This window comes from Pukyongiella litopenaei (assembly GCF_003008555.2).
In the GTDB taxonomy this organism is placed as follows: domain Bacteria; phylum Pseudomonadota; class Alphaproteobacteria; order Rhodobacterales; family Rhodobacteraceae; genus Pukyongiella; species Pukyongiella litopenaei.
In genome coordinates this window covers 3,593,019-3,650,103 of the sequence record NZ_CP027665.1, presented here as the reverse complement: position 1 = coordinate 3,650,103, position 57,085 = coordinate 3,593,019, and the positions used below count along the sequence as shown (strand labels likewise).

Genomic DNA, 57,085 nt, shown 5'->3' with positions numbered 1-57,085 from the left:
GAGAACCCCGAAATTGTCCCCAAGCGTCATCGCGGTCACCGATGCCGCCCCCGCCCCGGCCGCGACCCCGAGGATCAGCAGCCGGCGATCCATGCGGTCCGACAGCCAGCCCAGCGGATACTGAAAGATCGTCGCCCCCACATAAAACGCCGCGACGAACATCGAAATCTGGACCAGGCTGAGCCCGACCTTCGCGCCATAGACCGCGCTCATCCCGAACAGCGCCGAAAACACGCCGCCCATCAGGAACATGCCGACACAACCCAACGGCGAAATCTGCAGCAGCCGCTGCAGGCTCATCGGCTGCGTGGTCTCGAAGGCCGGCACCGGCGAAATCGACAGCAGGATCGGCGCGAAGGAAATCGAGATCAGCACCGAGGCGAGCACGAAGGTTTCGTATCCGGACGGATCCCCCACCAGCAGCAGCGCCTGCGCGGTGACCACGCCGGCCATCTGGACGATCATGTAGAGCGACAGCGCCTGGCCGCGATTCTCGTTGTCGGCGGCATCGTTCAGCCAGCTTTCGGCGGTCACATAAACGCCCGAGAAACAGAACCCGATGACGACCCGCCCCAGCGACCACGCGATCGGGTTGGTAAAGGCCGGATAGAGGATCATCACCGCCGAGATGAACGACGCAAGGGCCGCGAAGACACGCACATGGCCGACCCGGCGGATCATATCAGGCGCCAGCCGCGACCCGCCCAGAAAGCCGACGAAATAGCAGGACATGACGATGGACATCTCGAAGGTCGAAAAGCCCTCGATCTCGCCGCGCACGCCCAGCAACGTGCCCTGAAGCCCGTTGCCGACCATCAGCAGCATCATCCCCAAGAGCAGCGCCCATGCGCTTCCCAGAACCTGGAACATCCGCCATTCCTCTTGCCGCCCATCCGCTCCCTGCCCGCCTGCTAGCAGATCACGCCCGCATCCTGCCGGGTCAGTCTACGACAAAAAGCCGTCGCTTTCGTATCTTCTAGCGGCCCGGCGCCGGATCGGGCACCAGCAGCGAGGCATCGCCATAGGAAAAGAACCGGTATTCGCGCCGCAGCGCGTGATCATAGATCGCGCGGATGCGATCCTGACCCATCAGCGCGGATACCAGCATCAGCAGGGTCGATTTAGGCAGGTGAAAATTGGTCATCAGAGCGTCGGTCACCCGAAACTCGAAGCCGGGATAGATGAAGATGTCGGTCTCGGCCCGCCATGGCGCGATGGCGCCGCCCCGCGCCGCGGTCTCGATCAGCCGCAGGGCGGTGGTGCCAACCGGGATCACGCGCCCGCCCGCGGCGCGGGTCGCGGCTATCTCGGCGGCGGCGGCTTCGCTCACCTCGCCCCATTCGGCATGCATCCGGTGCGTGGTCACGTCCTCGACCTTGACCGGCAGGAAGGTGCCCGCGCCGACATGCAGGGTGACATGGGTGAAATCGATCCCCCGCGCCCGCAGGCCATCGAGCAGCGCATCATCGAAATGCAGCGATGCGGTGGGGGCCGCGACCGCGCCGGGGTTGCGCGCCCAGACGGTCTGGTAATCCGTGCGGTCCCGGTCATCGGCGGCGCGCCGGGCGGCGATATAGGGGGGCAACGGCATGTCGCCCGCCTGTAACAGCGCCTCGTCGAAACTGTCGCCGGCGAGGTTGAACCGCAGATGCGCCTGCCCGTCCTCGACCCGTTCGAACTGCGCAGCCAGCCCGGCGGCAAACTCGATGGTCTCGCCCGGTTTCAGTTTCTTCAGCGGCTTGAGCAGCGCGGTCCAGCAGCCATCGGCACAGGGCTCGAGCAGGGTGACGCTGATATGAGCGGATGTGCGCCCCTGCGGCCCGCTGCGCCAGCGGCGCCCGTCGAGGCGCGCCGGGATCACGCGGGTGTCGTTCAGCACCAGCCGGTCGCCGGGGCGCAGCCATTGGCCCAGGTCGCGCACCGCCGAATCCGCGATCGCGTCGCCCTCGGCCACCAGCAGCCGCGCCGATGTGCGCGGCGACGCAGGCCGCGTCGCGATCAGCCGGTCCGGCAACTGGTAATCGAAATCGCTCAGTTTCATGGGGGCGCTATAGGATCAGTCGGGCGGCTTGGCCAGCGCTGACTTGGCGCCGGCGTCAGCGACCGCCGGCCGGGTCGTCCGACGGCGTTCGCGGGCGGCGGCGCGGTTGCGGCGCGGGGCTGCCGTCCGAGGGCGGCGGCGCGCCCCGGAACAGATCGCGCAGGATACCGGGCGCCAGCGCAGAGAGCGGATTGACACTGACATTCGGCGACGCCGCGGCCCCGGTCAGCGTGTAGTTGAAACCGATCAGCCCTTCGCCCCTGCGGCTGAGCGGCGCGCCAACCGCGTTCAGCATGTAGATCGGAGAGACCACACCCTGCATGTTCAGCCGTCCGTTGACCACATCATAGATCCCATCCATCGACAGGCCGATCGACGCGCCGGTGGCGCTGCTTTCGAACAGCGTCAGCTGCCTCGGGCCCAGCCGGAACCGCGCATCGACATTGCCGAACAGGATCCCCTGGCCCGACAATTCGTTGAGCAGCCCGACCAGGCTTATCGAATTAAGCAGCGCGGCCATCGCAGGCGCATCCTGCACCCGCGTGTCGCGCACCGCCAGGCGGCCATTGAATTCGCCGGGCGTGCTGGCCGGGGTCAGGGTCAGGTCGAGTTCGCCGCCGCGCCCGTTGCGCAGGATGCCCGCATCGCGGAACACGCCGCCGGCATCGTCCGATTTCAGGTGGATCGCGCTGCGCCCGGCCTGCGGCGCGATCCGGCCGGTCACCGCCGCCCCGCCATTGATGCGCCCCCGGAACGGCCCCGACAGGCCGCCTGTGGTGACGAAGTTCCCGGTGAACCCGGTCAGCGCGATGGTATCGGTGACCTGCAACCGGTCCAGCGCCGCATCGAGCGGCCCCGATGCTCCGGTCCCCGAGCCACGGCCGAAACTGGCGCGGCGCAGGTCCAGCTGCCCGCCATGCACCCGGATGACCGGCGGCCCGTTGCCCTGCCCCACCAGTTCCGCCCGCACATCCAGCCATCCGCCCAGCCTGACCCGGTCGAACTCGGCGCGGTCCAGCCCGCCACCGGTCCGCGTGGTCACCCGCCCCGCCACCGATAGCCCGGCGGCCTCCAGTTCCAGCCGGTCGACGCGGGCCCGGTCGCCCAGCCTGGCGGACAGGTCCAGACGGCCGGCCGTGTCGGCGGCTTTCGACCAGCCCAGCGAGCCCAGCGACAGCCGCACCCCGCGCAGGTCCGAACTGAGCGCGAGCTCGGGCGGCGTATCGGGTTTCAGATCCAGCGCGAATGTCGCTTGCCCCTTGCCGGCCACCGACCCCGGCGGCAGACCGAGCCTGAACGTATCGACGGTGCGCGCGGACAGCTCGACCGTGCCGGTGAGGGTGCTGCCCTGCCCCGCGGCGCTCTTGCCCAGCGGTTGCCGCCAGGCCACCCGGACCGGCAGCTCACCGATCAGCCCGTCGCCCTCGATCCGCACCGCGTCCTGATTGCCTTCGATCCGAAGGGCGCGCGCGCTCACCTCATGCCCCGGCACCAGCACATCCGATCGCAGCCCGGTCAGATCGCCGGAGAAGTGAAACTCCAGGTCCTCGAATGGCACCTTCTTTTTCATCGGGAAGGCGATGGTTCCCTCGGCGCGCAGGCGGCCATCGGCCATGTCGACCGGCAGCGGCGTCTTGTCGATGACCGACAATGGCGGCCGGTTCAGCAGCGACAGGACGGCGGTGATCGGCCCGTCGGCCTTCAGCCGCACCAGCCCGGGGGTCGCGGGTTTGACCGCCACATCGGGAACGATGAACGAGGTGCCCGCGATATCCAGCGCGCCGCCCTGGTCGGCCGTGATCTGTCCTCCCGTCGCCGAGACGACGAACCGGTTTCCGGTCAGGCTCGCCGTGCCGGTGCCGTTGGTGACGGGCGGCTGGGTTTTCAGGACCCGCGCGGTGACATCGCTGAACCCGAAATCGGCGTGGATCACGGGCCGGTTTCCCTGCGCCAGACGAAGCGCGAAATCGATATCGCTCAGATCGCCCGCATGCAGGTTCGTCTCGACCCATCGGCGTGGTTTCGGCGCCACGCGCTGCGGCCAGAGCACCAGCAGCCGATCCGTCGCCAGGTGGCCCATCTCCGCGTCGAGGGCCAGCTGCCAGCCCTCCGGGTTCGCATCCAGCACCCCCCAGGCCCGCAACCGTTCGTGCGGCGTCGTCACCAGCGCCTCGCCCAGCGTGAGCCGGAACGGGTTCAGGTCCAGCCGGAAATCGGCGGTCATGCCGTCCAGATCCAGCGGCTCGTCATAGCGGTCATCCGGGTTCAGCCGCAGCCCCCGGAACGTGAACTGCCCGTCCAGCCCGCTCAGCGCCCCGGCCTCGATGCCCGACAGCATCGCGGTGCCGTCGGCGCGTCCGGTGATCCAGTCGCTTTCGACCGACAATTCATCAAAGACCAGCGTCCCGATCCGCGGATCGAAGGTGAAATAGCCGCGCGCCCCGGAGAACGGCACCGGGCGGGTGGCGTCCGTGGGTTGCAGCGCCCCGGCGCCGATCTGCAACGTGGCCGAAACTGGGCCGGCCGAACCGCTGCCATCGACGCTTCCGCGCAACGCGCCGGATATCGGCGCGCGCAGCACGTCGAGCCATCCCAGGACCGGGCTCTGGGCGGCGATGTCCGGCGCGTCCACATCGCTGAACGACACGCCGAACTCGGCGGCGAGATCGCCGATGCGGCTGGCGTAATTGGCCTCGACCGTGCTGACACGGCCACCCGACAGAACGGCAAAGCTGGCGGCCAGCCGCAACCGGGCGCCGTCCTTGTCAAGCTGCAGCCGCCCGTCATCGAGGGTCCAGTGCCGATTGACGCGCGCATCTTCCAGCCGCAACCGGACCCCCTGCACCGAAACCTGCGTCAGCGCGGCAAAGGGCTGCCCATCCAGCACCCCGTCCCAGTCCTCGATCAGGGCCGGCAGGTTGCGGGCCTGGTCCACCGGTGCGGCGTTTTCACCAAACGCAAGCGACAGGTTGCCGCCGGCATCGCGCCGCAGGACCACGTTGAGACCGCCGAGATCGATCTGCTTGGCCAGGATGCGCCCGCGCAGCAGGGGCCGCAACGAAAGGCTGATCCGGGCCCGTTCCAGCAACGCCACCCGGGTGCCGTCCGCGGCGGACAGTTCCACGTCGCGCAATCGCACCGCCGGTCGCCACCCGTGCCGGACCACCAAGGTCGCCTCGCCGAAATCCAACCCGAGCCCGCCGAGATTGCGTTCGGCCCGCGCCTCGAGCCGCGTCATCAGCCAGTCAGGCGCCGTGATCGCCCGCCCCGGCAGCGACAGCGCGGCGACGGCGAGCGCGGCAAACAGCGCCAGCACGGCCAGACCCGCAACCAGACCGCGGCGCAACGCGCGGCGGCGGCGCACGGGGAGTTCGTTCCGGTCTTCGGGGTCCAGCGGGTGCATGTCTTTCATCTTGCCCGTGGCGGTCTAGTATGAAACCCCTGACCTGCCAACCGGAAGGAGGTTTCATGCTCGAACCCGGCTCTCTCGCCCCCGATTTCGACCTGCCGCGCACCGGTGGCGGCACCCTTCGCCTGTCCGACCTTCGCGGACGCAAGGTGGTGCTCTATTTCTATCCCCGCGACAACACGCCCGGCTGCACCACCGAGTCGGTCGGATTTTCCGCGCGCCTCGGTGACTTCGACGCCGCCGGTGCGACCGTTATCGGCATTTCAAAGGACAATCTCGCCAGCCATGACCGCTTTGTCGCCCGGCATGACCTGACCGTGACGCTGGTCTCCGATGCCGACGCGACCACCTGCGAGGATTACGGCGTCTGGGTCGAAAAGAAGATGTATGGCAAGACTTTCATGGGCATCGAACGCGCCACCTTCCTGATCGACGCCGAGGGCCGGATCGCGCGGGCATGGCGCAAGGTGAAAGTGCCCGGCCATGTCGAGGCCGTGCTCGAGGCGGTGCGCGAATCGTGACGCTGTCACTGGCGCAGATGGCGACCGAGGTGCTGACCACGGCGGATGGGCGCGCGAAAACCGCGCTGTCGCGCCGATACGCGGCGGCGTGGACGGCATCGCGGGATCCCGGCGCGACACCCATCCCCGTCGGCCGGGCCGATCCGCCATTGCATCCGGCCCGGCCCGACCGGCCTGAATTGCTGTCGCCACGCGACGTGCCGCGCCGCCGCCCCGGTTCGGCCGCGGGGCGGGTGGCGCTGTTGCATGCCGTCGCGCATATCGAACTGAACGCGGTGGACCTGCACTGGGATATCATCGCCCGTTTCGCCCATGTCCCGATGCCGATGGGATTCTACGATGACTGGGTAAAGGCCGCCGACGAGGAATCGAAGCATTTCAACCTGATGTGCGACTGCCTTGAAGCCGCCGGAAGCCGGTACGGCGCCATGCCCGCCCATGCGGGCATGTGGCGGGCCGCCGAGGACACGCGTGACGACCTGATGGGACGGCTGGCGGTCGTTCCGATGGTGCTCGAGGCGCGTGGACTGGATGTCACCCCCGGCATGATCGAGATTTTCCGCAAGGCCGGACAGGGCGATGCGGTGGCCGCGCTCGACGTGATCTATGCCGAGGAGGTGCATCATGTGGCCTATGGGTCCAAGTGGTTCCACTTCCTGTGCGGCCGCGAGGATCACGACCCGAAAGAGGTGTTCCACGCCCTGGTGCGGCGCTATTTCCACGGCGCGCTGAAGCCGCCCTTCAACGAGGAAAAGCGCGCCGAGGCCGGCCTGCCGCCCGACTTCTACTGGCCCCTGGCTGACGAAATGTCGCAGCCGGGACGGGGCTGAAAAGCCGATCTTTCGCGAATAGTGTTAAGGAATCCGGTCGGATCGGCGTATTCTTGCCGATCGTCACGGCATCTCTTCGCCGGAAATGGGGAGGTCCGGGTTTCGGCAACTTGCCCCGCTCTCCCAGCCACGCTAACCACCCTGCCAACCAGAGTTGTCACTGCAGGTTTCTTGAGTGAGCGGTTCAGCAGTCTTTCCTGCGCAATAGAAAAAACCGAAGTCCGAGGGCGTATGCGCACACCTATCGTAATCCGGGCACACCAGGCATTGGAACGTGTCTTTCCCGAACGCCGCCTGTTCCTGAAATCAGATTCCGATACGCGGTTCATTCGTCTCCGATCCTCCACCCAGGCCATTGCCGCCGTCGGCGTTACGGCGGTCGTCAGCTGGGCCATCGTGGCCACGGCAGTCCTGTTGATGGACAGCATCGGGTCGGGCAATTTCCGCGAACAGGCCCGGCGCGATCAGCAGACGTTTCAGCAACGGCTGAACGCGCTGGCAGGCGAACGGGATTCGCGCGCGGCCGAAGCGGCGGCGGCGCAGGAACGGTTCAACGCCGCGCTGGCGCAGATCTCGGTGATGCAGTCGGTCCTGCTGGATTCGGAAACCCGGCGCGAAGAACTGGAAACCGGAATCGAGGTGATCCAGTCCACCCTGCGCAAGACGATGCAGGACCGGGAAACCATCAAGAACGAGCTGACGCAGTTGCAGACCGATGACGCCAACGGCGCGAACGGTTCGGTCGCGACGGGCGCGGATCCCGAGTCGGTTGCGCTGATGGCCGATGCGCTGGCCGACACGGCGCAGGAACGCGACCAGGTTCTCGTCGATGCCCGCAACGCGCTGGATGCGCGCGACGAGCTCGAGCTCGAGATCAAGCTGATGCAGGAGCGGAACGACCAGATCTTCCGCCAGCTCGAAGAGGCGATGGCGATCTCGGTCGAACCGCTGGACAAGCTGTTCCGCGATGCAGGCATGGCCCCTGACCGCATCCTCGAACAGATCCGCAAGGCCTATGACGGACAGGGCGGCCCCCTGACCCCGATCACCTTCTCGACGCGCAGCGAGGAACCCAGCGCCGACGAGCTTCGCGTGAACCGGATCCTCGACCAGATGGACGAACTGAACCTCTATCGCATGGCCGCGGACAAGGTGCCGTTCGCAATGCCGGTGCACGCATCGGTGCGCTACACCAGCGGTTTCGGCTATCGCCGCGACCCCAAGACCGGCGGCCGGCGGCTGCACAAGGGATCGGATTTCGCCGGCACCCACGGCACCGATGTCTTTGCCACCGCCGAGGGTGTCGTGACCCATGCGGGCTGGCAATCGGGCTATGGCCGGCTGATCCGCATCCAGCATGAATTCGGCACCGAAACCTACTATGCCCACCTGTCCAACATCCGCGTCAAAAAGGGCCAAAGGGTATCGCGCGGCGATCACATCGGTGATATGGGTAACACCGGACGGTCCACCGGCACGCATCTCCACTATGAAGTCCGCGTGAACGGGGCACCTGTGAACCCGATGACCTATATCAAGGCTGCAAGAGATGTTTTCGAAAAGCAAAATAAACGAGCCCGGATCGAAACCGACCGATGACGCCCAGGCAGCGTCGAAACCGGCGCCGGTGACCCCCGATGCAAAGCCCGGCATGAGCAAACCCAAACCGCCCGCATCGGTCCTGTCGTCGGACCTTCACATCACCGGCAACATCAAGACGACCGGCGATATCCAGGTCGAGGGCAATGTCGACGGCGACATCCGCGCCCATCTGCTGACCGTCGGCGAGACCGCCACCGTCCGGGGCGAAGTGACCGCCGACGACGTGGTTGTGAACGGCCATGTGGTGGGCCGCGTGCGGGGCCTGAAAGTGCGCCTGACCGCGACCGCGCGGGTCGAGGGCGACATCATCCACAAGACGATCGCCATCGAATCGGGCGCGCATTTCGAAGGCTCGGTGCAGCGTCAGGACGACCCGCTGAGCAACAACGCCCAGCAGCCCAAGCCCGCCGGGATCAGCCCGGCCATGGCCCCGGCCGCAGGCACCAAGGCGTCCTGAGCCAGACACGCCAGTCCTACCCATCCAGAGGCGCCGGTGACCCGTTCCCGGCGCCTGTTTTCTGTGCCGGCCGCGCCGGAACATCCCCATGACAGCCGCCGGGCTTGCGCTGGTTCTGACCGCGGCGGTCTGTCATGCCGGGTGGAACCTGCTGGTGAAACGGCTGAACGCCGGGCCGGAACTGGTCTGGCTGTTTTCGGTTCTCGCGCTGGCGATCTGGACCCCGGTGGTGGCGTGGTTCGGCCTGGGCGGGCTGGACCGGATGGGCGGGCTGGACCTGTTTGCCATCGCGGTCAGCGTGCTGCTGCATCTGGGCTATTTCCTGCTGCTCCAGACCGGCTATCGCAAAGGAGACCTGTCGCTGGTCTATCCGACCGCGCGCGCCAGCGGCCCGGTGCTGTCGGTGAGTTTTGCCGCCATTTTCCTGGGCCAGGCGGTGACACCACAGATCGCGCTGGGTGGCGCGATCATCGTTATCGGCGTCCTGATGCTGACCGGCGGGTTTCGCCGCTCGCGTCGGGCCCATGCCGGGGCATCGCTGGGGTTCGGGCTGGCGGCGGGGCTGTTCATCGGCAGCTACACCGCCTGGGATGCCTGGACCGTCGCCACCCTCGCCGTGTCGCCGCTGCTGCTGGATTATGCGTCGCATCTGGGCCGGGCAACGCTGCTGGCGCCGGTCGCCTGGCGGCGCCGGGCAACCGTCCGCGCCCTCTGGACCGGGCATCGCGGGGCGGTCGTGGCCATCGCGATCCTGAACCCGATGGCCTATGTCCTTGTGCTCTACGCGATGACCTTCACGCCGGTGACCTATGTGGCGCCGGTGCGCGAAACCTCGGTTCTGCTCAGCGTTCTGGCCGGCAGCCTGCTGCTGGGCGAAGGCGACCTGCCCCGGCGGCTGGTCTGGGCGGCGGTTTGCCTGACCGGGGTGATCGTTCTGGCGCTGGCCTGAGGCGCGTCAGGCCGGCGCGGCCCGCGATTCCAGCGCCGGGTAGCGCAAGGCCAGGGTCACGCCCCTGACCACGAAGGACACCAGGTAGGCCAGCCACAGGCCGTGGTTTTCCAGCCCCGGCACCAGCAGAACCACGACGGCGACATAGACCAGCGAACTGGCCAGCATCATGTTGCGCATGTCCCGCGTCGCGGTCGCCCCGATGAAGATGCCGTCCAGCATCCAGGCGGCCCAGCCCAGGACCGGGGCAAAGATCATGTAGACCAGGAACACGCGCGCCTCGGCCTGGACCTCGGCCGATTTCGACATCAGGTCGATGACCGCCCCGCCCAGCAGGGCAAAGGCCAGCGACAGCGTCACCGCCACGATCGCCCCCCAGATGCTGGTCAGCACGGCGCTGCGGCGCAGTTCCGACCTGCGCCGGGCGCCCATCGCCTTGCCCACCAGCGCCTCGGCGGCAAAGGCGAACCCGTCCATCGCATAGGCGGTGATCATCAGGAATTGCAGCAGCACCTGGTTGGCGGCCAGGGTCACGTCGCCGAACCCGGACCCGATGAACAGGAACGAGACCATGATCGCCTCGAGCAGCATCGAGCGGATCAGGATATCGCCATTGACCGACAGCATGTGCCGCAGCCGTGACGAATCGAACACCTGCGCCCAGTCGCGCCAGGCCGGTTCGCGGAACGCGCCGCGGCACAGCCAGAGCCCCAGCGCCAGCCCCGACCATTCGGCCAGGAACGTGGCCAGCGCCACCCCGTTCACGCCCCAGTCCAGCCCGAGCACGAACCAGAGGTCGAGCAGCACGTTGAGCCCGTTCATCCAGAGCTGCATCGCCAGCACCGCGCGCGTGCGTTCCTGCGCGATCAGCCAGCCGGTGATGCCGAAAATGGCGATGGCGGCGGGCGCGGACCAGACGCGGATCGACAGATAACCCTTTGCCAGCGTTTCAACCTCTGCGCTGGCGGGCGCGATGAAGAACGCGCCGTAGAAAATCGGCACCTGCAGCAGGATCAGCGCCGCACCGCCGCCAGCGCCGAGCATCAGCGCCCGCGTCAGCAGCGCGGCGGCCTCGCGGTGATCCCCGGCCCCGATCGCCTGGCTGGTCAATCCGACCGTGCCCATGCGCAGGAACCCGAATATCCAGTAGATCGACGACAGGATGATCGCGCCGATCCCGACCGCGCCGATCGGCGCGGCGGCCCCGAGTTGCCCGACCACGCCGGTATCGACCGCCCCGAGGATCGGCACCGTCGCATTCGCGATCACGATCGGAACGGCGATCTTCAGAACCCGGCGATGCGTGATGCTGGCACCGATGGCGGACAGCTCAGCCATCGCCGGAACCGCGTTCCGGCGGCGGCATCAGGAAATGCCCGCTCGCCTGTGCGAACAGCCGTGTCCGCTGATCCTGCCAGGCCTCGACACGGACCGACGCATAGCGCCGCCCCGACCGGGCAACCATCGCCCGCGCATAGGCATCGCGCGGCAGGCCGGACCGCAGGTAATCGACCGTGAAATCGATCGTCTTGGGCAGGCGCGGCATGTCGCCGGCGGCGACGCGGACGGGATCGAGCGCGCCCGACTCGATATCGGGAAACAGCTTGGTCCATCCCAGCGTGATGATCGAGGTCACCTCGAGAAAGGAGGCGGTCGCCCCGCCATGCAGCGCCGGCAGGAACGGGTTGCCGATCAGCTTTTCGTCGAAATGCAGCACGCCAGTCAGTTCATCGCCCCGGCGGTCGAAGCTGATGCCGAGAAACCGGCAATAGGGCACGCCGTCGACCAGCGCGCCGAGCGCGGCATCGCGCCGTTCTTCGACCACCTGTGCGGGTTCGGGGCGGCGGCGGCTCAAAATCCCTTCTCCACCGTGAAGGAGGCTGTGGCGGTGGCGACCGGTATGTCCTCGTTCCCGTCCAGCGCGACAGCCCGCACGAAGGCCACGGACCGGGTGATGTGGTGACAGGTGGCCTTGGCTGCAATCGTCTGACCGGGCGTTGCCGCGCGCATGTAGTCGATGCGAAGGTCGATGGTCGCCGTGCCGCCCGGTGCCGCGGGATGGCTCATCACCGCCGCCCCGCAGCAGGTGTCGATCAACGCCGAGACCGCGCCGCCATGGATGACGCCGGTCTTGGGGTCGCCGATCAGCTTTTCGTCATAGGGCATCGAGATGGTCGCCATGCCGTCCCCGATCTCGTCCAGGCTCAGGCCCAGTTCCCGTGCATGGGGAATCGCTTCGATGAACTGTCTCGCCAGGTTTGCTTTTTCGACCATGCGGAATCGCCCGATTGTGAATGCCGCGCCTATATGGGCTACCGCGCGCTGAAAGGGCAAGCCCGGCGGTTGCAACCCCCTGCCCTTCTCCCTACGCTTGCGCCATTGCCAGTTGAGTACGCCGGGAGATCAGGGGATGACGGAATCGCGACTGTCGTTCAAGGAAATGTGCAACGCATTCGAGGTCACGCCGCGTACGCTGCGTTACTATGAGTATATCGAACTGTTGCAACCCGACCGCGAAGGCCGGTCCCGGTTCTATGGGCCGCGGGAAACCGCGCGCATGAAGCTGATTCTGCGGGGCCGCAGGTTCGGGTTCCAGCTGGAAGACATCCGCCAATGGTTGCTGATCCGCGAGGAACAGGGGGATGCCGCGCAGATGCAGACCTTTGTCGACATGGCCGACCGGCAGATGAAGGAGCTTGAAAACCAGCGGTCGCAGCTGGACGAGGCGCTCGCCGAGCTTCAGGACCTTCGCAATGCCACGGCCAGGTCGCTGTCGGACTGACCCGGGCCGGTTCTGAAGCGGACCCGGCTGTGCATCCGGCGATACCCCGGTTGGCAACATCCATCCATCTGTGTCCAACCTTAGGTAATTTGCCGAATGACGCTGCGTTTCGCTTACGTTAACGTCACCTCGTGTTGTAACTGGTCCCGGCAATCCTCAATTGGCGCTACGACGACACCGAGGAGTTCTGAGAAATGACGGTTGACCTTATGACGATCCGCGAGATGTGCGACGCCTTTGACGTGACGCCGCGCACCCTGCGGTTCTACGAAGCGAAGGAACTTCTGTTTCCGATCCGCGAAGGTCAGAAACGCCTGTTCACGCGTCGCGACCGCGCCCGGCTGAAGCTGATCCTGCGCGGCAAGCGCTTTGGCTTCAGCCTCGAGGAAATCCGGCAGTTGCTGGAGCTCTACGACATGGGCGACCAGCAGCAGACGCAGCTCGCCCGCACCTGCGAGATTGCCAAGCAGCGCCTGGCCGACATGGAACGCCAGCGCGAGGAACTGACCGAGGCGATCGACGATCTGCGCGAACAGCTCCAATGGGGCGAAAAGATGATCCAGGCGAACGCCAACGACAAGAAAGCCGCAGAGTAGCAACCATAACAATCCGGTGCATGCAGACGCGGACACCGCGCTGATGCCCCCACCCGAACACGGAGATGACAGACATGCCGCGTTACACCGCCCCCACCAAGGACACCCAGTACATCCTGCATGATGTTCTGAACATCACCGAGGCCGGCATCCCGGGCTATGACGAGCTCGAGGCCGAGTTCACCGGCGCCGTCCTCGAAGAGGCCGGCAAGATCAGCTCGGACGTGCTCGCGCCGCTGAACGCGGTCGGTGACCGGCAGGGCTGCGTGCTCGAGAACGGTGTCGTGCGCACCCCCGACGGGTTCCGGGACGCGTTCGAGCAGGTCAAGAGCGGCGGCTGGACCGGGCTGGACATGCCCGAGGAATATGGCGGACAGTACATGCCCTATGTGCTGGGTACCGCGGTGGGTGAGATGTTCTCGGGCGCCAACCAGGCGTTCACCATGTACCAGGGCCTGACCCATGGCGCCGCCTCGGCGATCCTCGCCCATGGCAGCGACGAACAGAAAGACACCTACCTGCCCAGGATGGTCTCGTGCGAATGGACCGGCACCATGAACCTGACCGAGCCGCATTGCGGCACCGATCTGGGCCTGATGCGGACCAAGGCAGAACCGCAGGATGACGGCTCCTACCGGATCTCGGGGCAGAAGATCTTCATCTCGGCCGGTGAACATGACATGGCCGGCAACATCATCCATCTGGTGCTGGCCAAGATCGCGGGCGGCCCCGAGGGCATCAAGGGCGTGTCGCTGTTCATCGTGCCCAAGTTCCTGGTCAACGGGGATGGCAGCCTCGGCGCGCGCAACGGCGTCGCCTGCGGCAATCTCGAGGAAAAGATGGGCATCCACGGCAACTCGACCTGCGTGATGAACTATGACGGCGCCGTCGGCTATCTGCTGGGCGAGGAACACAAGGGCATGCGCGCCATGTTCACCATGATGAACGAGGCCCGGCTGGGTGTCGGCATGCAGGGCCTGGCCCTGGCCGAGGCCGCCTATCAGAACGCGCTGGACTACGCCCGCGAACGCCTGCAGGGCCGCGACGTGACCGGCGCCAAGAACCCCGACGGCCCGGCCGACCCGCTGATCGTCCACCCGGATATCCGCCGGTCGCTGATGGACCAGAAGAGCTTTGCCGAAGCCGGACGCGCCTTCATCCTGTGGGGCGCGACCCTGATCGACCGGGCGCATCGCGCCGGCGACAAGGACGCGGATGGCCTGATTTCGCTGCTGACCCCGGTCATCAAGGGGTTCCTGACCGACCAGGGCTATGACATGACCGTGCAGGCCCAGCAGATCTATGGCGGCCATGGCTATATCGAGGAATCGGGCATGTCGCAGTTCACCCGCGACGCCCGCATCGCGATGATCTACGAAGGCGCAAACGGCGTGCAGGCGCTCGATCTCGTCGGCCGCAAACTGGCGCAGGATGGCGGCAAGCATGTGATGGCCTTCTTCGATCTGGTCAAGTCGTTCATCAAGGACAATGCCGGCCAGGACGACGCGTTCGACCGCGATTTCCTCGATCCGCTCAAGGCCGCGTCGAAGGATCTCCAGGCGGCGGGCATGTATTTCATGCAGCAAGGCATGAAGAACCCGCATAACGCGCTGGCCGGGTCGACCGACTTCCTGCACCTGTTCGGCCATGTGTGCCTGGGCCTGATGTGGGCACGGATGGCAAAGGCGTCGGGTGACGCGCTCGCCAACGGCACATCCGACGCGGCGTTCCACGAGACGAAGCTCGCGACCGGGCGCTACTACATGGCACGCCAGCTGCCGGCCACCGCGCTGCATCTGGCGCGCATCCAGACCGGCGCCGATACGGTCATGGCCCTGGATGCCGAAAACTTCTGATCGCGCGGCGCTCCGGCATTGCTGCCGGGGCGCGCAGCACCTGACGCAGCGATGCAACACGGGAATGCCAGCTTGATCCGCACCGCCCTCCCCGCAATGGTACCCGGCGCCACCCATGATCGGATGACGGTCGCCGTGGCTGGCCGCGGGAGCCTCCGGCGGGAGTTTATCCGGCAAGATGAAGGCGGACGGTCCACCCCGCCTTCCGGGCGCGGCACCCGGCAGCAACCGGGAAGGCGGGGCTTCACCTTGCACGCGGCTCGGCTCTCCAGCCTGCCGCGCAGAACAGATCCTGCCGAACAAGGGTTAACAAACCGTAACGTTCCGCCCCCTTCATCTTGCCCGAAAAACTCCACGGGGGTGTGGGGGTGTGAAACCCCCACTCCGCCGCGTGCCACCAGGACCACGATCATCGGGGAGGATGACGGATGACGATCGAACTCTACTGCTTCGGAGAAAGCGGAAACGCCTACAAGGCGGCGCTGGCACTCGAGCTTTCCGGGCTGGACTGGAAACCGGTTTTCGTCGACTTCTTTGCCGGTGAAACCCGCCAACCCGGCTACCGTGCCGACCTGAACGCGCTGGGCGAGGTTCCGGTGCTCGTCGACGGTGACACGGTACTGTCGCAATCCGGCGTGATCCAGGACTATGTCAGCGAGAAATCCGGCCGTTTCGGTGGCCGCGATGCCGCCGAGCGGCGCGAGATCCTGCGCTGGGTACTCTGGGACAACCACAAGTTCAGCTCGATGGCGGGCCTGACCCGGTTCCTGATGAATTTCCTGCCCGCGGACAAACGCCCGGCCGAGGTGATCGCGTTCAACCAGGGACGGCTCAGGATCGCCTACGGCATTCTCGACGCCCATCTCGATGGCCGCGACTGGATCGTCGGCGACAGGCTGACCAATGCCGACCTGAGCTGCTGCGGCTATCTCTACTATCCCGAACTGTTCGGTTTCGACCGTGCCGAATGGCCCCGTATCGACGCCTGGCTGTCCCGCATCAGCGATCAGCCCGGCTGGAAACACCCCTATGACCTGATGCCCGGCAATCCGTCGGACCGAGCCTGAGGAGAGAGCAATGACCGAAGCCTTTATCTATGATGCGCTGCGCACCCCGCGCGGCAAGGGCCGCAAGGACGGTTCGCTGCACGAGGTGACCAGCCTCAACCTGTCGGCGCAGACGCTGAACGCCGTCAAGGAGCGCAACAACCTGGACGGCCACGCGGTCGAGGATGTGATCTGGGGCAACGTGACCCAGGTGATGGAACAGGGCGGCTGCCTGGCGCGCTCGGCGGTGCTGGCCTCCGATCTCGACGAATCCATTCCCGGCCTTGCGATCAACCGGTTCTGCGCCTCGGGCATGGAGGCGGTGAACCTGGCCGCCAACCAGGTCAAGGGCGGCGCGGGCGAGGCCTATATCGCCGGTGGCGTCGAAATGATGGGCCGCGTGGCCATGGGCAGTGACGGGGCGGCGATCGCCGTCGATCCGTCGCTGGCGATGAAGACCTATTTCGTACCACAGGGCATCTCGGCCGACATCATCGCCACCGAATACGGTTTCACCCGCGACCAGGCAGACGCGCTGGCGGTCGAAAGCCAGCGCCGCGCCAAGGCGGCCTGGGACGATGACAGGTTCGGGAAATCGGTGATCACGGTCCGGGACCAGAACGGGCTGCCGATCCTCGATCATGACGAATACATGCGGCCGCAGACCGACATGCAGTCGCTGGGCGCGCTGAACCCGTCCTTCCAGATGATGGGCGAACAGATGCCCGGCTTCGACAAGGTCGCGCTGATGAAATACCCGCACCTGGAAAAGATCGAGCATATCCACCACGCCGGCAACTCCAGCGGGATCGTGGACGGCGCCGCCGCGGTGCTGATCGGCAACAGGGAGTTTGGCGAGAAACACGGGCTCAAGCCCCGCGCGCGCATCCGCGCCACCGCCAAGATCGGCACCGATCCGACCATCATGCTGACCGGCCCGGTCCCGGTGACCGAGAAGATCCTGGCCGACAGCGGCATGACCATCGGCGACATCGACCTGTTCGAGGTCAACGAGGCCTTTGCCTCGGTCGTGCTGCGGTTCCAGCAGGCGTTCGATGTCGACCCGGAACGGGTCAACGTCAATGGCGGCTCGATCGCCATGGGCCACCCGCTGGGCGCCACCGGCGCGATCATCATCGGCACGCTGCTGGACGAACTGGAACGCACCGGCAAGCAGACCGGCCTGGCCACGCTGTGCATCGCGTCCGGGATGGGCGCCGCCACGATCATCGAGCGCGTGTAAGCGGCACGCTGAGGAGACAAGACCATGACCGATTTCACCATGAAGACGGACGCCGACGGCGTCGCCATCATCACCTGGGACGTGCCGGGCAAGTCGATGAACGTGATGTCGCTGCAGGGCGGCGCCGAACTGAACGACCTGATCGATGCCGCGCTGGCCGATGACGCCGTCAAGGGCATCGTCATCACCTCGGGCAAGGACGGGTCCTTTGCCGGCGGGATGGACCTGAACGTGCTGGCGGACATCCGGTCCCAGGCCGGCGACGACGCCGCCAGCGGCCTGTTCGAGTTCACGATGAACGGCCATCACCTGCTGCGCAAGATCGAACGCGCGGGCATGGACGCCAAGACGAACAAGGGCGGCAAGCCGATCGCGGCGGCGGTCAACGGCACCGCGGCGGGCATCGGCTATGAACTGCCGCTGGCCACGCATCGCATCTTCATGACCTCGAACCCCAAGGCCAGGATCGGCCTGCCCGAGATTCTGCTGGGCATCTTCCCCGGCTCGGGCGGCACCACCCGGCTGGTGCGCAAGCTGGGCCTGCTGGGCGCCTCGTCCTACCTGCTCGAAGGCAAGCTGGTGGCCCCCGACAAGGCAAAGGCGGCCGGCCTGATCGACGAGGTCGCCGACGACCCGGTTGCCGCGGCGAAGGACTGGGTGCTGGCCGCGAAGGACGCGGATCTGGTCAAGCCGTGGGATGCCAAGGGCTACAAGATGCCCGGCGGCGCCCCCTACCACCCGGCGGGTTTCATGAATTTCGTCGGCGCCAGCGCCATGGTGCATGGCAAGACCCAGGGCGCCTTCCCCGCCGCCAAGGCCCTGCTGAGCGCGGTCTATGAAGGCGCGATGGTGGATTTCGACACCGCCCTGCGGATCGAGGCGCGCTGGTTCACCAACGTGCTGATGGATCCGTCCTCGTCGGCGATGATCCGGTCGCTGTTCGTGAACAAGGAGGCGCTGGAAAAAGGCGCCGTGCGGCCCGCCGACATCGACGACCAGCGGGTCGGCAAGCTGGGCGTTCTGGGCGCCGGCATGATGGGCGCGGGCATCGCGCTGGTCAGCGCGCAGGCGGGTATCGAGGTCGTGCTGGTCGACCGCGACCAGGCCGCCGCCGACAAGGGCAAGGCCTATACCGAAACCTATCTCGACAAGGGCATGAAACGCGGCAAGGTGACGGCGGACAAGAAAGAGGCGATGCTGTCGCGCATCACCGCCACGGCGGAGCTCGAGCAGCTGAAGGGCTGCGACCTGATCATCGAGGCCGTGTTCGAGGATCCCGCGGTCAAGGCCGAGATGACCCGGAAGGTCGAGGCGATCATCCCCGAGGACTGCATCTTTGCATCGAACACCTCGACCCTGCCGATCACCGGGCTGGCCAAGGCGTCCAGCCGGCCGGAGCAGTTCATCGGCATCCATTTCTTCTCGCCGGTCGAGAAGATGCTGCTGGTCGAGATCATCAAGGGCAAGCAAACCGGCCCCCGCGCGGTCGCCAAGGCGCTCGACTATGTGCGTCAGATCCGCAAGACGCCGATCGTCGTCAACGATGCGCGGTTCTTCTATGCCAACCGCTGCATCATCCCCTATGGCAACGAAGCGGCGCGCATGGTGACCGAGGGCGTGTCGGCGGCGCTGATCGACAATGCCGCGCGGCAGCTCGGTTTCCCGGTCGGTCCGATCCAGCTGGGCGACGAGACATCGATCGACCTGGCGGCCAAGATCACCCGCGCGACCAAGGCGGCGATGGGCAACGAATACCCCGCCTCGGAAGCCGACAACCTGGTGTTCTGGATGGAAGATCTGGGCCGGCTCGGACGCAAGGCCAAGGCGGGCTATTTCGACTATGACGAGAACGGCAAGCGCCTGGGCCTGTGGAAGGGGCTGCTGGACAAATACCCGCTGGCCGAAGAACAGCCTGCGCTGCAGGAGGTGCAGGACCGGTTGATGTTCAGCCAGGCGCTCGAAGCGGTGCGCGCGCTGGAAGAAGGCGTGATCGAGGATATCCGCGAAGCCGATGTGGGCGCCATCCTGGGCTGGGGCTTTGCCCCCTGGTCCGGCGGTCCGCTGAGCTGGCTCGACATCATCGGCGCGGCCTATGCGGCGGAACGCTGCGACCAGCTGGCCGGGAAATTCGGCGACCGTTTCGCCTGCCCGCCGCTGCTGCGCGAGATGGCCGAGAAGGGCCAGAGCTTCTATCGCCGCTTCGCGCCCGAGGCCAAGGCCGCCTGACGATCCGGCGACCCGGCGATCCGGCATGAATGAACGGCCAGCGGGGCACCGCTGGCCGTTTTCGTCTCCGGCAGGCGGGGCTGCCGCCCTACCCCTTGCCCATCGCGGCGATCCGGCGGCTGAGGATCAGCGCCAACGCGACCGCGGATTTCGAGATCGACAGCAGGATGATCACCGGGGCCACGGAAAACAGCGATACCGACACCAGCGAATCCGCGGTGGCGATCGACAGTTTCTGGAACCCGGCCGCGATCGGAAAGGCATAGGCGGAAAAGATCACCAGGAAAGCCACCGCCAGCGCCATGTCCTGGGTCAGCCGCAGCCGCGCCTGCGTCCGCCGCACCCGCGCCGAGAGATCGCCGAACCGCCGCGCCCGGTCGCGGAACACGCTTTTCTTGGCCGTGCGCAGCGCCGGGGGCGTCAGCACGTCATCGCCCGCCCGAAGCGACAGGAACGCCTGTTCCAGCCGCGTCTCGGCCCGGTCATGGGCGATACCGAGAACCCGGAACGCGTCGGGATCGCCGATCATCAGGACCACGATGATCACCGCGACGATCACCCCGATCACCACCAGCGGCGAGATGAAATAGACGAAACACAACAGCAGCAGGAAGGCAAAGATCACCGCGTCCTCCTCGCGCTTGCGGTCGTTGTCCTTCAGGATCGCGGTCAGGTCGCGCAGGCCCAGCGGGTCGTGCTGATCGGCGCGGTATTCGAACCGGAACTGTTCGGTCATGCGGGCCAGCCCCTGTTCGGCCAGGATCTTGCAGCGGTTGCGCAGCCCCGCCGCCAGCAACCCGATCCCCACCGCCAGCGCGAAGATCAGCGCAAACGGTTCCAGCGCGTTCGATTCCACACCCGAACGCACCGCAAAGAACAGGACGATGATCGACGCCACCGACAGGATTTTGGAGGAGATGCGGTAGGATTTCGCCTCGGTGGCCTCTGCCTGCAGCAGCACGTTCAGCCGCGCCGCCAGCCCCTCGGCATCGCTCACGCCGCCCAGCAGGACGCCGCGCAGTTCGATGATGCTGCACCGGTCGGGACCATCCGGACCGTCCGGACCATCCGGAACGGGGAACCGATGGCATGGCTGCCAGGTCCCGGTTTCGGGCTGCCAGCGGGCCAGTTCGCCCTGCCCGCTCGTGGTCATCAGGCGCAACGCATAGGCCGCGCGCGGCGCGGCGGCCGGATCGGCGCCGGGCACCCAAAGGGCGGCGGTGATGCGGCTGGATTTCGGATCGGTCAGGAACAGGTCGAGCGGCAGCGCGGCCAGTTCCGGCGGCGCGGCGGCTTCGGAATAGGGCCAGAGATCGCCCAGGCTGGGCCAGACAGCCGCGCCGCTCATCGTCCCGCCTCCACCAATGTCAGGACGGTCATGTTCAGATGCGCGGCGCGGGCCATCCCCGCCGCGCCGAGCCGCGCGCGCAGGTCCGACGGGCGCAGCCGGCCCCGGAAATCCCAGAACACCGGCAGGTCGTCCGGCGCGCAGGATTGCAGGTTGCGCAGGACCGGATCGGTCAGCCCGGCCTCGATCGTGTCGGCCGGCATCGGCAGGGTCTGTCCGGGCGCGGATTCGCGTGCCAGCAGCAATTGTTCGTAATCGGCGCGGCTGGCCTCCTGGCCGGGGCCGAACACGCGCACCGTCCCCGTGCCGGTCCCCGAGCCAGCGCCCATGCCAGCCCCTTCGCCGCCGGGCAGGTTCTCCAGCGTATGCCGGACCACGTCGGCCATGATCAGCCGCTGTTCGCGAACCGTCAGGTCGGGCTGTTCCAGGCTGCGGGTCAGAGGCCGGATGCCCTCGATCCGGATCAGGCCGTCCTTGCGGGTCACCGACAGATCGACCGGCCCGACCAGACGTTGCCGGCGCAGCGGCACCTCGGCCCCGGTCAGGGCCGACACCGGGTCGCGCTGACCCAGCGCCGGCGCCAGCTGCGCCGCGCGCCGGAAGTCGAGCGGCACCAGCTGCATCGCGGCCAGGATCCAGAACATCAGCGCCACCGGCGGCAGCGCCGACAGCAGGACCGCGAACCCGGCAAAACCGATCACCGCCCATTTGGCAAACTCGCCCAGGATTTCATGCGACCCCAGAAAGCCGAGCCAGGCATGGCCCTGCTTGAGCGGCGTGTAGCGGCCGATACCGGGACGGACCGACCGGCGGCAGACCTGCACCGTGTCGATCTGCGCCGCGGCCAGGGCAGCACCCAGCAACGCCAGGTGCAGCACCGCCACCGCCGGGTGCAGCAGGCACAGCAGCGCGGGCATCACCACGAACCCGCCCAGGGCCGCGGGCAGTTGCGCCCGCGTGGGAACGGTCACACCCAACCCGCGTTTCAGCGCCCCGGCCACGTCACGTTCGCGGCTGCCCCGGAACCCGTTCAGGTCACGCCCGTGCAGAACCGTCCGCATCAGCCCGCGCCACAGCCGCCCTTGCCGGGCGCGCGCCAGCGCGTCCTCGCCCTCGAACCGGACCTGCCGCGCCAGCAGCAACAGACCGCCACAGGCCGCGATCAGCCCGAATGCGCCCAGCAGCGATGCGAAACTGGACTGGTTCAGCACCAGGAACAGCACCGCGACAACACATAGAAGCAACGCGCATTCCAGCAACCGCCCGGCGATCCCGGTCACGAACAAGGCAGGCGGCGCGGCCTCGCGGCGGCGGCGCGGGCGCAGGGTGGCGGCGGCGCCAGGTGCCCGGTCCACCTGCAACGCATGGCCGGAATAGAGCGCGGCGAAATCCGCGCGCGGATAGAAAACCGGCCCCATCGCCGGATCGAACACCAGCACCCCCGGTTTCCCCTGCCCCAGCAGCAGGACGTAATGCTGTTGATCCATGTGCAGGATGGCGTGACCGGTCAGTTCATGCAGATGATCGGCGGGCGCGGCCAGCGCCTGCGCCGGCATCCCCTGCCGGTCGGCAAAGAACCGGCGCAGTTCCTCCAGGCTCGACCCGTCGCGATCGGCGTCGAGATCCTCCACCGCGCTCACCGGGTCGGCGGGACGGCCGAGCAGGTTCAGTAGCGTCAAGGCGCAGGCCACGCCGCAATCGCTCTGACCGGTCTGGCGGATGAAATGGCGCCGGTTGCGCAGCAGCCCGGTCAGGGCCGCGATCCAGAAACGGCTAGATTGCAGCATTGCGGGCCAACAGGAACGAGAACAGCGATTGCCGCGCCAGCGGGAAACTCAGATGGACCACCGCGCCAGGCAGATGCGCGATCTGCTGCGCGGCATGGGGGTCCACGCCCACCACCACCTGCGACAGCACCCCGCGCTTGATGATCTTGGCCGCCAGCGACTGGTTGCCGAGCCGGATACCCAGCTCGGCGGTATCCACGGTGGCATAATCCCGCGCCAGCAGCGTGGCATCAAAAACGATCTCCGAGCCGGTCCGGGTGTCGTTGATCGACCCGCGCACCTTCTGCCCCGGCCGCAGCACCACCGCGTGACGGTTTTCCAGGAAACCGACGATCTCGCTGCCCGGCGCATCACCCGGCAGGTCCGGCCTGTCCGGCAGCGTCACCTCGGCCGCGACGAGGATCGGCGTTCCCTGCCCGTCGCGGGCCCCTGCCGAGATCACCGACAGCCGCGCCGGCGGCGGCGCGGGCAGTTCGATGAAGACGGAATGCAGATCGGTGACCCCGGCTGAACGCTGATCGAGATGAACCACCGCCCCCGGCAATCCGGCATCCGCGAAGGCAGCGATCGCCTTGTCGCCATTCAGCGGCAATGAGATCGCGATCTCGGTGTCGCCGTGGCGCAGCAGCAGGTCGCCATCGGCGGGCGTGCCGTAGATCAGCGCCGCCACGCCCGGCACCGGGTCTCCGGTCGCCAGCAGCCGCAGCGCCTCGCCCTTGCCCACATCAGCCCGGCTGGCTTGCAGGGTGCGCATGTCCACCGACGGCCCGTCGACGACGGCGACCTGCGGGCGCACCGCCTTGGCCAGATACCGGGCCTCGGCCTCGGCACGCATCGACACCCGCAGGGTTTCGAGCTCGCGCAGCTGGTCGTTGAGATTGTCCAGCCTGTCGGTCAGGATCTCGATCTCGGCCTCGTCGATCGAGTTGGAATAGGTCTGGTCGTTGAGTTCCTTGACCATGTCGAGGATCATCTTTTCCGACGAGAACCGCGTGCCGCGCGAGGTGATCACGGACAGCCGTTCGCCCTGGATATCCTCGAGCATCGTCGCCAGCCGCTGCGCCGGCAGCGCGGCCACTTCGCCCGATCGCTTCACCAGGTCCTCGAGCTGCTGCAGCTGCGACAAGCGTTCGGCATTCAGGTCGTCGATATCGGTTGCCGCGTCGGTGGTGAAATCCTGCAGCGCAGCCAGCGTCGCGGCGGTATCGCCGGTCAGCCGCGCCCGCGCCGCCAGCCGTTCGCGGGTCGCGATCAGCTTGGCGCGGTCGCGTTCGCGTTCCACGATCAGTTTCGAGCTACGTTCCAGGTGATCGGCCTCGATCTTGGCCAGTTCCCGCGCCATCGTGCCCTGCAGCAGCGCGTTTTCGGCCACCGTATTGTCATAGACCACCGCCGAAACGATCCGCCCCGGACCAAAGCTGTCGCCATCCGCCGGGTAGTGCTGCACCTGACCCGCCTCGATGGCGCGGACCGTGCGCACGCCGCCTGGATCGACCACCAGCCCGAACCCGTCGACGGCAAAGGACACCGGCACATAGAACACGGCCAGCGCCGCCAGTAGCAACCCCACGGATACGGAAAAGAGTTTCATTGCAACAACTTCACCTTCGAGCCTGAACCATGTCCGGCCATCAGGCCGGGCTGGCCGCCGCATCTTTCTGCAGCGAGCGATATACCGCGCCGACCGAATCCATCGTGTGGCGCTGGCCGGTCAGCATCCCGTCTTCGCGAACGGTCGGGCTGCGCGCGGGATCCCAGTCGCCCTCGTCGACCACACCCTTGGCGCTGGCGCGCAGGAACAGCTGTTCGGCCATGTTGAACTTGAGGCTCGGGCACGGGAGCTTGCCGGTCTCGCCCGAGGCGTAATCGTTATGCACGAACTTGAAGGCGCAGGCACCGCCGCAGGCGGGCAGCAAGGTGCAGTCGCCGCAGACCGGGTTGTCGAACGGCGTCCAGGCGTTCCACATCGCCTCGGTGGGCGCGTCCGACCTGCGGTGGCCGCCCATGACCGAGCCCACGCGCCGCGCCGGATCCATCACCGTGTCCCAGCATTTGTGCAGATCGCCGTTCGGCACCACCACATAGCTGTTCGGCTTGACCGCCGTGCAGAGGCCGAGGAACCGCGGCACCTTGGGCAGCGCCATCAGCCCCGCCTCGAAGGCCGCCTGATGCAGGCGGTTTTCGGTCTCGGCATAGCCGGTCTTGCTCAGGCAATCGCCGCAGCCGCCCGCGTTTTCCGCCACGCTTTCGACCGGGGCGAAATAGACCGAAACCCCATTGCGGATGCCCAGCCCCTCGGCCCGGAGGATTTCCAGCAGCGCCAGCGCCTCGGCCTCGTTCTGACCATCGATATTGACGCGCACGGAAACCTTCAGCAGCTCCCGCGCGGTGACCGCCTTGATGTTGTCGATGATGCGCCGGAACGTGCCGCGCCCGCTGGTCAGGTGGCGGCGGCTGTCATGGGTCGCCTCGTCGCCGTCGATGGTGATCTGCACCTTGCCGACCCGCGCTTCGCGCAGTTTCTCGGCCACCGGCACCGTCATCTGGTAGCCGTTCGAGATCATCATCGAGGAATAGCGGATGTCATTGTCGTCACAATGCCGGATCGCGGCGGCGGACACGTCCCAGATCGTCTGCTGATCCATCAGCGGCTCGCCGCCATACCAGGTCAGGTGAAAGCTGCGCGCGCCCTTCAGCCGGTCCAGCAGGAAGGCCCGGGTCGCCTCGCGCACCTTCGGGGTCATCCGGGTCAGCGGCTTGTCCAGCCCCTGGAAACAGTAGTGACAGCCGAAATTGCATGACAGCGTGGGTGCGATCGTCACCATCAGGTGGCCATCGTTGTTGCGCACCTTGTCATAGCTGGCGCGCAGCGTGGCGATTTCATCGACCTCGGCGTTGAACACGAAGCCCCCCTGCACGAAGGGCCGGTAGACATGGGAAAACGGCAGCGCCCCGGCGGCGCACAGCGCCGTCCAGCGGTCCAGGTCCCCGCCATCCCAGATCGCGAAGGCCCGCGACATGGTGTTGTAGGCCAGGTGCCGGTCGCCACGCAGCGGAACCAGAACCGTATAGCGCGACGGTTTAATGGTCAGGTCGGTTCCCAGGAATCTTGGATCGCTTCCGTCAGGCATTGCGGGTCTCCTTGTTTTCGGCGGCGTTCTCGGCGGCAAACAGCGTCATCAACAGCAGCGACAGCACCGCCGCACCGACACACAGGAACGCGGCACCGGCCCAGCCGGAAATCCCCGCCAGTTCGAGCGGGATCACATGCCCGAACAGCGCCAGCGTCAGCCCCTGCACCAGCACCACCGCCACCGGCGCGGCCCCCAGGAGCCGCAGGGTCAGGAAAAAGACGCCGCCCCCGGCCGCCGCCAGCGCGGCCTGTGCCCCGGCATCCATGTGAAAGACGAACACCGCCAGCACCGAAATCACATAGATCGCCCCCCGCCCCGGACCGAAGGCGCGAATGGCGGCCTCGCGCAGGAACAGGTGTTCGGCCAGCGCCACGGTCAGCACCTGCGCCGCCGCGAGCCGCAACAGATCGGCGCGCGCCATCGGCACCACATCGAGCCGGCCGCTGGCAAAGCCCCAGATCACCGGCAGCGCCCAGAACAGCGGCACCAGGAACAGCGCCAGCCCGGTCCGCCGCCAGGACCAGCCGGGCCAGTGATCGTCATCGCCGCCGGGACGCAGCAGCCCCGGCAGGTCGCCGCGCAGGATCAGCACCGCCAGCAGCGTCATCACCGCCGCGATCATCCCTGAAATCTCGGACGGGCCGAGCCCGAAATACCCCTGCCGGAGCGTTTCGGCCAACCCCGTGACGACAAAGAACCCTATGGCGAAGGCCAGTTGCAAATACGCCTCCGTGATATCGCCGTTTCAAATCCTAACCCGGAATGCACCTTCCGGGCAAATCCGGAGAAACACGTCTCGGCGGAGAAATCGTTCCGCCCGGTTCTTTGTGCCGGGGACAAGATGTATTTGCCAGTCGTGTTTTCCTGACCTTTTGGCGGACCCGGTGCGGGCAGCGCCCCGGCCGGATCGCAGGCCGCTTTCCGCCGGGACGGCATGTATAGGCCGGTCGAACCGGGCCGCCGGAGGTCACAACACGAGCTGATCGAGCGCCTCGACCGCCTGCCAGCCGCGCGGCGCGGCCCCGGCCGCCTCGGCCGTCGCAACCGCGCGTTCCAGCGGATCGGCATCACGCAGCGCCCCGAAATCATAGCCGGTTTCGATCTCCAAGTCGCGGATCCGCACCTGGAAGGTCTTGTATTCCCCGAATGCAAACCCTTCGGCCGCCTCGTTGCGCCCGTCGCGCAGGGCCAGTTTCTGGACCAGGTGCCCCTGCGACAGCACATAGGCGGTCGCGTGCAGCCGCAGGATACCGCCCTCGTCCTCCGCCTCGGTCAGCATCGACACGACCTTGAAATACTCCATCGGGATCCGGGTGCCGGTATCGCCCAGGTCCGGATCGCGCAGCCCGAAGATCGGCCCGGTGAACACGTTGGCGCGGAACCCGTGGGTGCGCACGTTTTCGAGGATGTGGTTTTCCAGCCCCAGCCAGGTTCGCGGGTTGCGGTTCAGGCCCGCATGCTGGGGGCTGGCGACCGGGTAATGATAGCTGTCGATATTGGACAGTTCCGCCTCGTCCCGGCTGTCGCCCCAGTTGGTGGCCGACCGGCGCACCATGTGCCCGCGGTCGATGGCCGGGTCGCCATAGTCCGCGCGGCCCAGCTGCGCCTCTGCCGGAATACGCAGATCCTTCCACCAGCGGCTGTTCCGGCGTTTGACCGGGATCGACTTCTCGCCGTCGATATTGAGCGCGGCGATCACCGGGCTTTTCCGCGCAAGGCTGTAGAGGATGCTGAAATGCGTATAGCGCAGTTCGTGCGGGCGGTCTGCCGTGGCATCGCTCGGCCTGGCCAGATCGAGGGCATCGGGGATTTTCGGCAGCGGCACGTCGACGACCCGCAGAAACTGCGATTCATATCCGTTGCGCCCCTCGAAATGGTCGGCGTCATGGCTGCCATCGCTGCTCTCGGCGGCAGCGTCCTGCGCCGGCGTGGCCACCGGATGCAGAGCGCCCGCCGCGCCATCGTCCAGTAGCGCCCTGAGCGTCGACACCCGCACGGCGGAGTTCTTGACCCCGTACTGGCCCGAGAAATGCAGCCCGACCGCGGTGCCGCTTTCGAGGCTGATTACGGGCGAGCCGGAATTGCCGCCCAGCGTGGTGCAATCATGGGCCAGTCGCGTCGCCCCCGGCTGCACCATGAGCCTGCCCGGCGCGAACCGTTTCACGTCGTAGAGGCCGCGGAAATAGCGGTCCATCTCGGTGGGATCGTTGCGGAACGGATCGGACGCCGGATAGCCGACCACCGCCACCAGTTCCTCGTCGCCCCCATCCGCCGCCGCCAGCGGCAGCGGCGCCACGGCCAGCCCGGCGCGCGAGATCCGCGCCAGCGCCACATCCGCCGCCGTATCCTCGGCCAGATAGGTGAAGGTCTCGATCTCAGCCACGCGGGCGGGGTCAGGCTGGCTGCCGGCCTCTTCCACGAAATCGATCCGCGCCTGGTAGGGCAGATTGCCGGGACCGAACTGAAAGACACCATCCCCGCGCGCGGTGCGCCGCGCCACCAGCTTGGCCACATGGCGGTTGGTCACAACCAGCCAGTGCCCCGGCCCGTCCTCGGCGATCACCCAGCCTGTCCCGCCCCAGTCCATGTCGTGATTGGTGAACTCGATCCGGCCGACCGAGGGCAGCAGGTGTTCGACATCGGTGACCATGACATCGGTTCCGGCGGGGAACGGCCCGTTCAGGCTGGTCTTGCCCTGCACGCTGTCATTCTGCACCAGCAATGGCGGACGGTTGGTTGCCCGCACGATGGCTTCGAGCATCGGCACCGGCGTCCCGGTGGATTCGAGGGCGTGAACGGGGGTGTTCAGCACCTCCCGCGCCCGGTCGGCGGATATGCCCATTTCCTCCAGCACCGGCGACTGCGCCTCGATCGCGGTTTTCGCCGTGTCGAACTGTCCGGCCGTCATCATCGTTTCGAGCCGGCCCAGCGTTTCATTATGTCCGTTCGCCATTTTCAATCTCCTTTGTCAAAATCCAGTCCCGTTTCCGGCAGCGCATCATCCGGCGCGACGCCTGATGCGGCCAGAACGGCCAGCGGCGCGGCAAAGACCATGGGTATCCCCGCATCCTGAAGGGCCGCCAATGCCGCCTCGTGCCCCCCCGTGATCCCGGTTGCCCCGGTGTAGCGCCGAAGATAGCGGCGGCGCAGCACCCGGCCACCGTCATCGAGAGGCCAGGCGCGCAGGGCGGCGCGGGCCGCTGTCACCGGGTCGGCCTGCCCCGCCAGGCTGTCGGCCAGTGCGAGGGCCCCGGCGTCGGCGCCCGCCATCCGGCCCCGCCAGCCGTCCGGCGGTGTTGCGCCATAGCTCCAGACGCCGTTGACCGTGCGCCGCCACCGTTCGGCCGCATGGGCCAACGCGGTCAGGTCGTCGACCGGGTGGCACACCGCCACGCCCGATATCCATTCGGCGCCGAGACCGCCCGCCTGCAACGCCACGACCACGTCTTCGGCCATCGGAACCGGTCTGGCCGAGATGCCGGCAACGGCGCCGAACAGGTCCATCACCGCGGGCAGCCGGTCCCGGATCTCCAGCAGGCACCGCGGCAGGACATGCGCCCGCCCCGCGATCCGCTGCTGGTTCACCAGTTCCAGCGCCCGCAACGCGCAGGGGTTGAGCGGCGCGACGGCCCGGGCCATGGCCGCGGTATCGCCCTCGCCCGCCAGGTCGTCGGCCCAGTCGAAACTCGCACGCAACCCGTCGGCCAGCCGCTGCACGTCGAACCGGGTGTCGACGGGCATGTCGGGCAGCAACGCCCCCAGCATCGCGCGACCGCGTGCGACCGGCGGCGGCGGGTTCCCGGCAATGCCCGCGGCAAGCATTGCAAAGCTCAGCGCGCCCCCCGCCAGCCCGATCCGTTCCGGGCCCTGCAACACCTGGCGGATTTTCGCCGCGAAATCAGGCACCTTCAGCCGCTCCACCAGCGCGTCGAACCTGTATTCCGCCCAGAGTTCGGCCAGCACCCGCGCCTCGATCTGCAGCGGGGGTTCCAGCGCCCGGTCGAGCGCGGTATCCGGCAACTGGTCGAACAGAAGCCGCGCCCGCGACCAGCGCCCCGCCAGCCAGTGATGCGCCAGCAGCAAGGGCGCAAAGGGGGCGTCTGCCCCGATCCCTGCCCCGGTTTCTTTCGCGATCCCGGCCTCGGCGGCCTGATCGGCCTCGCGCACGTCACCATGTTCGAGAGCGATCCGCAGGTCGCGCAATGCGCGGGGATCGGGGGGTATCGACGGTGCGCCGTCCAGCGGCGCGCGGCCATAGCCGGACCGCCGGCCGGTGGCCTGCAGGACCGCATCGCGCGCGGCCTCGGACAGTTCGAGCAGCAAGATGGAATTGATGTTGCGCGCGGCGACGGCTTCGATGCCCGCCGGGTCCGGGTCGTCGTCTGTGCTGTTGTCTGCGCTCTGCAGCCGATGATAGAGCGCGAGCGCGGGATCGCGGTCGAGAAACCACCGCGCGGCACGCAGGTCTATGGCGCGCGTGCCTGTCGGGTCGCGCCGGCGCAGATCCATGGCCAGCCCGCGCCGCAACCGGGGCTTGATCCGGACGGCCTGCTGATCGCCATCGAACAGCCAGGCCTGACCAGCCAGCCGGGCAACCAGATTGCCGGCGTCCGGCTCGGACACATCCAGAACCGCCGACAGGGTCGGCCCGTCCAGCTGGCACAGGACCAGCCCGGCCCGCGCGCAGCGGGCCAGTGACGGGTCCAAAAGATCGACGCAAGCATCGAACAGGGCCAGTGCGGCCCCGTCCCGGTCCGGATCGGGGAGTTCCGCGGCCTGCAAAGCCCCCGATTTCAATGCCTGCCCCGCGAGCATGAGCAGCAAGGGATCCTGTCCGGCATAGTCCAGCAGCCGCGCGCGCATCGCCGGGTCGACCTGCGCCTCGTCGAGCAGGGCCAGCGCCTGGCCCTCGGTCACACCCGCGAGCCGGACACATGCGCCGACCCGTTCGGGCGCGGCATTCAGCACAGTGTCGATCCCGGCGGTGATGACCGAAACCGCGCCCGCCCCGGCGAGCGGCAGGCGATCGAGGAGTTCGAACAGCGCGGCGGGCCGGGTTTCGCCGCGCCAACGCAGCGTCTCCATCGAATCGAGCACGATCACGACCGGCCGGCCGGCCCCGGCAATCGCGCCGGCAACCGCGCGCAACAGGCGCTGCGGCACCCATCGTTCGTGATACGCACCCTGCGCGAGGGCCAGGGTTTCGCCGGCGCGGATGCGTTCATCCTGCAACCGGGCGGCGGCCTGCGGCAGCGAATCCCCCACCTGGCGGGAGATTTCCTCGAAAACGCTGACCGGGCGCACCACGCGCAGGCCGGGGCGCGCGAAATCGAGATGCACGAGCACCGGATCCGCGGTTTCCCGGAATTTCTGGATCGCCCGTTCGATCAGCATCGACTTGCCCAGACCCGGCGCGCCGGACACATGCAGCGCCGTCACCGGCGCCCCGGTAGGTGTCGCAAGCCAGGCGCAGATCTGCTCCAGTTCGGCATCGCGGCCAAAGAACCCCGCGGCCAGTTTCGTGTCGCTGCGGCGGATCTGTTCGGCCATGTTCGCCGCCGACGCCAATCTGGGCAGCATGTCGAAACCGGGTGCGGCGGGGCCGGCCTTTTCGACCACGGCCACGGCCTGCGCCAGTTTGGACAGGTCGTTCCGCTCTTCGGCCAGTTGCTGCAACCTGTCGGGGCGAAACGCGCCGGCCCCGCTGCGGGCCTGGACGATCAGGCTGTCCCCGGCATCCGACGCCGAACCCGCATCAGGCTCCAGCGCCGCCAGCACCTTGCGCCGCACCGACGGGCGTATTTCCCATGTGACGTTGCCCTTGTCCTTTGCCGACACCACCATGCAATCGGCCTCGAGCGCCGACATCGCCTCGGCCATCAGCAGCGGGTCGGCATAGAAGGCATCGCCCGCAACCTCGCGCAGCGCCCGTGCCGGGTCGAATTCTCCCGTCAGGGCCGCATGCCGCCGCAGATCGGCCACCAGCGCGTCAAGGTCGGGGATCGGGTCGCTCATGTCATCCTCAGTCGCTTGCGGGCCGCGTTCCGCAGGTTGTCCGCCACCGCCCCGATATGTTCCACATCATAGACACCCTTTTGCAACACGCCGTTTCGTTGCAATTCGGGGATGCCGGTCAGCGCATCTTCGACGAGATAGCCACGCACGCCGTCTTCCCAGCCCAGCGCCAGCGTCCGGTCCATTTCCAGCGCCGTCAGGTCGACATCCTCGCGGCTGAAATGCCCGCCCATGTATTCCACCATCAGACCCGCGGCCGTCGCCCGCGCCACTTCGGTCCGGTTGCCGAAACCGCGCGGCGGCAAGGTGTAGGTTTCAAACCCGGCCAGCACGATCCGCAGGTCGGGCTGCTGGAGCAGCGCCTTCAGCAGATGTTCCAGCTGGATCTGCGCAAGCCGCGGCAGTTCCTTCGGCGGTGCCTCGAAGTAAAGCCACAGGGGCCGCCCCGTGGTCGCGGCACGGTCCTGCAGCCGCGCGGCCAGACCGTGGGCCCGGGCCTGTTCGCCGATCGCCCCATAACCCGCCGCCGCAACGCTGCCAAAGGCCAGTTCGGCCAGCTTGCCGGTCAGATCGGGGATCTCCAGCCCGGTCGGGATGCGCAGCGTGTCGAACGCCTTGCCATGGGCGGACAGGAAGGCGCGCAGCAACCGATGGCTGAAGCTCATCCCCTCGCTCCGCGCCGTGCGCGTGCGCTTGATCCAGACGCCGCGCAGCATCGGCGGCTGGTCGTTGACGATCAGGTCGAGCGCGTCGAAGAACCGGCTTCGCCCGATGACCAGGTCGCCGTCGAGCGAACCATCGACGGACCACAGGTAGATCGGCGGCACATCGTTGTCGATCTGCGCGCGGAACCCCGGATGGCGGGCGAAGCGGACATAGGGCACGATGCGCCGGAACGCCTGCCAGCGCCCCTGGTGCAGGCCGATGAACCGGAACTCGCGGTCGAAACCCGGTCCACCCGACGATCCCACCTCGGTGCTGGCGGTGTGGAACTCGCGCAGCGCGTCGGGACCGTCACGCCGGATCGCGGCCTGGGCGACCGGTGTCCCGCCGCTCTTGGGATAGTGCAGCAGCGCGAACCGGTGCGGGCCCCGGTCCTGCTCGATCTCCTCGACCGGCGGCAGGCGCATTGGCTCGACGATCCGGCCCAGCGGGCGGTGCAGCCGCAACAGGGCCACGTCGCAATGGGTATCGGCGGCCGAGGCCGGAGGCAGCCGCCCCTCGCGTTCGTCGTCGTGAACGGGCAGCCACCAGACCGGCATCGCGTGGCACGGGCCGCCGGGGCTTTCGACCTCGATCCGCGTCAGCGCGGCGGTGGCATCCTGGCCGTTGGCCCCCGACAGCGGCCCGGTCACCTGTTCGACCACATGATCGGCGGTGATCACAAGGCGCCGGGAAATCAGCGCCCCGCTGCCCTTGTGCTGGCCGTCGACCAGAATCCGGCAGCGATAGGCCTTTGCCTTCATCAGGAAACCGAGCATCCCGTCATGGTCGAAATCGGGCTCGGTGACATCACCGATCACCTCGCCGCCATATTCATCGGCGAACACCTCGACATCCTCGGCGACATCGCCGGGCAGCAGATCGACGCCGTGGCGGCTGAAGGCGGCGACGAAGCGTTCCGTCATGCCGTGGTTGGTCAGCGCGGTGAGCAGCAGCGACGCGGTGGTGAACATGCCGCTGCTGCTGTCGGCGACCACGCGCAGGGCTTCGAGGGTCACCGGCTTGTCGTGATCGGCATAGATCGCTTCCAGAACATCGCCGGTCAGCGCCGCGCGATCCCGCAGGACCGGGGCGAGATCGGCTTCTGTCAGCTCCACCGCCATGCTGTCATCCGTTCTGTCGAAGAGGCCGGGGCCGGCACCTCAATATGCGGCCAGCGCGGCCCGCAGCGCGGGTTTGTCCGCAATCGCCCCGGCCAGCGCCTCGCTGGGCGCGTCGGGCACCGGGGGCGCTTCGTCGCCCAGCATCTCGGCCGCGCGCGCGCGGGCGCCGGCGCGATAGCTGCGCCAGATCATCTCGGCGGCATAGTCGGCCAGCGCGGGGTCGAACTCGGCCGCCGCGTCGGGGGCATTGTCGGCCAGGTGCGACAGCAGGATGTTGGCCGTGCTTTCGGTGCCGGTGGCGGGCAGCTTGTCATCCCCGACCGCCTCGGTTCCGGTTGACGCCAGCGGCAGCTTGGTCAGCAAGGCCCGTTCGGCATCCAGGACCCCCGCCCCCAGGTTGGTCGCGCCGCCCCAGACCGGAGGCTTGGTCATGCCCTTGGTGACGCAGTGCAGCCACATCGCCTGCACGGTCGTCCCGGCCGCGTCCGCCTTGGCCTTGAGCGCGGCGCGCCCGCCGTGACGGGCAACCCAGAGCGCGGCCACGCCCGAGGTCAGCGAGGTCGCCAGCGTCGTGCCCTGCGCCGCCTTGATCCCGTTATTGGGATCGCTGGCCTTGTTCTTGGCCGCCCCCCAGACGTTTTCGCCCGGTGCAGAGAAAGACACCGACGGCCCCCGCCCGCTGCGTTTCCAGGGCGTCAGGTCGCGGGTCAGCGCGGCAACGGCGGTGCAGAGCCCATAGGGCGCATAGGCCGCCGGGAATACCACCGAGGGCCAGCAGTTTCCGGCCGCGCACACCACCACGACGCCAGCCGCGACCGCATCGCGCAGCGCCTTTTCGGTCGAGGCGACGCGGGTGGCGCCACCCTGCGCCATCGCGATCACGTCGGCGCCCTGGCTGACCGCATGCGCAATCGCCGGCGGCAGGGTCTTCTGCTTGAAGTTGATCACCGATTTGATGGCGCGGATCGGCAGCACCCTGGCCTCGGGCGCGGCACCGGTCACGCCGCCCTGCCCCGGCGGCACGTTGCCGCTGGCATCGGCATCGCCGCGGCTGGCCACCACCGACATCACCAGCGTGCCATGCCCCGGATGGGTCAGCAGCCCCCGAGAAAATCTGTCGGAGGCGTCGGTGCCGCCTTCGACCAGGTTCAGATGCCCGCCCGGTGTCAGCACGCCGTTCAGTTCCTGGTGGCTGGAATGGCCGGTGTCGATCACCGCCACGACCGATCCCTGGCCACGGGTCCGCTGCCAGGCCTCGATGGTGTGGATCATCGGATGCACCCAGCCGAAGGGCAAGGTGCTGTCCTTGGGCGTCGAGCAGGTGAACAGCCCCGCCTCGGTGGTGACCGCACCCACGGCGGCGGCGCCGAAAAGACTGTCGGTCAGGACCGGGTTGGCCTCGGCGGCGCCCACCGCCGCGCGCAGTTCGCGGACGAACTGGAACACCTGCGCCTCCTGCCCCCGTTCGCGAATGGCCGGGAAATCGACGAAATGATAGCGGTCGGCCTCATAGCCGAACACCGAGGCCACCTGCCCGCCGCTGTCGGGCAGCGCCTCGTCCAGCCGCGCCTGGACCTGAGCCGCGCTCAGCGGTTGTTCGAATACCAGCTCGACGGTCAGTTCCTGGTCCTCGCCGGGCGCCTCTGCACCGCGCAAGGCGGCAAATGTGTCCTGCAGCATCGCCAATCTCCTGAAGTATGCGTAAATCTATGCAGAACAACTTACACGAAAATTCGCGGCTTCTCTACCCGTTTGCAAGCCCGATCAATACGATGCCCGCGGCCACGACCACGGCAGCCAGCAGCCGGTTTCCCTTTGGTCCCTCGCCGAACCACAGCACGCCGATCAGCGCGGCAAAGATCACCGAGGTCTCGCGCAGGGCCGAAACGATACCCAGCGGCGCCAGCGTCTTGGCATAGAGCACGAGCGCATAGGCCGCGCCCGAGATCACGCCGCCGCCGAACCCCAGCACCGCCGTCCGCCGGGCCATCGCGCGCACCCGCCCCCAGCGGGTGACAAAGATGAACGCGGCCACGGTCAGTTCCGCCACATAGAGCCAGCCGATGTAGCCCAGCGGGCTCCCCGAGGCCCGGATGCCGATGCCGTCGACCAGCGAATAGGCGGCGACGAACCCGGCGGTCCCGAGCGCGGCCAGCACCGCCGCCGGCGGCAACGCGCCGGAAAACAGCCCCCGGGTCAGAACCATGATCCCGGCCGACACCGACAGCACGCCGGCCCAGGCCAGCGGCGGCAGCGTTTCATCCGCCCAGACCTGCGCGCCGATCGCGATCAGCACCGGCGCCAGCCCGCGCGCGACCGGATACATCACCGACAGGTCGCCCAGCCGGTAGGCCATGTTGAGCAGGAAGTAATAGCCCCAGTGGATCACGGTGGACGCAATGATATAGGGGATCGCAACCGGGTCGGGCGGCGGCGCCAGCGCCACCACGGCGATACCCGGCACCACATGGCCGAGCGCGATCAGCCCCAGCACCACGGTCTTGTCGCCCGCCCCCTTGACCACCGCATTCCAGGTCGCGTGCAGCAGCGCCGCGACCAGCACGATGGCAGCAATCGAAAGGCTCATGCCGTGATCACCATCGACGGCGCGGCGCCCGTGGCACGCGCAGACTGGTCGGACCGGGCGTTCGGTTCACCCTCGGGATGGGTCGGGTTCCGCGTCATCGGCTCAGGCGGCCAGACGCGCGCGTTCGATCAGCGCCGCCGCGGGCGGGCGTGCATCTGTTACCCCCATGTCCCGCAGCGCATCCCCTGCGGCGGCAATCACCTGCGTCATCACGCCCTCATCCATCTGCCCGATACAACCGATGCGGAAACTGTCCACCACCGTCAGCTTGCCCGGGTAGATGATGAACCCCTTTGCCTTCATCAGGTCATAGAACCGGTCAAACGCGAATGCCGGATCATCGGGGCAGAAAAACGTGACGATGATCGGCGACAGCCAGCGATCGTCCAGCAGGGTTTCGAACCCCAGCTGCCGCATCCCCGCCACCAGCACATCACGATTGCGGGCATAGCGCGCACCGCGCCCCGCCACGCCGCCCTCGGCCTCATGGGCCCGCAGGGCCTGAAGAAAGGCCGCGACCGTGTGGGTGGGCGGGGTGAACCGCCACTGCCCGGTCGTTTCCATATGCGCCCACTGATCGTGCAGATCGAGACTGAGCGACTGGGAATTGCCCCGCGCGCCGTCCAGAACATCGCGCCGTGCCAGCACGAAGCCGAACCCCGGAACGCCCTCGATGCACTTGTTGGCCGACGACACCAGCGCGTCGAACCGGACATGCGCCGGTTCGACCGGCAGCGCGCCAAAGGCCGACATCGAATCGATCAGCAGCCGCCGCCCGGCGGCCTCGACCGCCTCGGCGATTTCCCCGATCGGGTTGAGAATGCCCGAACTGGTTTCGCAATGGACCACGGCCACATGGGTGATGTCGGGATCCCCGGCCAGGATCGCCGCCACCTCGGCCCCGCGCGGAGGCAGGTAATCGCCCTTGTCGAGCAGCAGATGCGCGCGCCCGAGACAGTCGAGCGTGCGCCGCGTTCGCTGACCATAGGCACCATTGGCCAGGACCAGCGTCTTGCCATCGCGCGGCACCAGGCTGCCCAGCATCGCCTCGACCACATAGGTCCCCGACCCCTGGACCGGAACGCAGTCATAGTCAGCGCCGCCCGCGCCCAGCATCGACAGCAGGCGGGACCGCAGCTCGGCGGTCATGGCGCGGAAATCGCTGTCCCAGCTGCCCCAGTCGCGCAGCATCGCCTGTTTGACCGCAAGCGATGTCGTCAGCGGGCCGGGCGTCAGCAACCAGGGTTCACCTTGCGCGGGCGGCATGATCTTGGCGCGGTCGGTCATGGATCCGTTCCGTGAACGAAGTGACAGGCCAAGCATTGCAGTCGCCCGAAACATATGTGAAATTGTTTTAGGCGATCCTCCCATAAGTTTGCCCTATCCATCAGGTGTCATGCAATACAGCCAGCTCCGCGCCTTTCACAATGTCGCCCTGCATGGCGGGTTTTCCCGCGCGGCCGAGGCGCTGAACCTGACACAGCCCGCGATTTCCGAACAGGTGCGCAAGCTGGAACAGGCCCATGACACGCTGCTGTTTTCTCGCGAACGCAAGCGGGTATCGCTGACACCGGCGGGCGAGGCGCTGTTTCTGCTTACCCGCCGGCTGTTCGAGATCGAATCGGAGATCGGCGAACTGCTGGCCGAACGCCGGGTGGCGATGGACGGCACGCTGCGGATCATGGCGGATTCGGCCCATCATCTCGGCACGCTGCTGGGCCGGTTTCGTGACCGCTATCCACGGGTCAAGCTGATCCTGCGCACCGGCAACACCGCTGAGGTCCTGAACGCCCTGCGCCGCTATGAAACCGAGATCGGGGTCATCGGCAACCGGGCGCCCGGACGCGAATTCGTGGCGCTGGACATGGGCCGGTCCGACATCGTGGCCTTTGCCGCAACGGATTACCTGCCGCGACTGCCCGATCACCTCACGTTGCGGGACCTGTCGACCCTGCCGCTGATCCTGCGGGAGGAAGGCTCGAAAACCCGGCAGAAGCTGCTCGATGCGGCGACGGCATCCGGGATCACGCTGACGCCGTCGATCGAGGCCGAAGGGCGCGAGACCGTGCGCGAACTGGTCGCCGCCCGCGCGGGCATAGGCGTCGTGTCACGGGCCGAGTTCGGCCACGATCCGCGCCTGCAGCAGATCCGGCTGACGGGCGCCGGGCTGGAGATGGCGGAAACGCTGGTCCACCTCAGCCAACGCCGCGATGTCCGCCTGATACGCGCCTTCATGGACATGGCCCGCGACGGCTGACACCCCCTGCCCCGCGCCCCCGAGCGCACGCCGGCCAGACCGGACGCATGCCCCTCGGACCCCGGTCGAGACGCCCATTGCATCCCCGCTCACGATCGGCTAGACGCCCCTTTACACCAGGACGTTGAGGCGAGTTGGCGGAGTGGTGACGCAGCGGATTGCAAATCCGTGTACACCGGTTCGATTCCGGTACTCGCCTCCATTTAAAAACAATCACTTACATCACTCCTTGCCGTGCTTGAGGCCCCGCGTTTACAGGGGCGTTTACATTTTTGTGTCTTGAGACAGTGATTTTGCTCGATTGAGCTTACGCAGAACCGCATCGCTTTCGTCCGGGCTAACCTGCGCATAATGCTCGATTACCTGCGCCGCGTAGCGAACCGACCACCCCATCAGCACCGCAATCTGGCGCAAAGACAGATCGGCATTTAGCAATCTTGTCGCCGCCGTCCCGCGCGTATCAGACAGTGTCTTCTCCCTGCCGTCGATCCAAGGGGGAATCTGAGCTTCGCGCCGCCACTTGGTGATCTGGTTCGATGCCCAACGGGCCGTCAAAGGCCTGCCAAGCTCTGACACCAGTAACACCTCTTGGCCTTCCGGCGTCTCTGCGATCAGTTTCTCAAGTGCTGAAGTGGCAGGGATATATGCGATCTGGCCGCGCTTACTGGTCCTGAAACGAAGGCGCTTGCCGTGCGGCGTGTCTTCGAATTGGTCCATTTTGACCTGAACCAGATCAGCTGCCCGCAAACCGGTTTCGCATCCGGCGGTCAGGATCCTCTGCACCCATTTGGGTGCATGTTTATTGAACTGTGCGATATCGCCGCTCGTCCAGATGATTTCTGTGCGGTTCGATTGGTAGAGCTTCTTGAGCTTGTGGCAGTGATGCTCTTTCAGCTTCCCCTCTTCCACCGCCCAATTGAGGACGCGCGTCGCATGGGTGCCCGCCATATCGTGCTGCTTGGGCGAATGAAGCCACTTCTTGCGCCAATTGTTAACCTCGCCCCGCGAGGCGCGCTCTTCGAACATCGCGACAGGATCGGCACCGAACTCCTCGCGGAACAGCTCCAGCCACTTGCGGATATCAGCCTTTGAACGCTCAGCCTTGGGCAAGGACGCACTGGACAGAAAATCGTCGACCAAATGAGTCGTCAGGTATTCGGCCGGGCTCACGGGCGTACCGCACTGTGAAAACGCATGGAAGAATTCGGGTTCTTTGGGGTTCGGGTCCGTCCCTTCCCAAAATTTGGGGCCGCCCCGCCAAGCATAGAAATGGTAGCGCACACCAGACACAACCTTGCGCCGGACACGGTGGACACCCTTGGGAAGGTTACTTCTGGGCACGGCGCGCTCTCCGCTGTGCAACGAGGCTCGGCTGAGAAGCAGCTTCGCGTTCTGCCGCGCTGATGCCCTGAACAGCATCCAATCGCGCGCGAATGAGTTTCGGGTCATACCACCCACGCCGCCCTGGCACCGGAGCGATACCCGTCCTACGGCAGAAGTCATAGAAGGACGCGCTCGGCTCACTGTACCCGAAGAGAAGCGCAAGCTCTGGGGTCGGAATCAGCTGAATATGGCTCGGGCTCATTTTTCCGCCCTCTCACCCACGGCTTCTTGCCGCGACATGGCTGCCCGCAAACAAGACACCACCTGAGCGCCTTGTGAGCGCAAGTTCCGCACGGCCTCCTCTTCGAGCCAGGCTTTCACGTCCGCTGGAAGGTTAAGTTTGAACTGGGTTGTCTTCATATTTACACCTCAACAAAAGGACATAAAATGTCCATATCATTGAGGACAAATATTGTCCATCATGGAATCATGAAAGAAGAAGCCTTGGTCCAATTCAAACTCTTGCTTCCTGCCGCGCTCAAGAAGCGTCTGGAAACGCATGCCACACTGAACCGGCGCAGCCTGTCGCAGGAAATCGTCGTCGCTCTTGAGGAGAAGTATCCGGCCGCAGAACCGGATGCGACATCCGATCCAGCGGCCCGGATGCTGTTCTGGCTCGCCAAACGCATCCGCAGAAGGAACCCGAAGCCCGGAACTCCCAGAGATAAGCAAGCCGCCCTGTATGAGCGCATTGCGGGCGATATCGCGGAACGTATGAAGGACATCGGCGAATAGCCTTAGTAGGCCACCCACTCATATCCCTGGTTGCCTTCGTGATCTTCCCATTCGACACCGACCCCGCGCCTCCAATTTGATGACGAACAGCGCCGCGTCGGCAGAGCCCATTGTGGGGCGGCCGCTGGTGTTGTGCGTTGCCAGCCGAATTCGCCCTGCGTGCCGTAGGTCCCAAGGCGCATGTTATAACTCTCAGAACAATCATCGTCGCGGCCACGTTCGCGATGACTGTAGTACCGCACATCCCAGACGCGGATCGAGCGCACGAAATCGAATTCCAGACCACTGATGTCGATATCGGCACCACCTTCGACCACCCGAGCGAGAATGACCTGGCCGAGGGTCTGACCTATTTGGTTGCTGCCCTCCCAGATCTTCGGGGCCGTGCTTTGCAATGGCGCGCGCTCAGAAACACCCAAAGGGCAGCGCCAGATTTGCAACGGCGGCTCAATCGGCCAGGGAGTAATCCTGCGGATAAACACGGCACGGGCGTGGGCACATTCTGCTGACGCGGGCCAACCACCAGCCAGGCAAAGCAGAATGGCGCAGTCAACCTGATAGGCCTTAGCCGCCTGCGGGGCCACGGTTGAAAGCAAAGCCAAGCCAGCTCCGGCGGTCAAATTTCTTACAAGTCTGCACCACATATCAATAAATGCCTTAGGACTACATTACTACACTATTGATAGGTTACCTGGAATCCCGACCTTCACACCATATACGGGCATAGTGTTTGTGATGTTCGCGTGAGTTTTGTGGAATATATTCCGTAGAGCGGTTCCTGTGATCTGGCCGAATACAGGCCATGAAATTGAGGGAACAAGTAGGGCTAAACATCCGGAATCTAAGAAATTCCAAAGGATTGAGCCAAGAACAACTAGCTTTGGCTGCGGACGTGGACCGCAGCTACATCAGCGAGATCGAACTCGCCAAGAATTCAGCATCAATAGATATTCTGGAGCAGATTGCGCTTGCCCTCGATGTTGCCCCCAAGGAATTGTTTAACGAGAGGGGCTAGTTTTGCCCAAACTTGAGAGTGTTCGCACGACGGCTGAAGCCATCGGCCGTATTAAGTGTATCAGGACTGGCAAAGAAATTGGTCTACTGTACCAGTGGGATAACGGCGAGACGCAGGCCGCGCTGCACGAAGTTAGCCCTGCCGAAGAACTCAACTACTCAAATAAACTGAACGGCGGAAACGTTGGCCCAAGGTGCTCTTAACGGCCGCAACGTGGCCCCAAGCACTTTGGTTACCGAGTATATTGAAGATCGACCTTACCGCGCGCGCTCTCGAAGTAGTTCGTATAGCAAATCGCTGATTACACTAAATGTTGCCTGGCTTCTCGCAGACTCCGCGATTTGCGCAAACTCTGGATCTTCCATTTGCTGCCTCACTATAATGGAACACGCCGACGAGAACCGATCTGCGTCAGGATACAACTCACGGGGAAGTTCAACAGTCCCTTCGCGATCAAGGGCAAGATTGTAGAGAAACAGGAATTCGGACCGCTTTTCTTGGTAGCTTTGTATCTGGCCAGTTAGATTCATTACGCCAAAGTCTTTGTCACTCAGGCGACTAAGCCGTTCCTCTATTTCCTGCTTATCAGTAACATTGCTTGTCCAAAGAACACCCCGACAATATTCTTCGTCCACTTGATCAAATCTGCCATCGCCAACAATTACGTTCAGAGACTCTTGGAGTTTGACAATTCCTGCACCAAGTTCATCTTGGGCGTTTGAAGCGGTCGAATACACACAAATCGATGCCAGGACGACAACCAATAGAGAGTTTATTGGCCTTGGAGCAAACGGACGGTTCGGCAATTTGATTCCTTTCGATTGTGGTTCGAATATGTTGATGTCTTAAGTGAGATCGAAGAACAAGCGGCCAGGATGTCCACGTTGACGGCTTCCGGGAAAACACTTGCTAAAGGCCGATATTTTCAGGCAGAACAAGGCGCTATTCAGACTTACTCACTTCCAATTCCAACACGCGCGCATAGTCTCCACTGACCACGCGTGCCTGCTCAAATACCTCCCGCCGTTGCTGATCCAGGCAACGGAAGTACCGCTCGACATTGGTAAAATACGTCTCCGCATCGCGCCTCAACAGGTCAGCATAGGCCCGCACGTCGTCGGCATTGGTCGGCATCAAGGGCGGCGTAGGCGGCAGGCAAGTGCCCGCGATCGCGGCAGAACCCCAGCTCAGAACGACCATAACCGCCCATGTTTGCTTCAAAAGCGCCATATTATCTTGGCTCAGCCACTCCGTTGCAGTAAATTTGTTTCAACGCATGAAGGGCGCAATAACTCAAATTGCACCTATTGATTGCAAGATTATAATATTGTATCGGTTCGGTAGTCCATGAGGGACTGCCGGGCCAATGCACAATTCTGCAAGGCTCGATCCTATGAATTTGATGCAAGACGCCCCTAATGTTGTCAGTGAAGACGGGCTGCGCACGCTGCTTGCCGAGGGTCATTCGGCGGATGTTGTGTGCCGGGTTACGCCCAAACGTACAGGTGCTCAGTGGTCCGGAGTTTGGACCGTGCATTGCGTCTCGCCAGATGGCGAAACGCGTCGCCTGCTCGTCACCGCACGCAACAACATGGCTGCCCGAGAGTTCAAGACAATCAACGGCTTATCCAGCTTCCTCGCAGGTCTTGGCGTTTCGATCGTCTCAATCCCGATGCTCGAAGGCAAGATCGCCTCACATAAGCTGGACGACGCGGGCTAAGACACTTGCCGTCCTTGCAGCAATCAACGCTGCACCCGCCTATTCTGAAGGCTTCGTGCTTTCCATGCGGGCCGATGGCCAGCTGGAAACCAAATCCCCCCAATCAGGTTTTGCACAAAGCTATGTCGACGGGATTGGTGCAAACCCGCCGGAGCTGATCGTATTCGCAGCTCCGGAACCTGAAGCTCCCACTCCTGCACCCGCCCGGGCAGTTCCCCGCCCCGAAATCCTCGCAGCGCTTGAAAGCACCGCGCATCGTTATGGCGGGCACCCTGCACTGCGCCGCGCCGGTCTGTCGGTGACGGAGTGGCAGGCCCTCTTCCAAGCCAATATCGAGATCGAAAGCGCCTATCGCCCGAATGCGCGCAGCTCGGCAGGCGCGATCGGCCTCGGTCAGTTGATGCCCGCGACGGCCGCGCAACTCGGCGTTGATCCGCATGACTGGCGGGCGAACCTTGATGGATCCGCACGCTACCTTTTGATGATGTTGGCGCAGTTCGGCACGCCTGAGCTCGCGCTCGCTGCCTATAATGCGGGACCAGACGCGGTCGCGCGCTATGGCGGCATCCCTCCCTACCAAGAAACCCAAAATCACGTGCGCCGCGTCATGGCCGTGCGTGATCGACTGACTGGAGCCTCCTGATGCACATACAATTCCGCACAATCCTGTCGCTGGCTCTGGCCAGTCTAATGATTGCCAATCCCGCCTTCGCGCAGAGCATCGACCTCTCGCCGGTCCAGAACCTGCTGCAAGGCATCGTCGACACGATCACCGGCCCCCTAGGCATTGTCATAGGCACCTTGGCTTTGATCGGCGTGTTCCTCTCCTGGCTCTTTGGCATCCTCGACTTCCGCCAGGCTCTTTGGGTACTGGTCGCGATCGCAGGCATCGCAGCTGCGCCGACCATCGTGACCGCGATCTGGGGCGCGTAAATCTGACATGGCAACGCAATCCCGCCTCTTCCTCGGTCTGATCCGGCCGCCAAAGCTCATCGGCTTGCCGATCATGTATGCCATGGTTTGGCTCTTCGGGTTTGTGTTGCTGTTTCTCTGGGTCCAGAGCTGGCCGGTGATCATCATCGCCGCTCTGGCCTATCCCGCGCTGTGGAAAGCGGCGGATTGGGATCCGGCCTTTCTTGAGGTGATGGTCACCGCCCTACAGGAAACGCCGCCCACCCCGAACCGCAAGATCCATTCGGGGGACAGCTATGCTCCATAACCCCTCGGATGATCTTGCGACGCTACCGGACTGGGCGCGCAAAGAGCGGCCTATGGCCAGTATGCTGCCCTATGTCAGCCTCGTGGATGACGTGACAATCCGCACGCGCGGCAATGCGCTGTTCCAGTGCATCCGCCTTGATGGCGTCAACAGCATGACCAGCGATGGCGCACATTTGGAGAAGATCCGCGCGCTCTTTGCGGCGATCATTGCGCAGATTGGGCCGGAATACTGTTTCTACCTCCACAAGGTATCAAGAGCGATCGAGACCGCCTTGCCACTAGTGCCCAATGAGGGGTTTGCCCAAGCCCTGGACAGCCGATGGCAAACGGCCATGGCGCGGGCGGGCCTGCGGGACAAAACGCTCACACTCACAGTTCTGAAACGTCCTCCCCTCGGCGCTCGGCTGCGCCTGAAACGTGCAAATTCAATCGCGCAGCTGAATGACCGGACAACCAAACAGCTGCGCAAGCTCGAGGAAATCGTTGGTTTTCTGCTGTCATCTTCTGCCGAGATGAATCCGCGCCTGCTTGGGGCTGAGAGCGGCGAACTGCTCGGCTTCCTCGGGGCGCTCAATATTGGTCAGGAACGGCCGCTGTTCGCCAAATCGCGATTTGGCGTCATTGCCGAAGATGTCGCCAACACGCGCGTCACGTTTCAGGGGCGAGGCTTTACGCTCGACGATGGGACGGCGGGCAAGCGGCTTGGCACTAGCTTTGCAATCAAGACCTATCCCGCCAAAACCAACTGCACCATGTTCGATGAGCTGAATCTGCCTGTCGACATGGTCGTCACGCATTCCTTCACGCCGATCAACAGCAACACCATGGCCAGCCGGATCAAACGGCAACAGCGCTTGATGAAAGCAAGCGATGATGGCGCGATATCCCTTGCGGAAGAACTGGTCGACGCGCTGGATGATCTGGAATCCAAACGGCTCAGCTTTGGCGATCATCACATGACGGTGACGGTTTTCGCCGAGACCGAGGAAAAGCTGGAAGCCATCGCTTCCGAGGTACGCAACATCGCGGCCAGTGAAGGCGTCAATCTTGTCAATGAGAGCTTTGCAGCTCGGACGCATTATTTCGCGCAGCATCCGGGCAATGGGCAGATGCGCAGCCGCAAGGCCGCCATCACCAACACGAATTTTGCTGATCTCGCAGCGCTGCATCGCGGTCAACTGGGCAAACCCGGACACAAAGTGCCTTGGGGCAAGCCGATCACTCTCTTCCCGACGCCGGAGCGTTCGGGCTTCCTGTTCAACTACCATGAGACAGGTCAGCCGGACAAAGAGCCGACCGGTGGGCACACCTTGATCCTCGGTCGTCCTGGCTCCGGCAAGTCGGTGTTGTCAGCCTTCCTCATGACCCAAGCCCGGCGCTGCGACGCACGCGTGTTTGTCTTCGACTATCGCGCTGGCATGGAAATGGCCGTACGCGCCAATGGCGGGCGCTACAGCGCCATCAAGGCAGGTGAAGCCACTGGCCTCAACCCACTGCGCACAGAAATCGACGGGCGCGGGCAAGCCTGGCTCTCCGATTGGTTGGCCACCCTTTTGCATCGCTCCGACAAGCCCCTGAGCCCAGTTCAAATTAATCGCATCCAAGAAGTGGTGCGCCAGAACGCCGGAGCCAGCGATGCCACGCTGCGCAACTGGCAGGATTTGGCCTCCCTCTTTGTGGCCGGGGCGGATGAAGGGGATCTGTTCGAGCGGATCCAGGAATGGACCGCAGACGGCCGCTACGGTTGGATTTTCGGGCAAAGCTCTGAGGATACTTTTTCGCTCGATGGTGATGTCGTCGGGTTCGACCTTACCGGCATTCTCGACAGTGAAAGCGAGAAGGAACGCATGGCGGTCCTCTCCTACCTGTTTCGACGGGTGGAGCGTGTGATCGAGGATCGCAAACCGACACTGATCATCATTGATGAAGCCTGGAAGGCGCTGGATAGCCCGTATTTTGCCGACCGGCTGAGCAACTGGCTGGTCACGGCACGGAAACAGAACGCGGTCGTCGTGATGATGACCCAATACGCAAGCCAGCTCGAGAAAACCCGCACCGGCAAAACGATTGTCGAAGCCGTTCCGACGCAGCTCCTGCTTCCCAACATCCGCGCTTCGGCCAGCGACTACACCATGCTGGGCCTCACTGAAAAAGAGCTGAGCGTGCTCCTAGGAACGGGCAGCAACTCTCGCCTGGCGTTGGTGCGTGACGATCAAGGCTCGGTCGTGATCGATGCCGATCTAAGCGCGCTTGGCCCTTACCTCACGATCCTTGGCGGCATGGAAAAAGGCGAGGCGCTGGTCGGAGCGGATTACCGCCAGAACCCCGAATTTTGGAGACAGATTGATGCGTAGACTTTGCGTGCTGACCCTTACCCTTTTGACCCTGACAGCCTGCGCGGAATACCGGCCATCTGAAGCCAAATGCTTTAACTCCTTTGCCGAGGTCAGTCGCAGCAACTGCAATTTCGAGCTGCTCGGGCCGATTGGTAGTCTCCGTGAATAAGCACCGCCTGCATATCTTTGCAGGCTTGGTGTCGCTCGCCGCGCCATTTGCCTATGCCCAAGGCGTGCCGACCTTTGATGCGGGCATGTTCTTGCAGCGCGAGCGCGTGTTGCAGCAGGGCGAACAGGATCTGGCACTGCAGCGGGATCGTTTGACCAAAGAGGAAGAGCTTGAAGAGCTCGAGCAGGAACAACTCCAGGCGCTGGAAGACATCCTTGATGCCACGACGTTAGCCAGCGGGAACTCAGGCGCACTGGTCGCAAGCCTAGAAGCTGGTTCAACACCTGAAAGCGCCGCAGGCACGCTCTATGGTTCGGTCGATCCGAACCCCGGCGCGGCACAAATGTTCGGCGATGCCTCGGGATCGATTGAACAGCTGATCATTCGTGCCGCCCAAGAAACGCACCATATGTCCGGTGTGCGCGCTGCAGGCCTGTCGCCCAAGCAGTGGCGCTGTCTGTTGCAGGCGCTGATCTGGCAGGAAAGCCGTTTCACCATCGGCGCGCGCTCGCCTGTTGGTGCATTCGGCCTGACCCAGATCATGCCAGGCACGGCGCAGGATCTCGGGATTTACCCGGCCTATTATGAAAACCCCTACATCCAGGTCACCGGCGGCGCGCGCTATCTGGCCCAGATGCTGGCCATGTTTGATGGCAACATCATTCACGGGCTGGCGGCCTACAATGCCGGTCCCGGAAATGTGCAGCGCTACGGCGGCGTGCCGCCCTTTGCTGAGACCCAGCATTACGTTCAGGTCATCCCCGAACGCTACAATCTCTACCTTGCACGCGTCGGCGGTGTTGATGCGCTCGGCACGATTGATCCGGTTCTGCTCGCCAACTCCACGATGAGCCTGACCTCATTCGGCGCAGGGGTCTATGGCGATTACTCCTTGGTCTCCGTGCAAGCGGCCGCGTTGCGCGTGCAGGACATCATCACCCGCATTGGCGAGACAGATGACATTCACACGGCGATGTCGCTCAACACCTATGCGCGGGCAGAACTCGCTCGCCTGATCGCAATCCGCACGCGCCTCAAGGCAGCTCATACCCGCCCTCTTAGTGCGGCTGAACTGGCCATGGCAGCCGCGCAGGCGCGCGAACAAGACTTCATGCAATTCGATCTGGAGGTACTCCGATGATCCGCTTTCTTTCTGCCGTAACCACCTGCGCGTTGCTGTTTGCCTCACCCCTATTTGCCCAAGGTGTCCCCACGGTCGACACGCGCAACATCGCGCAGGAAATTCGTCAGCTGCAGCAAATGCTGGAGGATTTTGGGATCCAGACCGACCAGCTCGACACGCTTCTCGAGCAGCTCGACCTGGTGCAGCAGCAACTCGATACGTTGAACGAAACCTACGCAGCCCTGACCGGCGCGACGGATATCCTTGATATGGCTATGGGTGGTGATCTCGACGGCCTACTCGATCAGGAATTCGACGATCTCCTTGGCACCATCCGGCAAATTCAAAGCGGTGACTTCAGCGGCCTTATCGGCAACGCCGCCCCTCAGATGGAAGGCCGGATGACGCAAGCCTTGGAGAATGCAGGTTTTGACCAAGACAGCCTGTCCGACATGGCCAGCAGCGGCAATCCGGGCGCAGAACGCATTGCCAGCCAAGCTGGCACCGGGGCAGTGATGTCGGCGGCCGCTGAGAACAGCTATGACGAGGCAGCGCAATCCCTTGAACGGGTTGAGCAACTGGTCTCACTGATCCCGGACATGGAAACGCTCAAGGAAGCAGTCGATCATAACACCCGCGTCACGGCCGAGCTAGCCATCGCCATGACGCGCATGTGGGAGCTCGAAGCCATTCAAACGGTCGGCGCTGGCCAATCTGGCGTGGTGGATGCCGCCACACTGGCCGAAGAGCGCCGCTACATGGACTTCACCCTGCCAGACCTGCGCGCGGACTGACCCCATGAACAGTGAGGCAGAAATCATCGAAGAAGAGCTCGTCTACGGCGCACGACGACGCGAGCTCATGTGGCAGAAACTGGGGCTGACAGGCATGGCGTTTGGCATGGCAGGTTGCCTCTCCGCTGCCCTCGTGGCCCTGTTCGACGTGGACCCGCCGCCCATGATCGTGCCCTTTGATAGCGAAACCGGCATGGCCCTCCCCAATGCCATGGTTGAAGCGGTCTCACTCACGGAACGCCCCGCTATCATCGAGGCACAGGTCTACCGCTATGTCATTGATCGAGAGACATACAATCAGCTCGACAATGATGTGCGCGTGCGGCGGGTCCTGGACCAGTCGGACGGCGCGGCCGCCGCAGGACTGCGCGCACTTTGGACCAGCGGCCATGAGGCCTATCCGCCCGACAGCTACGGCACAGATGCGCGGCTTGAGGTCGAGGTGCTCTCGATCACCCATATCAGCACCAATCGTGCCCAGGTGCGATTGCGCAAGCGGCTTAATTCGCCGCGCGGCAGTCAAAACGGGCTCTTCACCGCAACGCTGATGTTTGAGTTTAGGCCCGAGAATAGCCGGTCGATCGACGATGTCTGGCAGAACCCTTTCGGCTTCACCGTCACCGAATACGCGATCCGCTCGGATCGTTTGGAGTAACCCATGCGCCGCCTGTTCCTGGCCCTCGCCTTCCTAATTTCACTCGCTGGCACCGCCTATGCAGAAACCCAGCCGCGCCAAGGCCCCTATGATGCCCGCGTCCGGCTGGCCACCTATCAGGATGGGCAGGTCTACCGTATCCGCACCAGCCTGACCCATGTGACCAGCATTGAGTTTGGCCAAGGCGAGACCATCCGCTCGATCATTGCGGGCGACACCGAAGGCTTCCTGTTGGACGGCGTGCCCGGTGGTCAGGCTTTTGCGATCAAGCCCGTCACACGCGGTGCGCATACCAACATCACCGTCTACACCAACCGGCGCAGTTACTATTTCAACGTGACCGAGGCGAGTTCGCCGACCTTCTACGTTATTCGCTTCACCTATCCTGTGGCGGCACCACGTCAATCTCGTGTGGCCGCAAGCCAACCTTCAAACCACGCCTATGGCGTCAGCGCGCGGTCCGAAATCACCCCGCGCGAGATTTGGGATGACGGCACCTTCACCTATTTCCGCTTTGCCGCAAACGCGCCGCTGCCCGCGATCTTTCGCTGGTCGGCGGGCAATGAGCGCAGCGTAAATGCGCTGGCGCGGCCAGATGGCGTGATCCGTGTATCAGGTGTCAGCGATCGATGGGTGCTAAGGCTTGGTGAGGACGAGATCTGCGTCCAAGAGATGAGCGAGGCAAACCACAATGAGTGAAACAGCTGAGCTTAAGAAACGCCTCGAAGCGCTTGAAGGAAAATCACAAAACCCAAAAACGCGACCATCATTTTTCGCCGTCGCCCTAGGCATTGGGGCAATCGCGGCTCTTGGCGGCCTATTGATGTTGTTCTCTGGCGGCTCTGAACCCGACAGCCTGGAAACCGCGTCCCCAGATGAGTTCCAAGCTGCCGGACCGGGCTTTGGCGCGCTCGAGCCAACGTCTGCATCGATTGACACAACCCCGCCACCCGAGCCGGAACTAGACAGCGAAACAGAAGAGTTGCGCGCGCAAATGGATGCCATGCGGTCCGAGCTCGAAGCCCTGCGGAATGCGCCTGCACCTGAAGCCCCAACCGTCGACACACAAGCATTGGATACCTTGGGAGCAGAGATCGATGCCCTGCGCAGTGAGGCCGCTGCGACGCAAACCGCCCTGCGCGAAGAGTTGGAAGAACGCGCACGGCAAATCCAGCGACTACAGAACGATCTAGAGCTTGCACGCCTGGAAGCCCCGCGCTCACTTGCACCAACCGGCCCGACGGCCGAGGAACTGCGCCTTCAGGAGCTGGAACGGCGGCGGCAAGCCGAACTTGAAGAGCTACAAGCCCGTATCGCCAGCCCAATCATCGCCTTTGGCGGCACCGGAGGCGGCAAAAATGAAACCGCCGCACAGCAGCGGCGGCTTGATGGCGATACAGACTTTGTTCGGAATGGCGCTGAACCCGCCGAGGTGACGCAAGCCCAGTTGATCGTGAACCCGTCAAACACGGTTGTTCAGGGCACGATGATCCAGGCCGTGCTGGAGACCGCAATCGACAGCTCGCTCGCTGGACAGGTCCGCGCAATGGTATCGGAAGATGTACATGCCTTCGACGGCTCGCGGATACTGATCCCGCGCGGCGCGCGGCTGGTAGGACGATATCAATCCGGCCTCGACATCGCGCAGCAACGCGTAACGATTGCCTGGGATAGGATAATTCTTCCTAGCAACCAGACCGTTGAAATCAGCGCGTTTGGTGGCGATGAACTGGGGCGCTCCGGCACGACCGGTTTTGTCGACAGCCGCTTTGGCACGCGGTTCGGTTCTGCCGCGCTGATATCTCTGATCGGAGCCTTGCCTGCAGTGGCAGCCCAAAACACCGAAGATGGGATTACCTCTGACGTCTTGGAAGGCATTGGCGAAGACTTGCAAGACAGCGCGCAAAGCGTGATTGGCGAATATCTCTCCGTCTCGCCCGTGATCTACGTCGATCAAGGTGCCCGCGTCACCGTGATGGTCGACCGCGATCTGGAGATATTCTGAGCATGGCCGCAAGCTATCTGCAAAGCTCAATGGACAAGATCCCCGAGGCGCGTGATCCAAAGCTGATCGAGCTTTGCATCAACCCCGACGGCACGCTGTGGGCCGAGTTTCAGGGGGATCACTTTATGCGGTCCGTCAATCGACCGCTCTCGCCAAACGAAATCAAAGACCTGGGCAATCAGATTGCTTCGGCCGCGAACACCACGCTCAGCCGGACTAAGCCCATTGTGTCGGTCAGCATCACCTACCGTGACCGCCCAATCCGCGCGCAAGTCATTCAGCCCCCCGCTGTCGATGGCGGCTATGCGATTTCCCTGCGGTTCTTTGCGGACCTGCCATTGGACCAAATCAAGCTGTCTTATCTCTTCGGCAAAGAACGCAGCAATGAAGGTGCGCGGCGCAAGCGCAACGCCGAGCTGCGCGATGTCGTGGCCACGTGCGATATCGACGCTGCGATCAAGTTCTGCGTCACCCACAAGCTCAACATGATCGTGTCCGGCGGGACCTCCACCGGCAAGACCGTCACGGCGCGCAAGATCCTCTCCTTTGTGCCCGCCGATGAGCGCATCATCACCATCGAAGAAGCCGCCGAACTACGTCCAACGCAGCCTAATGTCGTCACACTGATGTCTGACCGCGATGAGGCCACGCGCAGCGCTGATGTCCTTCTGACCTCCACCCTGCGCATGCGCCCGGACCGCATCGTCCTCGGCGAAGTACGCGGCAAAGAGGCCGTGACCTTCTTGGAGGCCATAAACACTGGCCATGGTGGCTCACTCACCACGCTGCACGCTGAAACCCCTCAGCTGGCGGTTCAGCGTCTCGCCATCGCCGCCCTGAAAACGGACGTGCCCATGACCTACCAGGACATGAACGACTACATCACCCGCTCGATCGATGTGATTATCCAAGCCGGTCGCCATGAAGGCGCGCGCGGCATCACCGAATTCTACCTGCCGGTTGATCCGGCCCATTCAAAGGAAACAGCCCATGTTTGAATACAAAATTGAACTGATCAACACCGCCAAAACTAAGCCACTGAAGATCGAAGCGCAGCTGACCGCCCTTGGCCAAGATGGCTGGGAGCTGGTCTCTGTCGTGCCAGATTTCGACGGTGAGCACATCCTGAAGGCATTCCTGAAACGTCGCACTGGTGACACCACCTAAATTCAACCGAGGAGGAACCGATGGGCGTCGTCACCTGGATGGTAGAGACAACCGAAAACTTTCTGGATGACGCAGCTCAAACCACCTTTGGCAACGTCGCCGGTCAGCTTGGCGGCGTCATTGCCGTAGCCTCGACGTTGGCTGTGATCGGCGTCTTCCTCAACATGGTGTTTCAGTACAAATCCATGGATGGGCGGACCGCGTTCTGGTTCGCCCTCAAGCTCATGCTGATCTCCCTCTTTGCGATGAACTGGGTCCAATTCAATGCGGTAGCGAGCGCGCTGATCGATGGGCTCGACCAACTCGCAGGCGGCATGGTGGCGGGGCTTGGCGGCGGCGGTGCAGGTGCATCCTATTTTGCAGAGGCCTTCGACGATCTTATCGAAGAATTTGGTGACTATCTGAACGCGGCCGGTGACAACATGCATTGGATGGCCGGAGCCCTGATCGGCGCGATCGGCGCTTTCCTCCTCGGCGTGATCGGCGCGCTCTGCGGCCTTGTCCTGATCTTCGCCAAGATCATGCTGGCCTTCATGATCGGCATCGCCCCCATCATGATCGCACTGTCGCTGTTTGATGTCAGCAAGGACTATTTCCATCGCTGGCTGTCCAACACGGTATCCTATGCTCTCTACCCCCTCGTGATCGCTGGGGTGTTTTCCACGGTCGTTGGCATGTCCCGCTCGCTCATGACTGAACTAGGAGACCCCTCTGGCGCGAGCAACATCGGCGCGCTGGTGCCCTTCTTCATGATGATGTTCCTCGCAGGCGGCATGATCATCGCCACCCCGCTGATCGTCCGCTCAATCTCAGGCAACTTCATGATGGCCGGAACGCCGAGCATTCCCAGTCCTGGCGGGTTCGCCAAGGGTTTGATCGGAACCAAGGGCTCACGGGCGCGGGCGCGGTTTGGGACGAGGTCAAATGCTGAGATCGCCGGGGCTGGACTACGCCAGGCGGGCGGTGCGACTGTCTCGATGGTTCAGCGGGTGGCTGAGCGTGCGAAGCGGTTGGAATGAATTGGTCCTTTTCAAACTGCTTCAAGTTAGAAAGGTATTGCTAGAAAGCCTGCCAAGACAGCGTTTTGCAATAAGCGCCATGCATCAGTCAAAGCTTTCGGATGGTGTCAGATTTCAAACTTTTCCAAACGAGACCCCTTACGAGAAACTTGCACTCAACCTATAGTAAATCAGGTTAAACAAGCTTGGTGTAAAATGGCGTCGCTTCAGGATTCAGTTGCAAACAAATTTCTCGAAACACTTTCAAATGATGAAAATTTTGACTCATCCAAAACAACGAAGCTTGAAGCGCTTCTGAAAGAAGGTCGAAAAATTAAGGCCGACGATCTGGCCGCGATTTTCACTCTTCCAGACGGAGGGGAAGTTCTGTGATCAAGATCGTTTCAGCACACATCGAAGAATTTCGTGGAATTCGTAAGTTGGACATCAACTTGGCTGAGAAGACCTTCGCGATATCCGGCCCGAACGGCTCGGGAAAAAGTGGCGTCATTGACGCCATCGAATTTGCGCTAACTGGTCAGATTGGAAGATTGACCGGAACCGGAACCAAAGGGCTGTCACTAGCAGATCATGGTCCTCATGTAGACCATATCAAATTCCCAGATGCTGCATTTGTAGAGCTGGAGGTATCCTTCCCGACACTTGGCAAAAAAGCCAAGCTCACTCGCAAGGTTTCTGCCCCCAAGAAGCCAAGTATCGAACCGAACGATCCGGACATCGTGGAAATTTTGGACGAAGTTTCTCAGCATCCCGAAATCACTTTGGCGAGAAGAGAAATTCTGAAATTCATCTTGGTTGAACCAACGAAGCGATCGGCACAGATTCAAGAGATTCTAAAGATCGATGAGTTGGGTCAGACCCGTTCGGCACTGAACACAGCATACGGCAAGCTCAACCGGGCAGCGATTGCAGCGGAAAAAGATACGCAGGACAAAAGAGATACGCTGTTGCAGCACCTAGGCATCACGTCTTTGTCTGCAGCTGAAATGCTGGAAGCGGTCAATGCAAAGCGCAAGCTGCTAGGACTGGAAATCCACGACGCAATGACGGCTGATACAATCATCGACCAGGGCTTGGCGGAACCTACCGGTGAACAATCGCTCAATAAATCCGCAGCACTGATCGAACTGGACAAGCTTAACAAGAAGATCGTCGAGCTTGGGCAATCTCCGTCTCCTGATGCTGAAGCTCTTATCGATCAGATCGAGCAACTCGAAAAGGACGCACGGCTCCTCGTTTCGTTGCAACAACGGGAGTTGGTGGAGAGTGGCTTGAAGCTGGTGGACGGCCCGTCATGTCCGATGTGCGATCATGAATGGCCCGATGAAGCACATCTTCTTTCGCACCTACATGCCAAGCAACAGAAATCGCAAGCGGCAGGAGAGCTGAAGCAAAAGCTCATTGAGCATGCATCATCACTTTCGACGGAAGTGGGAAACTTGAAAGCGCTGCTGCTCGAAACTCACCGTATTGCCAAGATTGAGAGCGCAGTTGAAATGCTGTCCAGCGTCGTCACATGGGGCAAAGACTTGGCGTTTTTTCAGGAGCAACTAAAGTCTTTCGCAACAATCTTGGAGTTGAAGGATCGCTTGGCCAGTGGATGGCCAGCCATTCCGGAAGGCTTTGGGGCCAAACTGGCGGACTTTATGAGCGCTATTCGCGCGAAGCCTGATCAATCTGCTTCGTTGGCCGCACAGAGTTTTCTGATCAATGCTGAACAGCGGTTCAAGGACTACAAAGCAGCACGTCTCACCGAGACAGCTTCCAAAAAGGCACGAGACGCCAGCGAAGTCGCATATGACGCTTGGTGCGCAGCGATGGAGTCGGAACTCGACGAGCTATACGAGGCCGTCGAAGATGATTTCAGTAAGTTTTATCGCCTCTTAAATGACGGCGATGAGCAAAAATTTGTCGCACGTTTTAAAGCAACTGAAGGGCGTCTCGATTTTGATGTGAATTTCTACGAGCGGGGACTTTTCCCACCAGGTGCTTTTCATAGCGAAGGTCACCAAGATGGCATGGGTGTATGCCTATACCTTGCATTGATGAAGCGGCTCTTGGGTGACCGTTTTACCGTCGCGCTGCTCGATGATGTTGTGATGTCTGTCGATGCAGACCATCGTTACCAATTTTGCAAACTTTTGATGGCAGAATTCCCAAACACGCAATTCGTGATTGCCACCCATGACAAAGTTTGGGCAGAGCAGATGCGTTCGGCAAAGCTGGTGACCCGAAAAACATCTATGGCCTTTGATAGTTGGTCTGTGGACACCGGTCCGTTGGTAGAATCGAACCCAGAAATTTGGGCGGAAATCGATTCAGCTTTGGCTAAGGGTAAGGTCGAAGTTGCCGCTCCGATTTTGCGGCGTCACATGGAGTTTGTAGCCCGACTCCTTGCGGATCAACTGGGGGCGCAAACGGTCTTCAGAGCAGACAACAGCTACGATCTAGGGGGGCTATTACCGAGCGCTTTTTCTAGACTGTCAGATCTCCTAGGAAAAGCCGTCGACTCGGCGCAATCCTGGGGCAACGAGGACCAAAAGTCCAAAGCGCAGGCTCGCAAGCAACGTCTCAAGGCAGCCAATACTCACAAGGGCGAGGAAGACTGGACCGTCAATAAGGCCGTACATTTCAACGAGTGGGCCAACTTTAGTCCCAACGACTTTATGCCTATTGTTAAGGCGTTCAAAGATCTGCTGGCATGCGCACAATGCGATGACTGCGGATCATGGCTGTATATTTCTCCCAAAGGCACTGCACCAGAAGGGCTTCGGTGTTCATGCAACTCTGTTAACCTGAACCTTAAGAAAAAGCCTAAGATGCCGCTTTAGGGCCTGCGCGATGTGCATCTATTACGGCGAATTCTGTTTGGAATATGCACCAAGAGGGGATGCTTCTGCTGCCTACACTCATCGGTCAGCCGCCCCCGCAATGAACCTCTCCACCCGATCTGTTCCCGCCTGATATTCGCCCCGATTAGGCTTGTTGCCTGACGTCACCTCCCGCTCTTCTCTGGCCAAATCATCGATCTCTTCACGTCGCTTCCCGCTACTTTCAGATCCCTCAGCAGGCATCACCTTCGGCACCTCAAGCGCTCCAATCTTCGCCTCCAGTGCCTTGATCTGCCCTTGCAGCCCGCGCATCTGGTCCCCCGCTGAGGGATATGGCAGATCACCGGTCTGCTTGTCGAAGATCTGCTTAAAGAAGCGATCCTCGTAGTATTTGATCCGC

The 57,085-nt window shown here is 64.1% G+C and carries 51 protein-coding genes and 1 tRNA gene (2 of these 52 only partly in view); 30 read left to right on the top strand and 22 right to left on the bottom strand.

Features of this window, described 5'->3' with window-relative positions; translation table 11 throughout:
• The 3 genes from C6Y53_RS17780 to C6Y53_RS17770 form a co-directional block, all read right to left on the bottom strand.
• A protein-coding gene (locus C6Y53_RS17780; RefSeq protein WP_106473646.1) for an MFS transporter crosses the window boundary here: on the bottom strand, positions 1 to 870 show its 5' portion. The gene continues 402 nt to the left of window position 1, outside the view; 870 of the gene's 1,272 nt are visible here — the first part of the coding sequence; the start codon lies at positions 868 to 870; its stop codon lies beyond the left edge, outside the window.
• A gap of 106 nt (positions 871 to 976) precedes the next feature.
• On the bottom strand, positions 977 to 2,041 hold the full coding sequence (gene queA / locus C6Y53_RS17775) for a tRNA preQ1(34) S-adenosylmethionine ribosyltransferase-isomerase QueA (RefSeq protein ID WP_106473645.1): 1,065 nt from the start codon (positions 2,039 to 2,041) through the stop codon (positions 977 to 979).
• A 55-nt stretch (positions 2,042 to 2,096) separates the two neighbouring features.
• The gene (locus C6Y53_RS17770; RefSeq protein ID WP_149615555.1) at positions 2,097 to 5,444 is read right to left on the bottom strand and encodes an AsmA-like C-terminal region-containing protein; all 3,348 of its coding nucleotides are present in this window, start codon (positions 5,442 to 5,444) and stop codon (positions 2,097 to 2,099) included.
• 65 nt (positions 5,445 to 5,509) lie between these two features.
• Here C6Y53_RS17770 and C6Y53_RS17765 point away from each other — a divergent pair, with 65 nt between their 5' ends.
• The 5 genes from C6Y53_RS17765 (at position 5,510) to C6Y53_RS17745 (ending at position 9,809) form a co-directional block, all read left to right on the top strand.
• Positions 5,510 to 5,971, top strand: coding sequence for a peroxiredoxin (locus C6Y53_RS17765; protein ID WP_106474179.1), 462 nt, complete (start codon positions 5,510 to 5,512; stop codon positions 5,969 to 5,971).
• A gap of 17 nt (positions 5,972 to 5,988) precedes the next feature.
• A complete protein-coding gene (locus C6Y53_RS17760; protein WP_106474180.1) occupies positions 5,989 to 6,801 on the top strand; it encodes a ferritin-like domain-containing protein in 813 nt (270 codons plus the stop codon).
• Positions 6,802 to 7,032: 231 nt separating this feature from the next.
• Positions 7,033 to 8,400, top strand: a complete 1,368-nt coding sequence (locus tag C6Y53_RS17755) for a M23 family metallopeptidase (RefSeq protein WP_106473643.1) — start codon at positions 7,033 to 7,035, stop codon at positions 8,398 to 8,400.
• Entirely contained in the window at positions 8,351 to 8,860 is a 510-nt protein-coding gene (locus tag C6Y53_RS17750; protein ID WP_106473642.1) for a bactofilin family protein, read from the top strand. The genes C6Y53_RS17755 and C6Y53_RS17750 overlap by 50 nt, the downstream gene beginning before the upstream one ends.
• Before the next feature lie 88 nt (positions 8,861 to 8,948).
• Positions 8,949 to 9,809 carry an EamA family transporter gene (locus C6Y53_RS17745; RefSeq protein ID WP_106473641.1) on the top strand — a complete coding sequence of 287 codons (861 nt, stop codon included), beginning with the start codon at positions 8,949 to 8,951 and terminating at the stop codon, positions 9,807 to 9,809.
• A gap of 6 nt (positions 9,810 to 9,815) precedes the next feature.
• Here C6Y53_RS17745 and C6Y53_RS17740 read toward each other — a convergent pair whose 3' ends face one another.
• The 3 genes from C6Y53_RS17740 to C6Y53_RS17730 are packed head-to-tail and all read right to left on the bottom strand — an operon-like array spanning position 9,816 to position 12,083.
• A complete protein-coding gene (locus tag C6Y53_RS17740; protein WP_106473640.1) occupies positions 9,816 to 11,147 on the bottom strand; it encodes an MATE family efflux transporter in 1,332 nt (443 codons plus the stop codon).
• Positions 11,140 to 11,664: a PaaI family thioesterase gene (locus C6Y53_RS17735; RefSeq protein WP_106473639.1), complete on the bottom strand. Its 525-nt coding sequence runs from the start codon at positions 11,662 to 11,664 to the stop codon at positions 11,140 to 11,142. Before C6Y53_RS17735 ends, C6Y53_RS17740 begins: the two co-directional genes overlap by 8 nt.
• Positions 11,661 to 12,083: a PaaI family thioesterase gene (locus C6Y53_RS17730; protein ID WP_106473638.1), complete on the bottom strand. Its 423-nt coding sequence runs from the start codon at positions 12,081 to 12,083 to the stop codon at positions 11,661 to 11,663. The genes C6Y53_RS17735 and C6Y53_RS17730 overlap by 4 nt, the downstream gene beginning before the upstream one ends.
• 136 nt (positions 12,084 to 12,219) lie before the next feature.
• Here C6Y53_RS17730 and C6Y53_RS17725 point away from each other — a divergent pair, with 136 nt between their 5' ends.
• The 6 genes from C6Y53_RS17725 (at position 12,220) to C6Y53_RS17700 (ending at position 19,558) form a co-directional block, all read left to right on the top strand.
• Positions 12,220 to 12,591, top strand: coding sequence for a MerR family transcriptional regulator (locus C6Y53_RS17725; RefSeq protein ID WP_106473637.1), 372 nt, complete (start codon positions 12,220 to 12,222; stop codon positions 12,589 to 12,591).
• Positions 12,592 to 12,785: 194 nt separating this feature from the next.
• The gene (locus C6Y53_RS17720) at positions 12,786 to 13,187 is read left to right on the top strand and encodes a MerR family transcriptional regulator (RefSeq protein WP_106473636.1); all 402 of its coding nucleotides are present in this window, start codon (positions 12,786 to 12,788) and stop codon (positions 13,185 to 13,187) included.
• Between the two features lie 74 nt (positions 13,188 to 13,261).
• Positions 13,262 to 15,043, top strand: coding sequence for an acyl-CoA dehydrogenase C-terminal domain-containing protein (locus tag C6Y53_RS17715; RefSeq protein ID WP_106473635.1), 1,782 nt, complete (start codon positions 13,262 to 13,264; stop codon positions 15,041 to 15,043).
• Between the two features lie 428 nt (positions 15,044 to 15,471).
• A complete protein-coding gene (locus C6Y53_RS17710; protein ID WP_106473634.1) occupies positions 15,472 to 16,110 on the top strand; it encodes a glutathione S-transferase family protein in 639 nt (212 codons plus the stop codon).
• A gap of 10 nt (positions 16,111 to 16,120) precedes the next feature.
• Positions 16,121 to 17,332, top strand: a complete 1,212-nt coding sequence (locus C6Y53_RS17705) for an acetyl-CoA C-acetyltransferase (protein ID WP_106473633.1) — start codon at positions 16,121 to 16,123, stop codon at positions 17,330 to 17,332.
• A gap of 24 nt (positions 17,333 to 17,356) precedes the next feature.
• On the top strand, positions 17,357 to 19,558 hold the full coding sequence (locus C6Y53_RS17700) for a 3-hydroxyacyl-CoA dehydrogenase NAD-binding domain-containing protein (RefSeq protein WP_106473632.1): 2,202 nt from the start codon (positions 17,357 to 17,359) through the stop codon (positions 19,556 to 19,558).
• An 88-nt stretch (positions 19,559 to 19,646) separates the two neighbouring features.
• On the opposite strand, the gene C6Y53_RS17695 is transcribed toward C6Y53_RS17700, so the two are convergent.
• From C6Y53_RS17695 to C6Y53_RS17645, 11 genes are all read right to left on the bottom strand, one after another.
• Entirely contained in the window at positions 19,647 to 20,906 is a 1,260-nt protein-coding gene (locus C6Y53_RS17695; protein WP_106473631.1) for a hypothetical protein, read from the bottom strand.
• The gene (locus C6Y53_RS17690) at positions 20,903 to 22,693 is read right to left on the bottom strand and encodes a C39 family peptidase (RefSeq protein WP_106473630.1); all 1,791 of its coding nucleotides are present in this window, start codon (positions 22,691 to 22,693) and stop codon (positions 20,903 to 20,905) included. Before C6Y53_RS17690 ends, C6Y53_RS17695 begins: the two co-directional genes overlap by 4 nt.
• On the bottom strand, positions 22,680 to 24,284 hold the full coding sequence (locus tag C6Y53_RS17685; RefSeq protein ID WP_106473629.1) for a hypothetical protein: 1,605 nt from the start codon (positions 24,282 to 24,284) through the stop codon (positions 22,680 to 22,682). The genes C6Y53_RS17690 and C6Y53_RS17685 overlap by 14 nt, the downstream gene beginning before the upstream one ends.
• A gap of 40 nt (positions 24,285 to 24,324) precedes the next feature.
• The gene (locus tag C6Y53_RS17680; protein WP_106473628.1) at positions 24,325 to 25,824 is read right to left on the bottom strand and encodes a radical SAM/SPASM domain-containing protein; all 1,500 of its coding nucleotides are present in this window, start codon (positions 25,822 to 25,824) and stop codon (positions 24,325 to 24,327) included.
• Entirely contained in the window at positions 25,817 to 26,548 is a 732-nt protein-coding gene (locus tag C6Y53_RS17675) for a hypothetical protein (RefSeq protein ID WP_106473627.1), read from the bottom strand. Before C6Y53_RS17675 ends, C6Y53_RS17680 begins: the two co-directional genes overlap by 8 nt.
• 246 nt (positions 26,549 to 26,794) lie before the next feature.
• Positions 26,795 to 28,780: a DNA/RNA non-specific endonuclease gene (locus C6Y53_RS17670; protein ID WP_106473626.1), complete on the bottom strand. Its 1,986-nt coding sequence runs from the start codon at positions 28,778 to 28,780 to the stop codon at positions 26,795 to 26,797.
• A 2-nt stretch (positions 28,781 to 28,782) separates the two neighbouring features.
• Positions 28,783 to 31,842 carry an ATP-binding protein gene (locus tag C6Y53_RS17665; protein WP_106473625.1) on the bottom strand — a complete coding sequence of 1,020 codons (3,060 nt, stop codon included), beginning with the start codon at positions 31,840 to 31,842 and terminating at the stop codon, positions 28,783 to 28,785.
• On the bottom strand, positions 31,839 to 33,668 hold the full coding sequence (locus C6Y53_RS17660; protein ID WP_106473624.1) for a trypsin-like serine peptidase: 1,830 nt from the start codon (positions 33,666 to 33,668) through the stop codon (positions 31,839 to 31,841). The genes C6Y53_RS17665 and C6Y53_RS17660 overlap by 4 nt, the downstream gene beginning before the upstream one ends.
• Before the next feature lie 39 nt (positions 33,669 to 33,707).
• Positions 33,708 to 35,348, bottom strand: coding sequence for a S8 family serine peptidase (locus tag C6Y53_RS17655; protein ID WP_106473623.1), 1,641 nt, complete (start codon positions 35,346 to 35,348; stop codon positions 33,708 to 33,710).
• A 64-nt stretch (positions 35,349 to 35,412) separates the two neighbouring features.
• Positions 35,413 to 36,255, bottom strand: a complete 843-nt coding sequence (locus C6Y53_RS17650) for a DMT family transporter (protein ID WP_106473622.1) — start codon at positions 36,253 to 36,255, stop codon at positions 35,413 to 35,415.
• A 102-nt stretch (positions 36,256 to 36,357) separates the two neighbouring features.
• Positions 36,358 to 37,542 (bottom strand): 2-aminoethylphosphonate--pyruvate transaminase, encoded by a 1,185-nt coding sequence (locus C6Y53_RS17645; protein ID WP_106473621.1) that lies wholly within the window; start codon positions 37,540 to 37,542, stop codon positions 36,358 to 36,360.
• A gap of 109 nt (positions 37,543 to 37,651) precedes the next feature.
• Here C6Y53_RS17645 and C6Y53_RS17640 point away from each other — a divergent pair, with 109 nt between their 5' ends.
• Positions 37,652 to 38,512: a LysR substrate-binding domain-containing protein gene (locus C6Y53_RS17640; protein ID WP_106473620.1), complete on the top strand. Its 861-nt coding sequence runs from the start codon at positions 37,652 to 37,654 to the stop codon at positions 38,510 to 38,512.
• A gap of 128 nt (positions 38,513 to 38,640) precedes the next feature.
• A tRNA-Cys gene (locus C6Y53_RS17635) sits at positions 38,641 to 38,714 on the top strand.
• Between the two features lie 62 nt (positions 38,715 to 38,776).
• Here C6Y53_RS17635 and C6Y53_RS17630 read toward each other — a convergent pair.
• Positions 38,777 to 39,793 carry a tyrosine-type recombinase/integrase gene (locus C6Y53_RS17630; RefSeq protein WP_244614877.1) on the bottom strand — a complete coding sequence of 339 codons (1,017 nt, stop codon included), beginning with the start codon at positions 39,791 to 39,793 and terminating at the stop codon, positions 38,777 to 38,779.
• A gap of 489 nt (positions 39,794 to 40,282) precedes the next feature.
• On the opposite strand from C6Y53_RS17630, the gene C6Y53_RS17620 reads away from it, so the two are divergent.
• On the top strand, positions 40,283 to 40,630 hold the full coding sequence (locus tag C6Y53_RS17620; protein ID WP_149615554.1) for a hypothetical protein: 348 nt from the start codon (positions 40,283 to 40,285) through the stop codon (positions 40,628 to 40,630).
• 2 nt (positions 40,631 to 40,632) lie between these two features.
• Here C6Y53_RS17620 and C6Y53_RS17615 read toward each other — a convergent pair whose 3' ends face one another.
• The gene (locus C6Y53_RS17615) at positions 40,633 to 41,274 is read right to left on the bottom strand and encodes a hypothetical protein (RefSeq protein ID WP_106473619.1); all 642 of its coding nucleotides are present in this window, start codon (positions 41,272 to 41,274) and stop codon (positions 40,633 to 40,635) included.
• Between the two features lie 158 nt (positions 41,275 to 41,432).
• Here C6Y53_RS17615 and C6Y53_RS17610 point away from each other — a divergent pair, with 158 nt between their 5' ends.
• Positions 41,433 to 41,645, top strand: a complete 213-nt coding sequence (locus C6Y53_RS17610) for a helix-turn-helix domain-containing protein (protein ID WP_106473618.1) — start codon at positions 41,433 to 41,435, stop codon at positions 41,643 to 41,645.
• 257 nt (positions 41,646 to 41,902) lie between these two features.
• On the opposite strand, the gene C6Y53_RS17605 is transcribed toward C6Y53_RS17610, so the two are convergent.
• Positions 41,903 to 42,451, bottom strand: coding sequence for a hypothetical protein (locus tag C6Y53_RS17605; RefSeq protein WP_149615553.1), 549 nt, complete (start codon positions 42,449 to 42,451; stop codon positions 41,903 to 41,905).
• Between the two features lie 136 nt (positions 42,452 to 42,587).
• Entirely contained in the window at positions 42,588 to 42,875 is a 288-nt protein-coding gene (locus C6Y53_RS17600) for a hypothetical protein (protein ID WP_244614875.1), read from the bottom strand.
• A gap of 163 nt (positions 42,876 to 43,038) precedes the next feature.
• Between C6Y53_RS17600 and C6Y53_RS17595 the strand changes: the two genes are divergently transcribed.
• From C6Y53_RS17595 to C6Y53_RS17530, 15 genes are all read left to right on the top strand, one after another.
• Positions 43,039 to 43,365 carry a hypothetical protein gene (locus tag C6Y53_RS17595; RefSeq protein ID WP_050673810.1) on the top strand — a complete coding sequence of 109 codons (327 nt, stop codon included), beginning with the start codon at positions 43,039 to 43,041 and terminating at the stop codon, positions 43,363 to 43,365.
• A gap of 64 nt (positions 43,366 to 43,429) precedes the next feature.
• Positions 43,430 to 44,008 carry a lytic transglycosylase domain-containing protein gene (locus tag C6Y53_RS17590; protein ID WP_106473617.1) on the top strand — a complete coding sequence of 193 codons (579 nt, stop codon included), beginning with the start codon at positions 43,430 to 43,432 and terminating at the stop codon, positions 44,006 to 44,008.
• Positions 44,008 to 44,298: a TrbC/VirB2 family type IV secretion system protein gene (locus C6Y53_RS17585; RefSeq protein WP_025060020.1), complete on the top strand. Its 291-nt coding sequence runs from the start codon at positions 44,008 to 44,010 to the stop codon at positions 44,296 to 44,298. The genes C6Y53_RS17590 and C6Y53_RS17585 overlap by 1 nt, the downstream gene beginning before the upstream one ends.
• 7 nt (positions 44,299 to 44,305) lie before the next feature.
• Positions 44,306 to 44,584, top strand: a complete 279-nt coding sequence (locus C6Y53_RS17580; protein WP_106473616.1) for a VirB3 family type IV secretion system protein — start codon at positions 44,306 to 44,308, stop codon at positions 44,582 to 44,584.
• Positions 44,574 to 46,940: a VirB4 family type IV secretion/conjugal transfer ATPase gene (locus C6Y53_RS17575; RefSeq protein WP_106473615.1), complete on the top strand. Its 2,367-nt coding sequence runs from the start codon at positions 44,574 to 44,576 to the stop codon at positions 46,938 to 46,940. The genes C6Y53_RS17580 and C6Y53_RS17575 overlap by 11 nt, the downstream gene beginning before the upstream one ends.
• A 143-nt stretch (positions 46,941 to 47,083) precedes the next feature.
• On the top strand, positions 47,084 to 48,232 hold the full coding sequence (locus C6Y53_RS17570; RefSeq protein WP_211299421.1) for a lytic transglycosylase domain-containing protein: 1,149 nt from the start codon (positions 47,084 to 47,086) through the stop codon (positions 48,230 to 48,232).
• Positions 48,229 to 49,008: a type IV secretion system protein gene (locus tag C6Y53_RS17565; protein WP_106473614.1), complete on the top strand. Its 780-nt coding sequence runs from the start codon at positions 48,229 to 48,231 to the stop codon at positions 49,006 to 49,008. Before C6Y53_RS17570 ends, C6Y53_RS17565 begins: the two co-directional genes overlap by 4 nt.
• A gap of 4 nt (positions 49,009 to 49,012) precedes the next feature.
• Positions 49,013 to 49,663, top strand: a complete 651-nt coding sequence (locus tag C6Y53_RS17560; RefSeq protein ID WP_106473613.1) for a VirB8 family type IV secretion system protein — start codon at positions 49,013 to 49,015, stop codon at positions 49,661 to 49,663.
• A gap of 3 nt (positions 49,664 to 49,666) precedes the next feature.
• A complete protein-coding gene (locus C6Y53_RS17555; RefSeq protein ID WP_106473612.1) occupies positions 49,667 to 50,362 on the top strand; it encodes a TrbG/VirB9 family P-type conjugative transfer protein in 696 nt (231 codons plus the stop codon).
• Complete coding sequence (locus C6Y53_RS17550; protein WP_106473611.1) at positions 50,355 to 51,668, top strand: TraB/TrbI/VirB10 family type IV secretion system protein; 1,314 nt, start codon at positions 50,355 to 50,357, stop codon at positions 51,666 to 51,668. The genes C6Y53_RS17555 and C6Y53_RS17550 overlap by 8 nt, the downstream gene beginning before the upstream one ends.
• Positions 51,669 to 51,670: 2 nt before the next feature.
• A complete protein-coding gene (locus C6Y53_RS17545) occupies positions 51,671 to 52,666 on the top strand; it encodes an ATPase, T2SS/T4P/T4SS family (protein ID WP_106473610.1) in 996 nt (331 codons plus the stop codon).
• Complete coding sequence (locus C6Y53_RS17540) at positions 52,659 to 52,835, top strand: DUF4177 domain-containing protein (protein WP_211299420.1); 177 nt, start codon at positions 52,659 to 52,661, stop codon at positions 52,833 to 52,835. The genes C6Y53_RS17545 and C6Y53_RS17540 overlap by 8 nt, the downstream gene beginning before the upstream one ends.
• A gap of 20 nt (positions 52,836 to 52,855) precedes the next feature.
• Positions 52,856 to 53,854: a TrbL/VirB6 family protein gene (locus tag C6Y53_RS17535; protein WP_106473609.1), complete on the top strand. Its 999-nt coding sequence runs from the start codon at positions 52,856 to 52,858 to the stop codon at positions 53,852 to 53,854.
• Between the two features lie 195 nt (positions 53,855 to 54,049).
• Positions 54,050 to 54,226 (top strand): hypothetical protein, encoded by a 177-nt coding sequence (locus C6Y53_RS21085; protein WP_211299419.1) that lies wholly within the window; start codon positions 54,050 to 54,052, stop codon positions 54,224 to 54,226.
• Entirely contained in the window at positions 54,223 to 56,685 is a 2,463-nt protein-coding gene (locus C6Y53_RS17530) for an AAA family ATPase (RefSeq protein WP_106473608.1), read from the top strand. Before C6Y53_RS21085 ends, C6Y53_RS17530 begins: the two co-directional genes overlap by 4 nt.
• Before the next feature lie 78 nt (positions 56,686 to 56,763).
• On the opposite strand, the gene C6Y53_RS17525 is transcribed toward C6Y53_RS17530, so the two are convergent.
• Positions 56,764 to 57,085, bottom strand: the 3' portion of a protein-coding gene (locus C6Y53_RS17525) for a type IV secretory system conjugative DNA transfer family protein (protein ID WP_106473607.1). It continues 1,571 nt past the right edge of the window; only the last 322 of its 1,893 coding nucleotides appear in the window; the start codon falls outside the window, past its right edge; it ends in the stop codon at positions 56,764 to 56,766.

Excerpts from the sequence above, each read along its gene's own strand:
- queA (WP_106473645.1), bottom strand. The coding sequence starts at position 2,041 with ATGAAACTGAGCGATTTCGATTACCAGTTGCCGGACCGGCTGATCGCG.
- C6Y53_RS17770 (WP_149615555.1), bottom strand. The coding sequence starts at position 5,444 with ATGCACCCGCTGGACCCCGAAGACCGGAACGAACTCCCCGTGCGCCGC.
- C6Y53_RS17765 (WP_106474179.1), top strand. The coding sequence starts at position 5,510 with ATGCTCGAACCCGGCTCTCTCGCCCCCGATTTCGACCTGCCGCGCACC.
- C6Y53_RS17760 (WP_106474180.1), top strand. The coding sequence starts at position 5,989 with ATGGCGACCGAGGTGCTGACCACGGCGGATGGGCGCGCGAAAACCGCG.
- C6Y53_RS17755 (WP_106473643.1), top strand. The coding sequence starts at position 7,033 with ATGCGCACACCTATCGTAATCCGGGCACACCAGGCATTGGAACGTGTC.
- C6Y53_RS17750 (WP_106473642.1), top strand. The coding sequence starts at position 8,351 with ATGTTTTCGAAAAGCAAAATAAACGAGCCCGGATCGAAACCGACCGAT.
- C6Y53_RS17745 (WP_106473641.1), top strand. The coding sequence starts at position 8,949 with ATGACAGCCGCCGGGCTTGCGCTGGTTCTGACCGCGGCGGTCTGTCAT.
- C6Y53_RS17740 (WP_106473640.1), bottom strand. The coding sequence starts at position 11,147 with ATGGCTGAGCTGTCCGCCATCGGTGCCAGCATCACGCATCGCCGGGTT.
- C6Y53_RS17730 (WP_106473638.1), bottom strand. The coding sequence starts at position 12,083 with ATGGTCGAAAAAGCAAACCTGGCGAGACAGTTCATCGAAGCGATTCCC.
- C6Y53_RS17725 (WP_106473637.1), top strand. The coding sequence starts at position 12,220 with ATGACGGAATCGCGACTGTCGTTCAAGGAAATGTGCAACGCATTCGAG.
- C6Y53_RS17720 (WP_106473636.1), top strand. The coding sequence starts at position 12,786 with ATGACGGTTGACCTTATGACGATCCGCGAGATGTGCGACGCCTTTGAC.
- C6Y53_RS17715 (WP_106473635.1), top strand. The coding sequence starts at position 13,262 with ATGCCGCGTTACACCGCCCCCACCAAGGACACCCAGTACATCCTGCAT.
- C6Y53_RS17710 (WP_106473634.1), top strand. The coding sequence starts at position 15,472 with ATGACGATCGAACTCTACTGCTTCGGAGAAAGCGGAAACGCCTACAAG.
- C6Y53_RS17705 (WP_106473633.1), top strand. The coding sequence starts at position 16,121 with ATGACCGAAGCCTTTATCTATGATGCGCTGCGCACCCCGCGCGGCAAG.
- C6Y53_RS17700 (WP_106473632.1), top strand. The coding sequence starts at position 17,357 with ATGACCGATTTCACCATGAAGACGGACGCCGACGGCGTCGCCATCATC.
- C6Y53_RS17695 (WP_106473631.1), bottom strand. The coding sequence starts at position 20,906 with ATGAGCGGCGCGGCTGTCTGGCCCAGCCTGGGCGATCTCTGGCCCTAT.
- C6Y53_RS17690 (WP_106473630.1), bottom strand. The coding sequence starts at position 22,693 with ATGCTGCAATCTAGCCGTTTCTGGATCGCGGCCCTGACCGGGCTGCTG.
- C6Y53_RS17685 (WP_106473629.1), bottom strand. The coding sequence starts at position 24,284 with ATGAAACTCTTTTCCGTATCCGTGGGGTTGCTACTGGCGGCGCTGGCC.
- C6Y53_RS17680 (WP_106473628.1), bottom strand. The coding sequence starts at position 25,824 with ATGCCTGACGGAAGCGATCCAAGATTCCTGGGAACCGACCTGACCATT.
- C6Y53_RS17670 (WP_106473626.1), bottom strand. The coding sequence starts at position 28,780 with ATGGCGAACGGACATAATGAAACGCTGGGCCGGCTCGAAACGATGATG.
- C6Y53_RS17665 (WP_106473625.1), bottom strand. The coding sequence starts at position 31,842 with ATGAGCGACCCGATCCCCGACCTTGACGCGCTGGTGGCCGATCTGCGG.
- C6Y53_RS17660 (WP_106473624.1), bottom strand. The coding sequence starts at position 33,668 with ATGGCGGTGGAGCTGACAGAAGCCGATCTCGCCCCGGTCCTGCGGGAT.
- C6Y53_RS17655 (WP_106473623.1), bottom strand. The coding sequence starts at position 35,348 with ATGCTGCAGGACACATTTGCCGCCTTGCGCGGTGCAGAGGCGCCCGGC.
- C6Y53_RS17650 (WP_106473622.1), bottom strand. The coding sequence starts at position 36,255 with ATGAGCCTTTCGATTGCTGCCATCGTGCTGGTCGCGGCGCTGCTGCAC.
- C6Y53_RS17645 (WP_106473621.1), bottom strand. The coding sequence starts at position 37,542 with ATGACCGACCGCGCCAAGATCATGCCGCCCGCGCAAGGTGAACCCTGG.
- C6Y53_RS17640 (WP_106473620.1), top strand. The coding sequence starts at position 37,652 with ATGCAATACAGCCAGCTCCGCGCCTTTCACAATGTCGCCCTGCATGGC.
- C6Y53_RS17620 (WP_149615554.1), top strand. The coding sequence starts at position 40,283 with ATGTCCATATCATTGAGGACAAATATTGTCCATCATGGAATCATGAAA.
- C6Y53_RS17615 (WP_106473619.1), bottom strand. The coding sequence starts at position 41,274 with ATGTGGTGCAGACTTGTAAGAAATTTGACCGCCGGAGCTGGCTTGGCT.
- C6Y53_RS17610 (WP_106473618.1), top strand. The coding sequence starts at position 41,433 with ATGAAATTGAGGGAACAAGTAGGGCTAAACATCCGGAATCTAAGAAAT.
- C6Y53_RS17600 (WP_244614875.1), bottom strand. The coding sequence starts at position 42,875 with ATGGCGCTTTTGAAGCAAACATGGGCGGTTATGGTCGTTCTGAGCTGG.
- C6Y53_RS17595 (WP_050673810.1), top strand. The coding sequence starts at position 43,039 with ATGAATTTGATGCAAGACGCCCCTAATGTTGTCAGTGAAGACGGGCTG.
- C6Y53_RS17590 (WP_106473617.1), top strand. The coding sequence starts at position 43,430 with ATGCGGGCCGATGGCCAGCTGGAAACCAAATCCCCCCAATCAGGTTTT.
- C6Y53_RS17585 (WP_025060020.1), top strand. The coding sequence starts at position 44,008 with ATGCACATACAATTCCGCACAATCCTGTCGCTGGCTCTGGCCAGTCTA.
- C6Y53_RS17580 (WP_106473616.1), top strand. The coding sequence starts at position 44,306 with ATGGCAACGCAATCCCGCCTCTTCCTCGGTCTGATCCGGCCGCCAAAG.
- C6Y53_RS17575 (WP_106473615.1), top strand. The coding sequence starts at position 44,574 with ATGCTCCATAACCCCTCGGATGATCTTGCGACGCTACCGGACTGGGCG.
- C6Y53_RS17565 (WP_106473614.1), top strand. The coding sequence starts at position 48,229 with ATGATCCGCTTTCTTTCTGCCGTAACCACCTGCGCGTTGCTGTTTGCC.
- C6Y53_RS17560 (WP_106473613.1), top strand. The coding sequence starts at position 49,013 with ATGAACAGTGAGGCAGAAATCATCGAAGAAGAGCTCGTCTACGGCGCA.
- C6Y53_RS17555 (WP_106473612.1), top strand. The coding sequence starts at position 49,667 with ATGCGCCGCCTGTTCCTGGCCCTCGCCTTCCTAATTTCACTCGCTGGC.
- C6Y53_RS17550 (WP_106473611.1), top strand. The coding sequence starts at position 50,355 with ATGAGTGAAACAGCTGAGCTTAAGAAACGCCTCGAAGCGCTTGAAGGA.
- C6Y53_RS17545 (WP_106473610.1), top strand. The coding sequence starts at position 51,671 with ATGGCCGCAAGCTATCTGCAAAGCTCAATGGACAAGATCCCCGAGGCG.
- C6Y53_RS17540 (WP_211299420.1), top strand. The coding sequence starts at position 52,659 with ATGTTTGAATACAAAATTGAACTGATCAACACCGCCAAAACTAAGCCA.
- C6Y53_RS17535 (WP_106473609.1), top strand. The coding sequence starts at position 52,856 with ATGGGCGTCGTCACCTGGATGGTAGAGACAACCGAAAACTTTCTGGAT.
- C6Y53_RS21085 (WP_211299419.1), top strand. The coding sequence starts at position 54,050 with ATGGCGTCGCTTCAGGATTCAGTTGCAAACAAATTTCTCGAAACACTT.